Origin of the sequence: Pseudomonas sp. CHM02, from assembly GCF_000612585.1 — a bacterium.
Classification (GTDB): Bacteria; Pseudomonadota; Gammaproteobacteria; order Pseudomonadales; family Pseudomonadaceae; genus Aquipseudomonas.
Genome location: NZ_JFCA01000057.1, coordinates 1 through 40,811, shown reverse-complemented (window position 1 = coordinate 40,811; position 40,811 = coordinate 1). Strand labels below are relative to the sequence as shown.

Genomic DNA, 40,811 nt, shown 5'->3' with positions numbered 1-40,811 from the left:
CAGAGCCGCCCCAATAAGAACACCGCGTTCTGGCAGGCAGATTGCGGTGTTTGCTTTCAGGGCTGCTTCGCCACCCAGCGCGGGGCAAGCCCGCTCACTACAGGCCAGTCTTCAAGCCGGCGAATCAGTCGTAGATGACTTTCTTTTTCCACTCGGCGTCGGCGTCCACCGCCTTGAGGCCTTCGGTCAGTTCGTTGACCTCGTCTTCGGCGGGCTTGCTGTTGGTCAGCACTGTGGAGTTGGCGCGGGCCAGTTGGGCTTCCAGCTGTTGCAACTGTGTGCTGTAGATCACCGGCTCCGGCTGTTTGCGCAGGTACTGCACGCCGCGTTCGAATGCCAGGCGCGCCTGGCCCGGCTGGCCTTGTTGCAGGGCGTGCTGGCCGAGGTTGTTGAAGAACTCGATGTGCAGCAACACCAGGATATGACGGATTTCCCGGATCCAGTGCTTGGCCTCGTTGGCCGGCAGGAAGCCATCCTGGGCCGCACGGGTGACCTGGCCATGCAGGGCTTCGAGCAGGAAGCGTACGTCCTTGGCCTTGGCTTCGGTCTGGATCGGCGCGGGCGGGTTGTTTACCGGGATCGATTCGCCCTGGGCCACCAGCGTATTCAACTCGGTGATGCGGGCCTTGAGCGGTGCGCTGCTTTTGTTGAGGCTCAACAGGCGCTGGTTGACGTTGAGTTCCAGTCGGGTCAGCAACAATTTGAGCGCCGGGGACATCAACTGGCCGGGGAAGGTCTCGGTGATTTCACCGCAACGGCGCAGGCGATCGTTAAGTTCGATCTCGGTACGCTTCTTTTCCAGCTTGTTGTTTTCCACCACGTGGTTCATGTAGCCAATGGCGATCAGTATTGCGATCCCGGCTATTACCAGCAGGGTGATCATGAGTGGTGTCACCGGTGTGACCTCTTTATAGGGTTTACAGTGGAGTGTAGTGACTGGGCCATCCGGCGGATAGGACTGATCGACCAGTTGCCCGAGTAGTTTGCTTCTATATAGATAGACGTTCCCTGCATGGATGCACATTGCCATCATTTGCCGGAACGAACTATAGCGCCTTGTCGGGCGCCAGAATATAGGCGTCAAAGCCCGGACGGGCACAATCCCTGCGCAGGCCCGAAAAGCAGGGCGAAGTCATTGATTTAAATAAATTTATCCTTGGGGGTTGACGACCTTTCAATCCATCCATAGAATGCGCGCCACTTACAGCGTAAAGCACACAGCGAAACGCGGTAGGGAGTGAATGTTGTACGTGTGTCCCCTTCGTCTAGTGGCCTAGGACACCGCCCTTTCACGGCGGTAACAGGGGTTCGAGTCCCCTAGGGGACGCCAATATGCGGGAATAGCTCAGTTGGTAGAGCACGACCTTGCCAAGGTCGGGGTCGCGAGTTCGAGTCTCGTTTCCCGCTCCAAATTTAAGCAGTGTTGCCTTCGGGTGACACTGAGTGAAACCAGGGCGTAATCTTCGGATTTAATCTCTGGACACTGAAATACACACCATGTGTTTCAGTTGTGTGTCCCCTTCGTCTAGTGGCCTAGGACACCGCCCTTTCACGGCGGTAACAGGGGTTCGAGTCCCCTAGGGGACGCCATTTGCGGGAATAGCTCAGTTGGTAGAGCACGACCTTGCCAAGGTCGGGGTCGCGAGTTCGAGTCTCGTTTCCCGCTCCAAACATAATGCTTCAGAGTTCCACTGAACTCTGTAAGTGATCGAAATAAGGACCTTCGGGTCCTTTTTTCGTTGTGGCGGAAATCATTGAGAGTCAGCGCTATCCAGGCTGTTAAGTCCTCAATTGAGTCCCGAATGAGAGTCTTGAGCTCGGACGCGTGCCACCGTTCGAAAAGCCAGAATTCTGAATCTTCACCTGCCTGGACGACGTTCTGAACGCTTGTCAGCAAAATCTTATATTTAACTAAAATATTTGGTTGTCGATAAATTTCGTTTAAGATTTGGCCCATTGATTGAGCATCAACGGTGGGGAAGTCGTGAGCGGATTACGGGAAAGGCAGAAGGAACAACGCAGGGAGGCGATTCTGGTCGCCGCCATCGATCTCTTTGATAAAAATGGTTACAGCGCCACCACCGTCGAACAGGTCGCTGCGGCCGCTGGCGTTTCCTCTCCAACGGTCTTCAACTATTTTGGCAGCAAGCAGGAAATCCTGTTCGCGCTGGTGGATAGGGCGGACCGGGCGGCCGTCAGCCGGGCCCGGCTGCGAAGGCCTCAGTTCGACAACGCCATCGACGCACTCTGCAACCTCAATGCCGTCATCATGGAAAGCGAGTTGGCCACGCTGCCTATTTCCATTTGGCGCGAACTGATGACGTTCAGCTTGCAGAGTCCCATTTCAGCAGGGCTGAGCCTGTTCGATCAGTACCTGGCCGAGGAGGCTGCGGAGCTGCTACGGGATCTGCAGGCACGAGGCCTGGTTCGCGCAGACGTTGACGCCAGCTTTGTTGCCAACTTCTTGAACGACCACTGTATTTTGCTTTTTGCCAAGTACGTTCAGCAGGAGGCGCCGGATATGAACGCCCACCTTGCCCACGTGCGCCAGCTGGCGGAATTGGTCTTCGTCGGGCTCAAGCCTTAGGCCCCAAGGGCCTCCTCACGCGTTTCCCAGCCCTGCAGTCTCCCTGCGCCACGGCTTTGACCGGGCCTCAGGGGGGGGGGGCGCTTGTCTTTAGTTTGATATTTTATTTTACTTGACTAAAAAATTACGTCTGGGTAAAAATACCCATCGTGAACGCTCGGGTGCATGGCCGTCATCCCGAATCCGCGAAAAGGTAGCAAAGGTCATCGTTTATCCGCGGTGACGCGTTCGCGTGGACCGTTGAAAGTTGTCTGAAAGTTATAAAAGGGGTTTCCAATTTCGAGCGTATTTGAATGCGTGAAGGCATTCACTCGCCCCAAGAATAATAAATAAAGCTTTGTCATTTAGCGTCAATGCCCAGCCTAACAACAATAATGAAAGGATGAGTGGATGATGAATAAGGCACGCGCAGCGCTCGCGGTTGCGAGTTTGTTAGCCTCACACGTGTATGCAGTTGAATTGAACGATGAGTTTGTGTTGGATGCCACGTTCAGTGTGTTGAGCCAGTATCGAACCCGTGGTATTTCACAAACGCAAAATGATCCGGCCATGCAGTTTGATGGCATGCTTTCAAGCAAAACCACCGGACTTTATCTTGGGACCTGGACATCCAATGTGGATTACGGTGGTGGCTCCAATGTCCGGCAGGAGCTGGATTACTATGCCGGCTGGTATGTGCCCTTTACCCAAGACATCAATATGGATTTAGGTTACATAAAGTACACCTACAAACGGGGTAATGAAGCCAACTTTTCCGAAACCTACGGAATATTGACCGCCTACGGTTTCAAGGTGGCGGCGCAGTACTCGGAAAACGCCTTAAGTTTCGATAAGGGGCAAAGTACGATGTACACGTGGGTGGGCTATGAGACCGATATTCCTTATGGTTTGAAATTGAATGCCCGCTACGGAAAGATGGACTTCAAGGACCCTGTGTTCTTCAGTGCCGACGGTACGACTCGTCAGTTATATCACGAGTGGGAAGTTAAACTGTCTCGGCTTTATTCAGGCTTGAACTGGGCGGTCAGTTATGTTGATACCGATCTTTCCAAGCAGGAATGTTACAACACCATCGGCTTTGGTGATGCTTGCACGGCAGCGCTGGTTGCCAGTGTCAGCAAGAAGTTCTGACCCGAGACATTTACTGTCAAAGATACGCTGGAGTCTTTTATGAAATGTATACCTGTTGTCGTGGCATTCGTACTCGCGTTTACCACCGGTGTTCAGGCAGAGAGTTTGAACCGCGCTGATAATACGGGTGAGTTTGTGGGCACGCTGTTCACCGGCGCCGAGCAGTATTCCAACTTTTATCGGTTAGAAGAGATTTTCCCTTCTGACGTTGTGCATAAATCCAGTCATCCGGTTGAGTGGCCGTTGGGTAAAGCAATCACTTTACCCAAGGAATACAGCTATGAGGGTCGTCGTCACTTGACCCAGGACTTGCTCTCGCAGACCGAGACTTCCGCCTTGCTGATAATCAAGAACGGCCAGGTCCGCTATGAAAAGTATTGGCTCACGGGCGGCGAGGAGCGGCACTGGACCTCGATGTCTGTCGCCAAGAGCTTTGTCTCCGCGCTCTATGGCATCGCGATCGCCGACGGCACCCTCGACAGTATTGAAGACCCGGCCTCGAAGTATCTCCCCGCGTTGAAGGGGTCTGCCTATGACGGTGTGAAGCTCAAGGACATCCTGCAGATGTCATCCGGCGTGCATTGGGACGAGGATTACGCCAATCCTGACAGTGATATCGCGCATTTGGGGCAGGTGATGGCCACCGGTTCGTCGCTGTTGGATTTTGTGAAGACGTTGAAGAGCGAATTGAAGCCCGGCACCTTCAACCGCTATTGCTCCGCAGATACCCTGGTGCTCGGTCTGGTGCTTGAAGCGGCTACCGGGAAAACCCTTGCGGCTTATACCCAGGAAAAACTCTGGGCGCCGCTGGGAGCCACCCAGGACGCCTATTGGATCAAGGACAATTTCAGCCACACCTTGGCTTTTGGCGGATACAACGCGACGGCGCGTGACTATGCGAGGCTTGGCGAATTGTATCGCCTGAATGGCAAATTCAACGGCAAGCAGATCGTTCCAGCCAGTTGGGTCAGGGCTTCCGTGACGCCGGACGCTCCGCACTTGGTTCCGGGCAAGCGCACCAGCAGCGATAGCACCATGGGCTACGGGTATCAGTGGTGGCTGCCGGAGGGGCAAGCGCATGATTATGCGGCTATCGGCATCTTTAATCAGTTCATCTACGTAAACCCGGACCACAATACCGTGATCGTCAAGTTGTCGGCTTCACGTAACTACGCCGCCACCGATAACGAATCCTCCTGGCGTGAAAAAGAAACCATCGAGCTCTTCCGGCAGATTGCCCAGCGTAGCGATTAATGCAATCGCCACGGCCGCTGATTACATCGGGGTGGGTGACGGCCCCGAAGTAATCGCCACAATCCTTTCTTGAGGTGGTACATGAGTCACAAGCGAATATTGATAGTGGAGGATGACGCCGATGGGGCAAGTATATTAGAGGCCTACTTGAAGAAAGAGGGCTTTGAAGTTTTTCTGGCGGAAGATGGCGCGAAAGGTTTAATGCTGTTTCGGCAACTGTCACCTTCACTGGTGCTGCTGGACATGATGCTGCCGAAGATGAGTGGTTCTGAGTTGCTGTCCGAAATCAGGCGTGCCGGAGATACGCCGGTCATCATGGTGACCGCCATTGGTGATGAACCTGAAAAGATCGGTGCCTTGCGTTATGGGGCTGATGATTACGTGGTCAAGCCCTGTAACCCAAGGGAGGTGGTCGCCAGGGTCTATGCCGTACTGCGTCGGTACTACGGAAGTTCCAATGCCAAGAGCCTGATTGAGTGCGAGGGGGTCTGGGTGGACAGTGACAGCGTTATCGCTGGTGTACGCAGCCCCAATAATGATTCCGCGACGCTGGACCTTACCCGCTCAGAGTTTCTGTTGCTGGCCGCTCTGGTACGCACGCCCAAGAAGGCATTCACCCGCGAAGAACTATTGGAAATATGCATGCCTGAGAGTGACGCATTAAGCCGCGTGGTGGATGCGCATGTTCATAACTTACGAAAAAAACTGGAAGGTGCAGGCGTTGCCGATGTGTTGGTCACTGTCCGTTCTGTCGGGTATCGATTTAAATAACCGAGGTAATGATGAAAGCAAGCCCGCTTTGGTTGTGGGTCGGTTTGAGGATGACATTGCTTGCTGTGGGTACGGTGATAACGATCACGTGTTGCGTGTATTTTTATTTTTGGCTGACGGAATATCAAACTCAACAATCCATGACGCCGGACGACCGGTCCGAGTACGTTTCCGCCTTGGCGGATGTGCAACATAATGAAGCTCGCCTCTGGGATATCGTCCAGCGCTACTACGACATCGGTGACTTTATTTCAGGTGCCAGCAACCACTCCAGTTGGTGGGTAGTGTTCATTTTTTCGGTGATTGTCATTCCCATCACCATCATCATCGGCCTTCTATTATCCAAGCCACTCTCAGGCCAGTTCAGCAAAATTGCCGAGGCGGCAAGGAAAGTGACCAACGGGGATCTTGCCGTTCGGGTTGTGGTCAACAAACGCCAACCAACAGAAATGCAAGCGCTGAGTGAAAACTTCAACAGCATGGTTGAAAAGCTCTCCCTCTACGAAAAGGAAGTCAAAGAGTCCAGCTCCAATTTGGCCCACGAATTGAGAACGCCACTCAATGCGGCGTTGGGTAGAGTCCAAGGCATGCTGGATGACGTGTTTCCCCAGTCAGCGGAACAGTTAAAGTTGGTGCAAGACCAATTACAAAACTTGAATGCGCTGGTGGGGGATTTGCACTTACTCTCTCTGGTACATGCCGGCGAGTTTAAAATTCATGCAGCTCCGCTTTCATTGAACCGACTTATTAAAGAACGCTTGGCGTGGTTTTCGCCACAGTTCAAAAAGAATGAAATGGCTGTAATCACGGCGCTGGAATTTACTGAATCCATTGAAGGTGATCGGGGGCGTCTGGGGCAGTTGGTCAATATTCTCATTGAAAATGCAATCAAGTACGCCTCCGAAGGCAGGGCGCTTGTTGTATCAACTTATGGTGAGGGCGGTATGGCGTGCCTGGCGTTTCTTGATAAGGGCCAGGCCGTCGACGAAAACGATCTGCGCAACATGTTCACCCGATTCTGGCGTGCCGAACAATCACGCGCGCGGCTGACAGGTGGCGGGGGGCTGGGGCTTTCGATTGCACAGGCCATTTGCGAAGCTCACGGCGGAAAGATTCTGGCCATGCGCCGGCCCGCGGGAGGGCTGGCCCTGAAGGTATGTTTGCCACTGAGGCCTCCTGCCCTGAATTGTTATTCACCTCGTTGAATATATTTTTTCGCGTTATTGATCAAATCTTAACAAAGCCTGAACGGCCTCTTCAGTATTAATCATCAGAATGCCGTTATCACATACGGCAGAGCACAACGCGTGTCGAAGTGGCACGGTTTACTCTCGAGTGCTCTAAAACTGTGGCGCTATCAGCAACGCGGGCCTGTCGGATCAGCACTGATTTTCCTTCTTTCAGGTCAGCGACAGTCATGAAAAAACGAGTTTCTCTCACGCTTGCTGCATTTGCTCTTTTTGTTGTCAGCGGTCATTCCGTGGCACGGGAAATCAGTGGGGCCATCGGTGGTACCGGGCAAGGTCAATTCACCGGGCGCATAGGTCTCGGTTTCGACTGGGAGCGCAGTTGGCTAAGGAGCGAGACCGGTCAACTGACCGGTTATTGGGATGTCGGATTGACCCATTGGAACGGCGGCAAGGATGCGTCGGCCCGCACTACGCTGTCGTTCGCCCCGGTATTTGTCTATGAGTTTGCAACGCGGTCGTCGGTCACCCCGTTTATCGAGGCTGGTGTAGGCGTGTCGCTGTTTTCAGGCACGCGGGCAGGCGAGCGTAATCCCGGCTCTTCCTTCAACTTTGAAGATCGATTGGGCGCCGGCGTGAAGTTTGCCAATAACGATCGCGTGGGGTTGCGGGTCATTCACTATTCTAATGCTGGGCTTAAAGAGCCGAATGCGGGCATTGAGTCTTACGCATTGTTCTATACCCATGCGTTTTAAGAAAGTTCGGCGCAGGGGCTTGTTGATATGAACGTAAAGTCAATCTTCAAGTTAGTCACGCTGTTTGTCGTGGGCGTCCTGGCACTGACCCATTGCACCGAGAAGAAGGGCTGGCGAGGTCGTCCGTTCCTGCATATAAGCAGCGCGGACCTGGCACCGTGGGCAAACGCTTTTAACGATCAATACGCTTTTAATCAACACCGTATCGACACTGGAACTTCCTTATGAAAAGCCACACTGTTTCCCCCATATCCCACCTCGGGATTATAAAAACGCTGGTGATTTGCACGAGCCTTATTGCGCTGGCGCCCGGTCATCTGTTGGCGGCCGAAGAAAGTGCTTCGCAAAGCCTCTGGGGCGACAAAACCGACATCACCTTGGGACTAGGGGCTGCCGTCACGCCTCGTTTCATGGGCGCCAATCACTACCGCAGCGTTCTGTTGCCGACCTTAAGTATCCAGCGCGGGATTTTCTTTGCCGACAGCCTGCGTGGGCTGGGCGTGCAATGGCAAAGTCCCACGGGGTTCGCTGCCAGCGCTGCATTCAACTACGACATGGGGCGCAGCACTAAAAACAACGGCAGTCGCTATGGCTCAAACGAGCTTAAAGGCATGGGGACGGTTGGCGGCGCGACAGTGGCCGATATCAACCTGAGCCAGCAACTCCTGCCGTGGCTGTCAATCAATGGCGAGGCCGAGTTGCGCACGGGCGGTGAACATCGTGGCAATCGTTATCGGTTGGGTGTCGAGGGCCTGGTTTTCCACGGCAGTGCAGACACGGTCACGCTGGATGTTGATGCCCATGCGGGAGACGGTCGTTATAACCGGACCTATTTCGGCGTTTCCCAGGAACAGAGTCAGACCGCCAGCTTCAAGCGCTTCAATGCCGATGCCGGAATCTATGCCTATTCGGCCGCGCTCAACTGGCAGCACACGTTCGATGCCCATTGGTCCGGGGTGATCAGCGCAGTTGTCACGCAGTACACCGACCAGGCCCATGACAGTCCGTTGGTACAAACCGACACCGGGGCAATGGGCCTGGCTGCGATCAATTACAGCTTTTAACTGAAGTCAAACATCATGAAATCAGCCTCTATAGTCTTGGCCCTCATGCTCGCCTTGAGCGGTACAGTCCACGCAGAAAGTGTTAATCGCGCCACCAATACCCGCGAGTTTGTCGGCAAGCTGTTTACCGGTGCCGAACAGTATTCGAACTTCTACCGGATGGAGGCGCTTTTCCCGTCCGAGTTGGTTCAGAAGTCCAGTCATCCGGTGGAGTGGCCGTCGGGTGCGGTCGTAGAGTTGCCCAAGGAGTACAGCTTTGAGGGCCGTCGCCACGTAACCCGAGATTTGCTCAAGGACACCGACACATCGGCCTTGCTGGTGATCAAGAATGGCCAGATCCGATATGAGCAGTATTGGCTGACGGGAGGGCAACAGCAGCACTGGACGTCGATGTCTGTAGCGAAGAGTTTTGTTTCCGCGCTCTACGGTATCGCGGTCGCGGAGGGCACTATCCATAGCGTCGAAGACCCCGCTTCAAAGTACCTTCCGGCGCTCAAAGGTTCCGCGTATGACGGCGTCAGGCTCAAGGATATTTTGCAGATGTCGTCAGGCGTCCGGTGGGACGAGGATTATTCGAACCCCGACAGCGACGTTGCACGCCTGGGGGCGGTCATGGCTTCTGGCTCATCCCTGTTGAATTTTGTCAGAACACTGAAGAATGAACGCCAGCCCGGCACCTTCAACCGCTATTGTTCGGCCGACACGCTGGTTCTTGGGCTGGTGCTCGAAGCGGCTACGGGCAAATCGCTGGCCGCGTACATGCAGGAGAAGTTATGGCAGCCCTTGGGCGCCACCGACGACGGCTACTGGCTGAAAGACAACTACGGCCATACGTTGACGTTCGGCGGATACAACGCCACCGCTCGCGACTATGCGAGGCTTGGCGAACTGTATCGCCTGAACGGCAAGTTCAACGGCAAGCAAATCGTTCCGTCCAGCTGGATCAAGGATTCCCTGACTCCGGATGCACCGTACCTGATGCCGGGCAAACGCGATAACAGCGACAGCACCATGGGCTATGGCTACCAATGGTGGCTGCCGGAGGGGCAGGCGCATGATTTTTCCGCCATCGGCATCTTCAATCAGTTCATCTACGTAAGCCCGGACCAGCAAACCGTGATCGTCAAGCTTTCGGCCTCGCGTAACTACGCAAAAGCCGATAAGGAATCGTCGTGGCGTGAGAAAGAGACCATCGAGCTCTTCCGGCAGATTGCGAAGCGTATCGATTGAAGCAATTTTTCAGGCTTTGGCGGTTTTGGGGGTGGGTGACCACCCCTTTTTCATGGCTTTGAAAATACGTTGACCAGGCTTCCATCTGGATCACGAAGCATCAGGGAAATATTACCCCAAGGCATTTTGGTCACGGGCATCACAATCTCTGCGGCACTCACCCTCCGGAGCACGGCTTCGACATCATCCACCTGAAACTCCAGGATGGCCGAGCGGTTGCTGGCTGCACTGGCCAGCCCGTTATTATGAAGGCGGATCAGACGTTCATCGCTGATAGCCAGCACTGCCCCGTCGAAGTGGATCTCGGCGAACCCCTCGGCAAGATGCGTGGCCTCGATGGTCGAGAGGTTCTGATAGAACTGGACGAGGTGTTGAAAGTTGTTGGTCACTAGGCGAACAGACGAAAACTTCATGATTTGACCTTGCAGAAGTGAGGGGCCTCACTCTAATTCAAGGCAGTGTCAGTTTCTGACAGTAGCGTTCGACGTGTGAACGCCGACAGGTCATCTGTGCCGTGCTGTTTACACGATGAAGGGAAACTCCTCTTCAGGCAGGGGCTGGCCTGTTTTCAGTTTGCCGATGAGGTGCGAAAAGGGCGGTGAAGTCTCGCCCCCCCGGTCCACGTAGCGGGCATTGTCACCCAGCCAGCGGGTAGAGATCACGCGACGCGAATGCTGGTGGGAGGTGTTGCCCGGGGCGCCATGTACGGTCAGGTAGTTGAAGGCGATTGCATCACCCGGCTCCAGTTCCCATCCAAGAATCCGGTACTCGTCACGTGTGGCGTCGATATCCGGCATGGTTTCCAGGTTGGGCGTCTTGTGGTCGTAGTCAACCCCGGTGAATTTGCGCGGCCGGAACAGTTTTCCCCATTGATGCGAGCCGGCGACGAATTCAACGCAGCTGTCCCGGGCGACCGGGTCCAGTGGGAGCCAGATGCTCACGGTCTGGTCTGCTGTTGCGCAGTAATAAGGCTCGTCATGGTGCCAGGGCGTCGGTTTGTCGTTTCCGGCTTCCTTGATTAATACGTGCTCATGGAAGATGCGGACCCGTTCAGACCCCATGAGCGTGCGAGCAATGGCCGCCGCGGGCCCATCCTCGATGAATGAACGATAACCGGGGTTATTCGGCCAGTTGCAATAGTCTCCAAAGAAGCGGCCGGTTGTCTGGCCTGGTGTGTAGTTTCTGAAAAATGGCCCGGGATTGGCCAGGTTGTAAGCCATGCTTTCACGCAGCGGTTCGATCCAGTTTTTAAAAAGCCCTCTCACCACAACGGCGCCATCACGATCGAAATCTTCACGCAGTTGTTCGTTCATGGCTTGCTCCATACATTATGAATGTGGGCTTGCGGCGCGGCTCCATGGTTGTTCGGCCCAGCATCACCGGTGATCCATGGAGGACGGGATAAAACCATCTTCACATTGCCCCGGCCCTGGCTAAACCAGCTTTTGCACGGGGTAATGCTTAGGAAAAACCGAAGCGCCACTGCTTTTCGGTTTGACCGTCAATAAAAAAGCCGCCAGTTGTACTGGCGGCCTTACAGCGGCGTCATGAACTCTTCGTTGTTTGTGCGCTTTTATCGTATGTTCGCCGCTTTGGCCAAGCGCAACGTGGCTTCACGAAGCTCTTCCTGGTCGAGTGATGCGAAGCCCAGGCGCAGTGCATTTTCCGGCTGGGCCAGCGGGGAAAACTGCCGGCCACTGCGTACGACCAGCCCATGGTCCAAGGCGCTTGCCACCATCTGATCGACGTTTATCTGATCGTCGAACCGCACCCACAGCGCCAGCCCGCCTTCCGGCTCCCTTACACTGATCCGCTCGCCGAACGCTTCATGCAGGCATGTCTGCAAGGTTTCGCGCCGGGCGCGGTATTCCTTCGAAACACGGCGCAGATGCTTCTTCAATTCGCCCTCATTGATCAGGTCTGCGAGCATTTTTTGCGCGATCGCATCGGCATCCCCGAGCATCAATGCGGCGTTGTTGTGCAGGACGTCGATCACATCAGTGGGCGCAACCACATAACTGCAGCGAAACGTCGAACCGAGGGCCTTGGATAACGAACCGACATAGATCACATGGCGCTGCGAACGGTCACTGGCCAGGGGCAGGTAGGGCCGCCCGTTGAAGTGATATTCGTGGTCGTAATCTTCTTCGATGATGCAGAAGTCATGCAGCGCCGCCAGCGCCAGCAGCTGTTGCCGCCGCGCCGCGTGCAGGCTCACGGTGGTGGGAAACTGGTGGTGTGGCGTCAGATAGATCATCCGCACGTTATGTTCGCGACACAGGCGGTCGATCTGGTCCGTGCGGCAACCTTCCTCGTCCATGTCCACGGTGACCAGTTGTGCGCCCAGCTTGCGGAATATTTCCCACGCCGGCGGGTAGCTCAGGCGTTCCACCAGCACCACGTCGCCAGGCTTGAGCAGCAGGCTGGCGGCCAGGTACAGCGACATCTGGGTGCCCTGGGTCAGGCAGATATTCTCGGCGCTCACCGTCAAGCCACGGTTGTTGCGCAGCATCTCGGCCAGGGCGCAGCGCAAATGGTAGCCGGTGCCCTCACTGCCGTAGCGCACGGAATTGGAAGCGAAACTGTTGCGCAGGGCATTGCGGTAGTAGCGATGCAGGACGGCTTGAGGCAGCAAGCGGTGGTCGCTGGCGCCGTTGTCGAAAAACAGCGCGCCATGCCCTTGGTGCAATGCCGTCACCTGGGCGTTCTGGGTGAAATACGGCACGACCGCCTGCGCCAGGATGGGCGGTGCGAAGGACGGTTGCGCGCGACTCGGCAGTGGCTTGGGTGTCAACTGTGTATTGACGAAGGTCCCGCGTCGCGGCTCGCTGACCAGCCAGCCTTTGGTCAAGGCCTCTTCGTAGGCCAGGATCACCGTCTTGCGGTTGACGTCGAGCAACTGCGCCATTTCTCGCGTGCCCGGCAGCAAGGTGCCGGGCGGCAATCGGCCCTCGACGATTGCAGCCACCAAGCCTTCGGCAATCTTGCGATAGGACGCCTGGCTGCCACTTTCGTCCAACTTGAGCAGCGGACGCCATTTACGCATCTGGACCATATAAAGTAACCAAAACTGGAGGTTTTAATGGTCCTAGTCTAGCGCAACAATCAAGCCTCACTTGCCCCGAGGTTGTTATGAACACACGCCATGTCATCGAACTGTCCCCCTCGGGGAAAACCTTTGCGGCCGGTGACGAACTGTTGCTGGATGCGATGCTCGCCAATGGCCTGTCCGTGCCGTTTTCCTGCCGGCGCGGTGCCTGCGGATCGTGCAAGGTGGTGGTCGCGCAAGGGCAGTACCGGGCCAGACACCTGGCGCCGGACGCGCCCGCGCCGTGCTATCCGTTGGCAGCCAATGAAATGCTGTTGTGCCAGAGCCACGCCTGCAGCGACATGCGCCTGGAGATTCCCGGCTGGTCGCTGGACACGCCCACGCTGGTGGTCGAGGCGCAGGTCGTGAGCAAGCGCGCACTGGCCCCCGACATCATTGAGCTGGTGGTGATGCCGGATAGGCCGTTGACGGTGCGGGCGGGCCAGTACCTCAAGTTCCGCCTGGTCGATGGCGACTCGCGGTGTTTCTCGATCGCCAACCTGCCGGCCGAAGACGATGGCCGCCTGGTCTTTCAGATTCGTCGGGTGAGCGGTGGGCTGTTTTCCGAGGCCCTCCTGGGCGACTTGGAGGCCGGTGATCTGGTGCAACTGGAAGGGCCTTTTGGTGCCTGCACCTGGCAGGAAACGGACGACAGCCCTGTCGTCCTGTTCGCCACTGGCACCGGTTATGCGGGCATCAAGCCGATACTGCTGACTGCATTGGCACGCAACATCGAGGTCACGCTGTACTGGGGCGGGACGCAACCGACGGACTTTTATGACCGTGCATTCCTGGCTGACGCGAGCGCCGAGCACCCGGGTTTTTGCTGGCATCCGGTGCTGGCGTCGCAGGGCAGGGTGCAGGAGGTGGCGTTGAGTCACGGGCATGCCTGGGAGCAAGCCCAGGTGTACGCGTGCGGAAACGGCGCAATGATCCGCCAGGTCCGCGAGCAGTGCCTCGACGCGGGCTTGCCGGCTCACCGGTTTGTCGCCGAAGCCTTTGTGCCCAGTGGTCGTTCAGGTGCGCAAACGCCCTCACCCGCGTTTGACCCGATCTGGGAAAAGGTCGGCCCGCGCTACTCGTTTGACGGCATGCTGGCGGCACGTGACCAATCCATCCGGGCCCTGGCGACGATTGCCAGCCGGCTGCGGGTTGGCATGACCACCGGCGAAGCCCTCGATATGGCCGCCGAACAACTGCAGGCCATGGGCGCATCCCACACCTGGCACCCGACCTATATCCGCTTTGGCGACGATACGGTCCGGCCACCCCGCGAAGGGATCGACCGCCAGCGCAGGCTGCGCGCCACCGATATTGCCGTGGTTGACCTGGGCCCGGTGTGGGACGGCTATGAAGGCGACTATGGCTATACCTTTGTGTTCGGTGACTCGCCGCTGCACCTGGCGTGCAGGACCGCACTCCATGAGGTGTTCGACGAGACCCGCGAAGCCTGGTTGCGCGGCCTCACCGGGCGCGAACTGTATGAAGTTGCCGAGCAAAGCGCGGTGGCCAAAGGCTGGAGGCTGGCGCGCAATCTCGCGGGGCATCGCCTTGCGGATTTTCCTCACGCATTGTTCGAGTGCAAGGACCTGGCCGATCTGGAGATCCCACCGAGCGAAATGGCCTGGGTGCTGGAAATCCAGCTGTGCCATCCCACGGAACCGGTCGGTGGTTTTTTCGAGGATATGTTGATGCTGCACGCGTGAAGAGCCCGCCGTTGCGGCGGGCTCCTTTACATCAGCGCCTGGATCAGAGCTTCGGCAGCTGGCCGATACGGCCCATCATTTCAGTGACGATCTGCAGGTCCAGCAGGAACTGGTCGACGGTCTTGAACTCGTTGTCGGTGTGCCCGGTGTACTTCACTTCCGGACGCGCCAGGCCGAATTGCACGCCGTTGGGCAGTTCATGTACGGAGGTCGCGCCGGCCGAGGTGCCGAACTTGTGCTCCATGCCCAGGTTTTCCGTGGACACCGCGAGCAGGGCCTTGACCCATTCGCCTTCAGGGTTGCGGTACATCGGCTCCGCGACCGAGTAGGTGAAGTCCACCTTGACCTTGGATTGCTTGTCCCAGGCGCTCAGCTTGTCGGCGATCTCGGCCTTGAGTTTCTCCGGCGACTTGCCCTTCGGCACGCGCAGGTTCACCGCCAGCTTGAAGGCTTTGTCATCCAGGCCGACAAACGTCAGCGAGGTGGTCAGCGGCCCCATGAACTCATCGGAGAAGCCCACGCCCAACTTGCCGCCCAGGTAATCCAGGCCCCAGTTGTCGGACGCATAACGTGCCGCATCGGTGATGTGGTTGTGCTTGAGGGCGATCTTGCCGTCGACGCTGTGGATCAGCTCCAGCATGCGCGATACCGGGTTGACCCCGGACTCCGGCTCGGACGAGTGAGCGGACACGCCGGTGACGGTCAGTTTGACGTCCTTGCCGTCGACCTTGGCGGCCACTTCAAAATCGCCCCCGTTGCGCTTGGCGTATTCAGTGCCGGCCTTTTGCAGGTTGGCGGCCAATTCGGCAGGCTTGTCGGTGACAAACGTCGCCACCGACGCCGATGGAATCTGGTTGGTCGCCATGCCGCCGGTCATCGAGATGATTTGCGCGCCTTTGCCTTCACCCTTGCGACGCGGGAACGTCGCCATCACCGTGCCGTAGCCTTTCTCGGCAATGACCACCGGGTAGCCGCCATCCAGTGCCAGGTTGTACTGCGGTGTCGGATTCTTTTCGAAGTAGTAGGGGATCGCGTCGCCGGAGGTTTCTTCGGTGGTGTCTACCAGCAGCTTGAAGTTGCGCGCCAGCGGCAGCTTCTCTTCCTTGATCACCTTCATGGCGTACATGGCCACTACGATGCCGTTCTTGTCATCCTCGGTGCCACGGCCGTACATGCGGTCGCCGATCAGCGTGACCTTGAACGGATCGAGCTTGGTGCCATCTTTCAGCACCCAGTTTTCCGGCGTCACCGGCACCACGTCGGCGTGGGCGTGGATGCCGACCACTTCATCTCCGCTGCCTTCCAGGGAGATTTCGTATACACGGTTGTCGATGTTGCGGAAGTTCAGGTTAAAGGCCTTGGCCAGGTCCTGGATCTTGCCGGCGATCTTGATGAATTCCGGGTTCTTGTACTGCGGCACACCGTCCACGTTAAAGGTCGGGATTTCCACCAGCTCGCGCAGGGTTTCGGTGGCGGCCTTGCCGTACTTCACTCGGGTGTAGATGCCGAGCAGGCGATTGATCTCGTTCTGCTGATCCGCGCTCAAGGTTTTGTTATCAAGAAACGCACTGATCGCCGGGCCGACATCGCTGGTCTTGCCCAGGTCGCCCTTGGCCAGGGCGCCGAGGAAACCACGGAAATCGGTGACGGACGTTTCGTTGAAATTCTTCAGAATCGCTGTGCTTTGGTCTGGGGTGATGTTGGCGAAAGCGGGGCTGGAGATGGCCGAAAGGCTCGCCGCGAACAGGGTGGCAGCGGCCAGTTGCTTGAGTGGAGAGTGCATGGAAGGACGCATTCCTTTGCAGGTAGTGAGTAGGAAGTTTCTGATCAAACTGTCAGAAACATTTCCACACACTACCATTACACAGGTGCCCTCGGTCAATGCTGGCCAGGATGCGGCTCGGGGTACTCTTCGGTCACGTTCAAGGCTCTGGCGTAGGGCCCATCCCACAACTGTTCGTGCAATTGCCCGACACGCTTGGCCATTGCTTCGCTGTGCATCACCACTTCCAGGTTGCGCGAATTATCCAGATACCCTCCCAGCCAGTTGCTGGTGCCGATCCAGGCGACCTGGCCGTCGATCTCCATGGTTTTGCTGTGGATCACCCGCGCATAGGGGATAAACCCTTGCTTGGCTTCGGGCAGGGTGACGATTTTGATGTGGATGTTGGGCAGTACCGCCAGGCTTTTGAGGTAGGGCAGTTCGAGCGTGTCGGTGTTCCAGTTGGACACCATCAGCTTCACCGACACCCCACGCGCCGCCGCTGCACGCACGGCGTTGTCGATCACGGCGTAATACGGACGAGTCTTGTCCGGTCCGTAGGACAGTGGCGCGTAATCCAGCAGTTGCACACGCACTTCCTGTTTGGCTTCGCCCAGCAAGCGCGGCAGTTCCAGCTGTGAATCGCCTACGCTCGGTGGGTTGTAGCGTTGCGGGCTGGCCACCAGGTAGTTACCGGTGCGCGGTGGTGCGTTGCTCGCGGCAGGCAGCGGCACCGGTTGGTTGTCGGCCAAGGCCTGCTGGGCGTTCCAGTCCTGTTCGAAGATCGCCTGCACCTGGCTCACCACGGTTGGGTCGCTGATACGCAACCCGGTTTCGTGGATATGTTCCAGCGAGCGCCAATCGAAATTCTGGCTGCCGACAAACGCCTGCTTGCCATCCACCACCATGTATTTGGCATGGATGATCCCACCGCTCACGCGGGCGTAGGGCAATACGCGAAAAGTCAGGTTGGGGATCGCACGCAGGCGCTCGAGGGTGGACGCTTGCGACAACTTGATGCCTTTTTCTTCGAGCAAAAAGCGAATCTTCACGCCGCGTTTTCCGGCGGCTTCCAAGCGCTCGATCACCTGGTCCATCACCGAACCTGGGTGGTCGGCGGCGTAGAACTGGCCGATATCGATGCGGCTTTTGGCACCGTCGAAAAGTTCGCTCCAGACCGGTCCGGGCTGGCGCAAGTCGTCGGTGCCGAGGGCGGTGTCCACCGGCACGGTGTGCACCAGCTCAAACCCCGGAATCGAAAAGTCCGCCTGGGCCAGCGGACTCATCAGCACGCCAGCCAGGCCTGCAATGCGCAATTTCAAGGAAATGGACATAGGCGTTCCTGTCACAAAAGAAAGCGGGCGCATTGCGCGCCCGCGGGTACGTTTACGCCGTGCGGCTATGCAGTGGCGTAGGCGCCAGGTGCGGCAGTTCACTTTGCACGCGGGCACCGGTGGCAGCGCGGATCAGCAGGATTTTCAGCTGGTCGTTGATGCGCTCCAGGCTGTCCTGGAAGAAGTTGTGGAACACCACGCAGAACAGTGCGATGGCGATCCCCAGGCCGGTGGCGAACAATGCCGTGCCGATCCCTCCGGAAATCTGCCCTGGGTCGGACACACCTGCCGTGGCCAGCGCCTTGAACGTGTCGATGATGCCAAGGATGGTGCCCAGCAAGCCCAGCAGCGGGGCGGCGGTGGTGATGGTCTCGATGATCCACAGGCTGCGGGCCAGCGGTGCGCGGGTGGTCAGGTACTGGGTTTCGATGACGTCATCCAGGTCCTTGCGCGAGCCCTGCGACGCTTTCTGTGCCAGTACCGGCAGCACCATGTTCAGCGGCAGGCTGTCACGGCGCGTCAGGTCTTGCGGCAGGTCGCGTTCGCTGTGCACGCTGGCGTCGAGCACCTCGGTCAAGGCCCGGGCCTGGCGGCGTACGTAAGCGAAGTAGATACCGCGCTCGATGGTGATAAAGATGGCGATGGCCATCGCGGCATACATCACATAAAAGGTGATGTCGTGAAGCAGGTTCATGTCCATGTTCAATTACCTCGCCGTCAGAAATTGGCTTCCAGGGAAACCGTCACAGTGCGTTCCAGGCCCACGATGTAGGCCGGGTCGCCGTCGCGGAAGCCGCCGTAGGTGGCCGCGTTGGTCTTGGTGGTGTACACGCCGTCCAGGTACTTCTTGTCGAACAGGTTGTCGACGTTCAGGCGCAGGGTCGCGTCCTTGACCACCTTCTTGTCCACCGGCAGGTAGATACCCGCGCCGGCGTTGAACACGGTGCGGCCGGAGATCGCTTCGTCGTTGGTCAGGTCGCCGTAGAGCTTGCTGGTGTACTTGCCGCCGAAGGTGCCGTAGAAACGGCCATCGTCGTAGCCGATGTTGGCCGCCAGCATGTTTTTCGGCACGTTGGCGAATTGCTTGCCGCTGGTGGGCAAGACGATGGCTTTGCCTGCGTTGTAGACGGTCAGGTCGTCCTGCTGCTCGGCCTTGGTGTAGGTGTAGGAGGTGTAGTAGTTGAAGTGGTTGGGCAGCAGGCCGCTCCACTCCAGCTCCAGGCCGCTGTTGTTGACGGCACCGGCGTTGATGTCGGCAAAGTCACCGTTGATGTCGCGGGAGGAGACCTGGCGATCCTTGAACTGCATGTAGAACAAGGTGGCGGCCACGGTCATGTCGTCATCGGTGTAGCGCCAGCCCAGTTCGTGGTTCCAGCTGGTTTCCGGCTTGGCGTCGATGGAGCCGGCGCCCTTGTCGTACAGCACGTAGTTCTGCGGGATGCGCATGTTGCGTGACAGGCTGTAGAACAGCTGGTCGCGTTCATCCAGTTGGTATTTGAGACCGACGTTGGGCAGCAGTTTGTTGTAGGTCTGGTTACGTTTCTCCGCCTGTTCGGTGAGGCTGCCGTGGTTGGTGCCGTCACGCTTGACGTTCATGTAGGCCAGGCCGGCCACTAGCGTCCAGTCCGGGTTGATGTACCAGGTGTCCTGGGCCCAGACCTTCTGTGCCGGGGTGACGGTGAAGCGGTCGCGGCCCTGGATGGTGTTGCCATTGGCATCGACCACGGCGTCGTTGGAGTCCGGCCAGGTGTCGACCGGCTTGCCATTGGCCTTGAGCGGAATGAACGGTTGAGTCTGGCTTTGGCGTGCGCGCTCGTACCAGTAGCCCACTTGCACGCTGTGATCGCCCAGGTCCCAGTTCAGCTTGGTGGTAATGCCCGGACGCCAGGTCTGCGTGCGTGAAGGGCGGTAGTACACGCCACTGTTCGGGGTGCCATCGGCGTTGTATTGGGCGCCGGTCGGCAGGTTGCCCAGGTCGAACACGCCGCCCTGGTTCGAGCCGCTGTTGAGTGCATAGCTGGACGCGCCGACGCCGCTGCCGTTACCCCAGTAGTAATACGGGATCACCGACAGCGCGAGGTTATCCGCGAGTTTGAACTGGGTGTTGAGCACGGCGGTGAAGGTCTGGAACGGGTTCTGCGCCAAGGCGTAATAGTTGTTGTACTTGCCGTTGGCGCCCACGGTTGGCGTGGCCGGGTAGGGGTCGTACTTGCGGCCGTTCTGCTGGTACTGGGCCTTGGTCAATTGGCTGTAGCTGTTGTTCTCTTGCTCGTGGTACTTGAGGATCAGGTTGGCGGTATTGCCATCGCCGGCATCGAAGAAGCTGTTCCACTCCACCTTGTCCGCGCGCACGGCGCCCGAGCCGCGCCACATCTGGCCTTCGGTATGGGACGCCGACAGCCAGTTGCTCAGGCCATTGATCTCGCCGGTGTTGAGGCGGGCAAAGGTCTTGCGCGTGGCGTTGCTGCCCATGATCTGTTTGACGAACGCGCCGGTTTCCTTGGTCGGGCGAATGGTCACGATCCCGATGTTGCCGCCGCTGGAACCAATGTGCGGGCCGTCCGCTTCGGCCGAGCCCTGGGTGACGAAGATCTGCTCGATGTTTTCCGGGTCGCCCAGCAGGTTGGAGTACAGCGCGTAGTTGCCGGAGTCGTTGATCGGCATGCCGTCCACCGACATGCCCACCTGGTCGGAGTTGAGGCCGCGCATGGTGAAGCGAAAGCCCGACAGGCCGGTGTTGTCTTCGCTGGAAATGTTCAAGCCTGGGGTGTACTTGAGCTTGTCCACGGCGTTGCCGGTGGCGGTCTGTTTATCCAGCGCTTCCTTGGTCACGGTGGAGCGGCCCTTGATGCTTTCTTCCTGCACCATGTAGCCGCCACCTGCCGTGGCCTTGCCCTGGACCCCAATGGTCCCGACGTCGCTGTCGCTGGTGTCGGCCATGACCATGCCATGGCCCATGCTTGCGGCAACGAGTGCCAGATGAATCCGTGTGAACCTCATCACTGTCGTCCTGGTGTCGGGTGCTTATTGCACGCTGTAGTTGAAGGTGGCGGTGAAGCGCTGCTCATTGCGCCCCCCGAAGGCTTGCTCGGGGAACGGCTTGACTTGCTTGATACGGCGCAAGCTGTTGGTGGCGGCCCGGTTGAGCAACATGCTCGAGGCCTGGGTCTGCAAGCCGGAGTCGAGAACCCGACCCTGGCGGTCTACCAGCAGCCAGACCACCACTTCGCCAGTTGGGCGTTCGAGGGAGGCCTGGCGTCCGGTGGGGTACTGCTTGTAGGTGTCCAGTTCATTGCGCAAACCCTTGAGGTAACCCCCTTCCAGGGCTTGGCCATCGACCTTGGGCGGTGCGGGCGGCGCCGGTGTAGGCGCGGCCTGGGCAACGGCCGCGGGGGCCGGTTTGGCGGCGATCGGTGGTGGTGTCGGGGCGGGCGTTGGCTTGGCAACCACTGGCTTGGGCACAGGTTTTGGCTTGGGCTCAGGCTTGGGTTTCGGCAAGGGTTTAGGTGGCGGCGGTGGCGGGGCCGGCTCGGCCTCTTCATCCTCGATCACCGGCGGTGGCGGCTCTTGTTCCACCACCGGCTCGGGGATCACTTGCGGCTCTGGCTCGACCAGCGCCAACTCGACCGCCGACTCGTCGTAGACGGGCTCGACCTTCAACGTCTGGGACTGGATACCCAGTGCAATCAGCACCAGGGCGATCAGGGCCGGCACACTGCCCAGCAGCTGACGCGCACGAAACAGGACGTACATGATCAGGACTTGCGCGTGGCGATGGACACAGAGGTAAAGCCACCCAGACGCAGGGTGTCCATTACCTCCACCAGGCGCGAAACTTCTACGCCCTTGTCGCTGTTAACGATGATGGTCGACTTGGTGTCGGGCTTTTCCGCTGCCTTCAATGCCGGTACCAGCGCATCGACCGTGAGGTCCTTGCCATCCAGTTGCAGTTGGCCCTCGAGTCCCAGCGTCAGAATGAATTTGTTCTGTGGCTTGAGCTGTTGCGAACTGCTGGCACTCGGCAGTTGGGTCTTCATGCCGAGGGCCGGAATCACGTTCAGGCTCACGAGTACGAAAAACACCAGGAGGAACATCATCACGTCGATCATCGGGATCAGTTCGATGTGCGCCTTGCGTTTTTTCGGTTCGTCCCAGGTTCTCATTCCTTTACCCCGTTATTGAATTAGGGGCGACACGCTAACAACCAAAAATGACCGATTGGTTAACTTTAATTGACGTTTTGAGGGCTCTAGGACGCGTCTTACAGAAGACTCTTCAGTCATTTTCGGGATGTAACAGAAATGAAACCCGGCGGGGCCATTCTCGAAAACTTTACATCGAGGGCCCTCAGAGATGAGTACTGAACTGCCACAGTTGTCCACCCCGCGACTATTATTGCGCGCACTGGAAAACCACCAGGCCGAGACGTTGTGCGCCCTCGCCAACGGCCCGAAGATCGCCGACAACACCGCGAGCATTCCGTCGCCCTACACCCTGGAAACGGCGCAGGATTTTATCGAGGGCATGCAGGAGAAATTTCGCTCGGCGGGGTTGTTGAGCCTCGGGGTGCATGTGCGTGGCACCGGCGAGTTGATCGGTGTCGCCAGCTTGCGCATCAATGCAGCGCATCACTATGGACACCTTGGCGGCTGGGCGGCGGCGCACGCGCGCAACCTGGGGTATGCGACCGAGGTGGCGACCGCGCTGATGGACTACGGCTTTGCCGAACTCGGCCTGCATCGCGTGGGCAGCCAGTGTTTCAGTCGCAACCAGGAGTCGGCGCGGGTCATGGAGAAGATCGGCCTGCAGTACGAAGGCTGCCGGCGTGGGGCGTTCTTCAAGAACGGCGTGCATGAAGACATGCTGGTGTTCGCCACCCTGCGTGAGGATTGGGAGTACCGGCTGTGAGGGGCGAGGTGGATCATGGTCGACGCCGGGTACTCGCCGGGCTCGCCGTCGCGACCACCTTTTCGATCCTCAGCCCGTTTGCCCGCAGTGCCGGCGTCGACTATCCGTTCACCTTGGGCGTGGCCTCCGGAGACCCGCTGCCGGATGGGTTTGTGATCTGGACGCGCCTGGCGCCGCTGTTTAATGCCGCCGATGGCCGCGGTGGCCTGAGCCGTACGGTACCGGTGCGTTGGCGGGTCGCCAGCGATGCCGCGATGACCCGCGTGGTGCGCCAGGGTGAAGTCATGGCCAGCGAGCGCTGGGCGCACTCGGTGCATGTGGAGGTGGCGGGGTTGGAGGCGGGCAGGCCGTATTGGTACCAGTTCGAAGGGCTCGGTGCGCAAAGCCCGGTAGGGCAGTCGCGCACGGCGCCGGCCGTGCACGCCATGGTGCCGGCGCGCCTGGGGTTTGTTTCGTGCTCGCATTGGGAGCGTGGCTATTTCAGTGCGTACCGCCACCTGGCGCAGGAGCAGCCAGACCTGGTGTTCTTTCTCGGCGACTACATCTATGACAGTTCCTATGCGGCGGACTCGGGCAAGATCATTCGCCCCCATGGCAGCGGCAATGCGGTGAGCTTGAGTGACTACCGCAACCGCTATGCCTTGTACAAAACCGACCCGGACCTCCAGGCCCTGCACGCCGCGGCACCCAGCGTCGCGACCTGGGACGATCACGAAGTGCAGAATGACTACGCCAACCGCTGGTCCCAGGACCCGAAGATCCCGGTCGCGCAATTTCTGCAGCAACGCGCCGCGGCCTACCAGGCCTATTACGAACACATGCCGTTGCGTGCCAGCAGCCTGCCCAAAGGGCCTGACATGCGTATCTATCGGCGCCTGGACTACGGTCAGTTGGCCCGTTTCCATGTGCTGGACGGCCGGCAATATCGTTCCGAACAACCCTGCATTCCGGCCAGTGGCAGTCACCAGGGGCACATCGCCGCCAACCTCTGCCACGACTTGCGCGACCCCGGCCGCACGATGCTCGGTTGGCAACAAGAAGCCTGGCTGGACCAGGGCTTTGCCCAGTCGAAGGCGCAGTGGAACATCATCGCCCAGGATTTGCTGGTGGCACCACTGACCCAGCGTGACTTGACCAACCACAAACCCGGGCGCTGGACCGATGGCTGGGATGGCTATATGGCCAACCGCTCACGAATGCTGGCGTCCATCCAGCGCAATCGGGTCAACAACCCGGTGTTCTGGGGCGGCGATATCCATTCGTTCTGGGTGACGGACTTGCATGCCGATGGCAACGACCCGGATTCGCCCGTGGTTGCCACCGAGTTCGTCGGCACGTCGGTGACGTCGGATGGGCCGCCCTTTGAGGCGTTCAGCAAGATTTTGCCGCTTAACCCCCATGTGAAGTTCTTTGACAGTCGTCAGCGTGGGTATGTGTCGGTGGAGGTGGAGGAGGGCAGCATGCTCACGCACTTGCGCGTGATTACCGACCCGCGTGATCCGGCGGCCACGGTGTCGACGCTGAAGTCGTTTGTGGTGGAGGCGGGGCGGGCGGGGGCGATCGCGGTGTAGGGAAGTTCGTTCTGACAAGCCGATTTTCTGTGGCAAGCGGGCTTGTTGTGGCGAGCGGGCTTGCCCCGCGTTGGGCTGCGCAGCGGCCCCCAAAAAAAGCGGGAGCGCTGCGCACTCCAACGCGGGGCAAGCCCGCTCGCCACAAGGGCTTCACCCACTGCAGGGGCGGCAGGGCTGTTTCAGGTGATTTCGTAACGCACCGACAACGCGCCCTTTTTTTCCGATAACGCCAGGATGGTGATCTGGCCCAGTTCACCCAGCTTCTGCACATGCGTGCCGCCGCAGGCATACGCAGGCAACTCGCCAAAGCCGACGTGGCGGGTGCCGTCTTCCAGGTTCATATGGCGCGGGTAGTCCGCGGCGATCCATTGGTTGACCTGTTGCTGGATCGTCTCGGCCTCCATGGCTTGTGCGGTTTCGCCACGAATGAAGGTGATCTTGCCTTCGCCTGGCCAGTGATGGGCCTTGATCGGCATCCAACCCAGGGTCTCGCCCACGTTGCCGATCAAATGTCCGGCGGAATGCAGTCGAGTGTGCAACGCGCGACGCTGTTCATCGACCCGCGCAGTGATGGGGCCTGGTTCCAGCGGGCGGTCGACGTAGTGCACCACGCGATCGGCTTCCTGGGTCACGCGCAGCACAGTGCTTTCACCGAGCCAGCCGGTATCGAAGGGTTGCCCACCGCCCTGTGGGTGAAAAATCGTCGACTGCAAGATGACCGCAAACTGGTCTTCATGGGGGGTACAACTCAGCACCTCCAACTCGGCAGTCAGGTGGTCGTGGGTGAAAAACAGGCGCTCGGTCATGATCTACATCCGCATCAGGGTTCTGCGGGCAGTATAAATAGTGCGCAGATGGGTGATAATCCACTCAACTATCAATGGACCTGTGCACCATGAGCATCAATCTACCTTTGCCGCTGCTGGGCGAAATGGCGATTTTCGTCAAAGTGGTGGAAACCGGCAGCTTCTCCGCAGCCGCTCGGCAAATGGGTGCCTCGCCGTCCTCGGTGAGCCGCAGCATCTCGCGCCTGGAGAAGGCCCTGGCCACTCGGTTGCTGCAACGCACCACGCGCAAGTTGCGCCTGAGCGAGGGTGGGGAAGAGGTGTTCAAGCGCTGCCAGGAGATGGTCAACGCGGCGCGTTCGGTGATGGAGATCAGCGGCCAGTTCACCCATGAAGCTGAAGGGCTGGTGCGGGTCAGCGTGCCCAAGGCAGTGGGGCGCTTTGTGGTGCACCCGCATATGCCGGAATTTCTGCGGCGTTATCCCAAGGTGGATGTGCAATTGATCCTCGAGGATCGGCAGGTGGACCTGATTGATGACAACGTCGACCTCAGCATTCGCATCACCGACAGCCCGCCGCCGGGGTTGGTCGGCCGCCAGTTATTGCCTATCGAGCATCTGTTGTGCGCAACCCCGCAGTACCTGGCCGAGCATGGAACGCCGGGCCACCCCCAGGATTTGCTGGCACACAGTTGCATCTACCTGGGAGAGACACCGGGGGATTCCCGCTGGAAATTTCGCCAGGCCGGCAAGGCGGTGACGGTCGCAGTGCGTGGGCGTTACGCGGCGAACCACACCGGTGTGCGGCTGGATGCGGTGTTGCAGCATGTGGGCATTGGCAGCTTGCCGTACTTTACGGCGCGGCATGCATTGGAGGAGGGGCGGTTGGTGCAGGTGTTGCCAGGGTGGGACTTTATTGCGTCGTACCATGGCGAGGCGTGGTTGCTGCATTCGCCCACGCGCTATCTGCCACCGAAGTTACGGGTGTTTATCGATTATCTGGTGGCGTGCATGGCGAAGGAGCCGACATTGCGCAAACGGTAGGAATGCGGTCGAAACTGTAGGAGCCGGCTTGCCGGCGATGGCTGCCTTGAGCCCGATGCTGGTTTCAAGGACCTCATCGCTGGCAAGTCAGCTCCTCCATTGAATGTTGTGCAGGCATGAAAAAGTCAGTGCTTGCTCTGGTCGTCCGGCATGGCCAGCAGCTGTTTTTCCTGGTTCCAGTCGAACGGTTCGTCGTTCTGTTCGGCTTCGAAGCGACGTTCTTCCAGGGCCTGGTACAGGTCCAGTTCTTCGTCGGGCATGAAATGCAGGCAGTCACCGCCAAAGAACCACAGCAGGTCGCGCGGGACCAGGTGGGCAATTTGCGGGTAGCGCAGGATGACCTGGCTCATCAGGTCCTGGCCCAGGTATTGGCTTTCGATCGGGTCGATCGGCAGCAGGGCGCGCAATTCGTCGAAACGCTCCAGGAACAATGTGTGGCTTTCCTCGGGCACCTGTTCGGCTTCGCCGACGGCAACCAGGATGCTGCGCAAGTGGTCGAGCAAGACGAGATGATCGGCAACGACGTTGGACACGAGATAAGTCCTCTAAAGCAAAAACGGGCGCGAGAGTATATGCCTCTCGCGCCCGTATTTATATGACCGCTCGACTCAGCGGACTTTACCCTCGGCCTGGGTCAGCTCTTCCTTGCTGAAATCATCCACGTCGATCACCTTGCGCCGTGCTGCTTCAGCGTCACGCAGCGTCTGCGCTTCGGCCGGTTGCAGCACGCCGGCGTGCAGCGCCGCATCGATGGCGTGCTCGCCGGCAGTCGGTTTGACCTGGCCGCTCTTGAGCGCGGTGTGCAGTTTTTTCTGCAGCGGATGGCTGGCGCCGAGCAGGTCGTAGGCGTGTTGCAGGGCGCCTACCGGGTCTTCCGCCGATTGCGGGCGGTAGCAGCCGGCCAGCAATTCTTCCAGGGTCGGATCGCCTTTGGCGCGGCCGATCACCGCAGCCACTTCGGCATCCAGCGCATCGGACGGCCCGGTATGACGGCGTCCGAACGGGAACACGATCACCCGCAACAGGCAGCCCAGCACCTTGTTCGGGAAGTTGCTCAGCAGCTCATCCAGGGCTCGTTCCGATTCGCCGAGGCTTTCCTCCATGGCCCAGGCGAACAGCGGTTCCAGGTGGTCCGGCGAATCCAGGTCGTGATAACGCTTGAGCGCGGCCGACGCCAGGTACATATGGCTCAGCACATCACCCAGGCGTGCCGACAAGCGTTCGCGACGCTTCAGTTCGCCACCCAGCAGCATCATGCTCAGGTCGGCCAGCAGCGCGAACGCGGCAGCCTGGCGGTTCAGTGCGCGGAAATACCCCTGGCTCAGACGGTTGCCCGGAGCCTTCTCGAAATGACCCACGCCGAGGTTCAGCACCAGGGTGCTGGCGGCGTTGCTTACGGCGAAGCCGATGTGTTGCATCAGCAGCCCGTCGAATTCCTTCAGCGCCTGGTCATGGTCGTCGCGACCGGCCAGGGCCATTTCCTTGAGCACGAACGGATGGCAACGGATTGCGCCCTGGCCGAAGATCATCAGGTTGCGCGAGAGGATATTCGCGCCTTCCACGGTGATGAAGATCGGCGCGCCTTGCCAGTTGCGACCCAGGTAGTTGTTCGGGCCCATGATGATGCCCTTGCCGCCGTGCACGTCCATGGCGTGGCTGATGCACTCGCGACCGCGCTCGGTGAGGTGGTACTTGAGGATTGCCGAGAGCACCGAGGGTTTTTCCCCCAGGTCCACGGCATTGGCGGTGAGCATGCGTGCGCTGTCCATCAGCCAGGCGTTGCCGCCGATGCGCGCCAGGGCTTCCTGGATACCTTCGAACGCCGACAGGGGCACGTTGAATTGCTCGCGCACCTGGGCGTATTGGCCGGTCACCAGGCTGGTGAACTTGGCCGCGCCGGTGCCGACCGCAGGCAGGGAGATCGAACGGCCCACCGAGAGGCAGTTCATCAACATCATCCAGCCCTTGCCGAGCATCTCCTGGCCGCCGATCAGGAATTCCAGCGGAATGAACACGTCCTTGCCGGAATTGGGGCCGTTCATGAACGCGGCGCCCAGGGGCAGGTGGCGACGGCCGATTTCCACGCCGGGGGTGTCGGTGGGGATCAGCGCCAGGCTGATGCCCAGGTCTTCCTCGTCGCCCAGCAGGTGGTCCGGGTCGTGGGCCTTGAAGGCCAGGCCCAGCAGGGTCGCGACCGGGCCGAGGGTGATGTAGCGTTTTTCCCAGTTCAGGCGCAGGCCGAGGGTTTCCTTGCCTTCCCATTCACCTTTGCAGATCACGCCGGTGTCGGGCATGGCGCCGGCATCGGAGCCGGCCAGTGGGCCGGTGAGGGCAAAGCAGGGAATGTCATCGCCGCGGGCCAGGCGTGGCAGGTAGTGGTTGCGCTGTTCGTCGGTGCCGTAGTGCAGCAGCAGTTCGGCCGGGCCGAGGGAGTTGGGTACCATCACGGTGGAGGCCAGGTCGCCGCTGCGGGTGGCGAGTTTCATCGCGACCTGGGAGTGGGCGTAGGCGGAGAAGCCCTTGCCGCCATATTCCTTGGGAATGATCAGGGCGAAGAAACCATGGGTCTTGATGTGTTCCCAGGCAGCGGGCGGCAGGTCCATGGCCTGGCCGATCTCCCAGTCGCTGACCATGGCGCAGAGTGCTTCGGTAGGGCCGTCGATGAAGGCCTGTTCTTCTTCGGTCAGTTGGGCCTTGGGGTAGGCCAGCAACTTGTCCCAGTCGGGGCGACCGCTGAACAGCTCGCCATCCCACCACACGGTGCCGGCGTCGATGGCGTCGCGCTCGGTCTCGGACATCGGCGGCAGGACTTTCTGGAACCAACTGAAGAGCGGCTTGGTGAAGTATTGGCGGCGCAGGTCGGGCAACAGCAGGGGCGCGGCCACGATGGCGATCAATACCCAGAAAACCAGCAGCAGCCATCCCGGTGCGTGGCTCCAGGCGCCCATCGCCAGCAGGTAGACAGCGACCACACCCAGCGCGGGCAAGGGGGCGACGCGGCGATGTGCGAGGTAGGCAATGCCGACCACCAGCACCAGTATCCACAACAACAGCATATTCAATCCTCCGTGAAACCAGGGGCGAAACCACCAGGGAGCTTAGTCGGCATCCGAGCAAGCGGGGTGATCAGGGTGTTACAAGTTGTACTGGGAGCACCTGGCATCAGGCGCCGACATTTGGCCGAATCGTCGTTATCGCTGTGGCAGACCTGTCGTTAAACTCCAGGCTTACCCCGGAGATCACGCTCATGGATACGTACCTGAGTCCCAGCCGCTTCATCGATAGTGACCACCCTGCCGTGGTGGAGTTCGCCGAAAAACATCGCGGAGCCCGTGCGGCTGCAAGTGACCAGGCAGTCAGCCTCTACTACGCCGTGCGTGAGGCGATTCGCTACAACCCCTACACCTTCAGCCGCGATCCAGACACGCTGAACGCCAGCTTCGCCCTGGCCACCGGCGAGAGCTATTGCGTGCCCAAGGCTACCTTGCTGGCGGCCTGCGCCCGCCACTGCGGTATCCCGGCGCGCATCGGCCTGGCGGATGTGCGCAATCACTTGTCGACGCCGCGCCTGATCGCCTTGCTCAAGAGTGATGTGTTCGCCATGCATGGTTATACCGAGCTTTACCTGCAGGGTCGCTGGGTCAAGGCCACCCCCGCGTTCAACCAGCAACTGTGCGAGGTGTTCGACGTCCCCCCGCTGGACTTCGATGGCGTCAACGACAGTGTCTTCCACGCGTTCAACCGCCAGGGCCGGCGTTCGATGGAGTACGTGGTCGACCATGGGCAGTTTCCTGATGTGCCCGAGGCATTTTTCTTCGCCCATATCCAGCAGTGTTACCCCCACCTGTTCGGCGAGGACATGCCCGCGCTGCTGGGCGATATGCAGAGCGATTTAAGCCGCGCGTGAACCGGCGTATGCTGCTGCGTTCATCAAGCCATGTTCATCAACAATAAAGGCGCGGTCATGCTGAAAATCTGGGGTCGTAAAAATTCATCAAACGTCAGGAAGGCACTGTGGTGCGCCGAGGAGCTCGGCCTGGACTATGAGGCAATTGATGCGGGCGGGGCTTTTGGTGTGGTCGACACGCCGCACTACCGGGCGTTGAACCCCAACGGTCGAGTGCCGATGATCGAGGACGGCGACTTTGTGCTGTGGGAGTCCAACACCATCGTGCGTTACCTCTGTGCCAAGCAGGCTTCCAGTTGGTACCCCAGTGACGTGAAAGCCCGCGCCAACGCGGAAAAGTGGATGGACTGGACCACCTCCACCTTCGCCGAACCGTTCAAGATCGTATTCTGGGGCGTGCTGCGCACCCCGGCGGAAAAACAGAACTGGGACACCATCCACGCCGGGCGCCAGGCCTGCATCGATGTGCTCAAGACCGTCGACCAGGCGCTTGCCACACAGCCGTATCTGTCGGGTGAAGCGATCGGCATGGGTGACATTCCCTTGGGCAGCTTCATCTACGCCTGGTTTGAAATGCCCATCGAACGGCCGGCAATGCCCCACCTGGAGGCCTGGTACCAGCGACTGCAACAGCGCCCGGCCTACCGCAAAGCGGTCATGACTGCGTTGACTTAATACCCACTATTAATACGGGTGACTGTACTTGTGCGGCGCGGGCAAGCACCATGCTTGTCATGCGCCGCCGTTGAACTACCTGGGCTGCGCCCTCATCTACTCTTTCTATTCCCTTCTTTGGTGCGTATTCCGATATGAGTTCCGCTCTGTCCATCCGGCAGCTAACCAAAACCTACGGCAACGGTTTCCAGGCCCTGAGTGGTATCGATCTGGACGTCGCCGAAGGTGACTTCTTCGCCTTGCTCGGCCCTAACGGCGCCGGCAAATCCACCACCATCGGTATCCTCTCCACCCTGGTCAACAAGACCAGCGGCACGGTGAATATCTTCGGCCACGACCTGGACAAATCCCCGGCGGCGCTCAAGCGTTCCATCGGCGTGGTGCCCCAGGAATTCAACTTCAACCAGTTTGAAAAGACCTTCGACATCGTCGTGACCCAGGCGGGCTACTACGGCATCCCGGCGAAAGTCGCCAAGGAGCGCGCCGAGCAGTACCTGACCCAACTGGGCCTGTGGGACAAGCGCGATGTGCCTTCGCGTTCACTCTCCGGTGGCATGAAGCGCCGCCTGATGATCGCCCGCGCACTGGTGCACGAACCGCGCCTGCTGATCCTCGATGAGCCCACCGCCGGCGTGGATATCGAGTTGCGTCGCTCGATGTGGACCTTCCTCACCGAACTGAACGAGAAGGGCATCACCATCATCCTCACCACCCATTACCTGGAAGAGGCTGAACAGTTGTGCCGCAACATTGGCATCATCGACCACGGCACCATCGTCGAGAACACCAGCATGCGTAACCTGCTGGGCCAGTTGCATGTGGAAACCTTCCTGCTCGACCTGAAGAACAATTTGTCGGTGCCGCCGCAATTGCTCGGCTACCCGAGCCGCCTGGTGGACAGCCACACGCTGGAAGTGCAGGTGGACAAAGCCATGGGCATCACTGCGCTGTTCACTCAGTTGGCTGCCCAGCAAATAGAAGTGCTGAGCCTGCGTAACAAAACCAATCGCCTTGAGGAGTTGTTCGTGTCCCTGGTGGAGAAAAATCTGGCGAAGGTGGCGGTATGAGTTCCGAACTGCAACCCAACCTCGTCGCGCTGCAAACCATCGTCTATCGCGAAGTGAAACGCTTTACCCGGATCTGGCCGCAGACCCTGCTTCCGCCGGCGATCACCATGGTCTTGTACTTCGTGATCTTCGGTAACCTGATCGGCCGGCAGATCGGCGACATGGGTGGTTTCACCTACATGGAGTACATCGTGCCGGGCTTGATCATGATGTCGGTGATCACCAACTCCTACGGCAACGTGGTCTCGAGTTTCTTTGGCAGCAAGTTCCAGCGCTCCATCGAAGAGCTGATGGTGTCGCCGGTGTCGCCGCACACCATCCTGATCGGCTACACCCTGGGTGGCGTGCTGCGTGGCCTGATGGTCGGCGTGATCGTGACCCTGCTGTCGCTGTTCTTCACACACCTGCAGGTGCATCACCTCGGGGTCACCATTCTGGTGGTGGTACTGACGGCGACGATCTTCTCACTGCTGGGTTTCATCAACGCCGTGTTTGCGCGCAACTTCGATGATATTTCGATCATCCCGACCTTCGTGCTGACGCCGCTGACCTACCTGGGCGGGGTGTTCTACTCCATCACTCTGCTGCCGCCGTTCTGGCAGACCGTCTCGCTGGCGAACCCGGTGTTGCACATGGTCAACGCCTTCCGCTACGGCATCCTGGGTGTGTCGGATATCAAGATCAGCGTGGCGATCACCTTCATGCTGATAGCCACTGTGGTGCTGTATATCGGCTGCGCGCGGTTGCTGGTGAGCGGGCGTGGGATGCGCACCTAAGCAGCGATCCGCAATAAAAAAAACGGCCTCGGATGAGGCCGTTTTTTATGGACATCTCTGTAGGAGCCGGCTTGCCGGCGATAAGGCCCCTGAATCCAATGTAAGTCTTCAGGCCGCCATCGCCGGCAAGCCGGCTCCACAGGGGAGGTTCAGGGATTGAGTGCCAGCTCGATCAGGGCGTGCAGCTCTTGCACCGTCAGCGGGGCGTTCGAGAACAGAATGCGAAACACCGTCGGCGCTGCGATAAGGTTGATCAAATGGTCCACGCTCGGCGGCGTGCTCTGCGGGTAGCGATCGACAATCGTCTGCAACTGCCCACTCAGGATGCTCACGCAGTAGCCTGGCGTGATCATGCACTGCAAGTCGCGCATCATGTTGCGGCCCGGCTCCGAACTCATTTCATCCAGGTATTGCTCGGCCCAGGCCTGTAGATCGCCGCGCAGGCTGCCGGTGTTGGCCGGCTCGCTGTCGGGTCGCATGCGCGCCAGCGCTACGTCCGCGAGCAGCACGGAGAGGTCGCCCCAACGCCGGTAGATCGTCGAGGGGGTGACGCCTGCGCGCGCGGCAATCATCGGCACGGTGACGCTGGAGCGCTCATTAGCGTCCAGCAGTTCACGTACCGCCGAATGGACGGATTCTTGTACCCGGGCACTGCGGCCTCCCGGGCGAAGGCCTTCTTTTATCGCCATGGTCGTGACCTTAACACAAAGAATTTGCTTTAAGCGCTGACGAGTAGCACACTCCGCAAAAGCAAAATATTAGCTTTAGCGGAGCGTGCCCATGTCCAGCCCTAGTTCTCACCGTTCCAGCCTGGTGTTCCTCGCGATCACCTTGCTGACGTTTCTCGCGGCCTCCAGTGCGCCGACGCCGTTGTATCACCTGTATCAGGAAGGCCTGCATTTTTCCGCAGGCATGCTCACACTGATCTTTGGTGTCTACGCCCTAAGCCTGCTGGCGGCGCTGTTGACCGTTGGTTCACTGTCGGACCATCTGGGGCGCAAGCCGGTGATTTTTGCCGCGCTGGTCCTGGATATGCTGGCGATGCTGCTGTTTATCAATGAAGGCAGCGTGGCCTGGCTGATTGCCGCGCGAACCTTGCAAGGCTTTGCCACCGGTATGGCCACCGCCGTATTGGGCGCGGCATTGCTCGACACCGACCGCCAGCAGGGCCCGCTGGTCAACAGCGTGGCACCGCTGCTGGGCATGGCCTGTGGGGCGATGGGCAGCAGCTTGCTGGTGGAATTCGCGCCATTGCCGACCCAGTTGATCTACTGGACATTGCTGGCCCTGATGCTGGTGCAGGCTCTCTACGTATGGCGCCTGCCGGAGACCGTGGGCCGTATCCCCGGCGCACTGGCGTCGCTGCGTCCCACTTTGCACGTACCGCCCCAGGCGCGCCGGGCGTTGTGGCTGTCATTGCCGGTGGACGTGGCGGTATGGGCAATGGGCGGGTTCTACCTGTCCCTGGCGCCGTCGCTGGTGCGAGCAGCCACCGGGTCCACCTCCAACCTGATCGGTGGCGGCCTGGTGGCCGTGTTGACCGTGAGCGGCGCGCTGATGATCTTTACCCTGCGTAACCGCCCGGCCGACAAGGTGCTGCGTCTGGGCGCCGGGTTGCTGGCCATCGGCGTAACGCTGATCCTGACGGCGGTGCACAGCGCCAGCCTGCCGCTGTTTTTCATCGCCACCCTGGTCGCGGGCAGCGGATTCGGCGCGGGCTTTCTCGGCGCCTTGCGCAGTGTGGTGCCGCTGGCCTTGCCCCATGAGCGCGCGGGGCTGATGTCGGCGTTCTATGTGCTGAGCTACCTGGCGTTCTGCTTGCCTTCCTTGCTGGCGGGCAACCTGATTCGCAGCTTTGGCCTGATCGCCACCACCGACGGCTACGGCGCGATCCTCATCCTCCTGGCCCTCTGCGCGTTGGTCGCATTGGTGCTGCAGGATTCTGCCCGGGTCCGGGCCACGACGGGTGGCTGACGGCATCAGAGGTTCTATATCTGTATAGTAGATAACAGATAGAGATATTACCCGTTATATAGATATTCGATCAGGTTCTATCATGGCCTCAACCTCATGCGAGGAAGAGGATTGCCATCATGACCTGCTCGAATACCATCAGCTACAAACCCTTCAGTCACCTGACCCGTCCACGGGAAGTGATCCGCCAGTTCACGCCGAACTGGTTTGCCGCCACCATGGGCACTGGCGTACTGGCGCTGGCCCTGGCGCAACTGCCAGTCGATCTGCCGGCTCTGCGCACCATTGCCGAAGGGCTGTGGTTTTTCACCATCGGCCTATTTGTGTTGTTCAGTGTGTTGTACGCCGCGCGTTGGGTGATGTTTTTCCACGAGGCGCGGCGAATTTTCGGGCACTCCACGGTGTCGATGTTCTTCGGCACGATCCCTATGGGGCTCGCGACGATTCTCAATGGCTTGCTGTTATTCGGCCTGCCGCGCTGGGGCGCCGATGTGATACCGCTGGCCGAGGCCTTGTGGTGGCTGGATGTGGCCATGGCGCTGGCCTGCGGCGTGCTCATTCCGTTCATGATGTTCACCCGCCAGGAGCACAGCATCGACCAGATGACCGCTGTCTGGCTGTTGCCCGTGGTCGCCGCCGAAGTCGCCGCTGCCAGCGGTGGCTTGCTCGCACCGCACTTGGTGGACGCGCATTCGCAGTGGGTCATGCTGGTGACCAGCTATGTGCTGTGGGCGTTTTCCCTGCCGGTGGCGTTCAGCATCCTGACCATCTTGATGCTGCGCATGGCCTTGCACAAACTGCCTCACGCGAATATGGCCGCGTCGAGCTGGCTGGCCCTGGGGCCCATCGGCACAGGTGCGCTGGGCATGTTGCTGCTGGGCGGCGATGCACCGGCGATCTTCGCGGCCAATGGTCTGCCGGGTGTCGGAGAAATGGCCAATGGTCTCGGGCTGGTGGCGGGCATTACGCTGTGGGGCTTCGGCCTGTGGTGGATGCTGATCGCGGTATTGATCACCCTGCGTTACCTGCGCGCCGGCATCCCGTTCAACCTCGGCTGGTGGGGCTTTACCTTCCCACTGGGCGTGTATGCCCTGGCGACGCTGAAGCTGGCGAGCCTGTTGCACCTGGGGTTCTTCAGTGTGTTCGGCTGTGTGCTGGTGGTGGCGTTGGCGCTGATGTGGCTGATCGTCGCCAAGCGCACCGTGCAGGGTGCGTACAAAGGCGAGCTTTTTGTTTCACCGTGCATTGCAGGACTAGCGAATAAGTAAGCAGGATTAGGTAAAGTCGTGGCCTGAATCGATAACAGGCCACGCAGGAACACGGACGATGAGCCACCCCTCGCAATTCACCTTGCTGCGCACACGGCGCTTCCTGCCGTTCTTCATCACCCAGTTGCTGGGCGCTTTCAACGACAACATCTTCAAGCAATCGCTGATCCTGGCGATTCTCTACAAGCTCACCATCGACGGTGACCGCTCGATCTGGGTCAACCTCTGCGCGTTGCTGTTCATCCTGCCGTTCTTCCTGTTCTCGGCATTGGCCGGGCAGTTCGGCGAGAAATTCAACAAGGACGCGTTGATCCGTGCGATCAAGATCGGCGAGATCGTGATCATGGCCGTGGGTGCGACGGGCTTCCTGACCAACCACCTGGAACTGATGCTGCTGGCGCTGTTCGCCATGGGCACCCACTCGGCGCTGTTCGGCCCGGTGAAGTACTCGATCATGCCTCAGGCGTTGCGTGACGATGAGCTGGTCGGTGGCAACGGCCTGGTGGAAATGGGCACATTCCTGGCGATCCTGGCCGGCACCATCGGCGCCGGCATCATGATGTCGTCCACCCATTACGCACCCGTGGTGTCCGTGGCGATCGTCGGCGTGGCGGCGTTGGGTTACCTGGCCAGCCGCAGTATTCCGCGCGCGGCGGCGTCGACCCCGGAACTGCGCCTGAACTGGAATATCTTCAGCGAATCCTGGGCTACCCTGCGCCTGGGTCTGGGGCAGACGCCGGCCGTTTCGCGTTCCATCGTCGGCAACTCGTGGTTCTGGTTTGTCGGCGCGATCTACCTGACGCAGATCCCGGCCTACGCCAAGGAGTGGTTGTACGGCGACGAAACCGTGGTGACCCTGATCCTCACGGTGTTCTCGGTGGGGATCGCGCTGGGTTCGATGCTCTGCGAAAAACTCTCTGGCCGTAAGGTCGAAATCGGCCTGGTACCGTTCGGTTCATTCGGGCTGACCGTGTTCGGCCTGTTGCTGTGGTGGCACTCCGGCGGCTTCCCGCAGAACGTCCAGGCCAACGACTGGCTTGCCGTGCTTGGCTACGGCCAGGCGTGGTGGGTGCTGTTCGATATCCTCGGCCTGGGTGTGTTCGGCGGCTTCTATATCGTGCCGCTGTATGCACTGATCCAGTCGCGTACCGCCGAGAACGAACGGGCACGCGTGATTGCGGCCAACAACATTCTCAATGCGCTGTTCATGGTGGTCTCGGCCATCGTATCGATCCTGTTGCTGAGCGTGGCCAAGCTGTCGATCCCGGAATTGTTCCTGGTGGTGTCGCTGCTCAACATCGCGGTCAACACCTACATCTTCAAGATCGTCCCCGAGTTCACCATGCGTTTCATGATCTGGCTACTCAGCCATTCCATGTACCGCGTGGAGCATCGCAACCTGGAGGCGATCCCGGATGAAGGCGCGGCATTGCTGGTGTGCAACCATGTGTCGTTTGTCGATGCGTTGCTGATTGGCGGCGCGGTGCGTCGGCCGATTCGCTTTGTCATGTACTACAAGATCTATCGCTTGCCGGTGCTCAACTTCATCTTCCGCACCGCCGGGGCGATTCCGATTGCGGGCCGCAACGAAGATATCCAGATCTACGAAAATGCCTTCACGCGTATTGCGCAGTATCTGAAAGAAGGGGAGTTGGTGTGCATCTTCCCGGAGGGCAAGCTGACTGCCGATGGCGAGATGAATGAGTTTCGCGGGGGCGTGACGCGCATCCTTGAAGAAACCGCGGTACCGGTGATTCCGATGGCGCTGCAGGGGTTGTGGGGGAGTTTCTTCAGCCGCGATCCGAAGAAGGGGTTCTTCCATCGCATCTGGTCGCGGGTGGTGTTGGTGGCGGGCGAGCCGGTAGCGGTCGAGTCGGCGACGCCGGCGCAGTTGCAGGAGAAGGTCACTCAACTGCGCGGCACGGTCCTGTAGGAGTCCGGCTTGCCGGCGATGGCGCCGGTTCAGACGCTATCGCCCGCAAGCGGGCTCCTACAAGGGGTTATGTGCTGATCTTGAGACCAATCAGTCCACAGATGATCAGCGCCACACTGGCCAGCCGGAACAACGCCATGGATTCTCCAAACAGGATAATCCCGGCAATCACGGTGCCCACCGCACCCACGCCGGTCCAGATGGCATAGGCGGTGCCCAGTGGCAGTTCCTTCATGGCAAGCCCCAGCAGGCCAAGGCTGATGGCCATGGCGGCAATCGTCAGGGCGGTGGGGAGTGGCTTGCTGAAACCGTCGGTGTACTTCAGGCCGACGGCCCAGCCGACTTCAAACAGACCTGCGAAAAACAGAATGATCCAGGACATGATGACCTCCTAACGCTAGGTGGGGTCGTCCCCGGATTAGGCGCTTGAGAGCGTCGCGGGGTCGTCCCCGCGAAGCGCGTTAGAGTGCCGAAAAGTGCCCGGCCGATCAAGTTTGCGGTGTGTTCTCCAGGGCGCGACGGTCTTGCTTTTCGCTCATGCGGCGGAAGTAAGTCGACAGCAACGCACCGGAAATATTGTGCCAGACACTGAACAAGGCACTCGGCACCGCCGCCAGCGGCGAAAAGTGCGCACTGGCCAGCGCGGCGCCCAGCCCGGAGTTCTGCATGCCCACTTCCAGCGCCAGCGACTTGCGTTGCGCCAAGGGCAACTTGAACACGCGGCCGGTGAAATAACCCAGCAGGTAACCGAAGCTGTTGTGCAGCATCACCACGGCCATGATCAACAGGCCCGATTCGGCGATCTTCGCCTGGCTGGCGGCGACTACTGCCGCGACGATGATCACGATGCTCACCACCGACACCAGCGGCAGCACCTCGACCGCATGGCGTACCCGATCACCGAGCAAGCGTTGCGCCACTACACCGAGCACGATCGGCAGCAGCACCACCTGCAGGATCGACCAGAACAACTCCATGAACGAAACCGGCAGCCAGGCCGAGGCCAGCAACCAGATCAACGTCGGGGTGAGCAGCGGGGCGAGGAGGGTGGTGACGGCGGCGATGGCCACCGACAACGCCAGGTCGCCACGGGCCAGCCAGGTCATCACGTTGGACGAGGTGCCGCTTGGGCAGCAACCGACCAGGATCACGCCGACGGCAATTTCCGGCGGCAGATGGAAGGCCTGGCACAGCAACCAGGCCACCCCCGGCATGATCACGAAATGCGCGACCACGCCCAATGCCACGCGCCAGGGATGGCGGGCGACCTCGGCGAAGTCATCGAGTTTGAGGGTCAGCCCCATGCCGAACATCACCAGGCCCAACAGCGGGACGATGGCGCTTTTCAGGCCGATGAACCAGCCGGGTTCGAGGAAGGCAACGACGGCGAAAATCAACACCCAGTAGGCGAAGGTGTTGCCGACGAAGCGGCTCAGGGCGGCGAGTGCACGCATGGGGATGGCCTTAGTTGTTAGATTTTGAAGTGTAAACGCGGTCAAATGTGGGAGCGGGCTTGCTCGCGAATGCGGTCTGCCAGTCACTGAGTTTGTTGACTGATCCACCGCATTCGCGAGCAAACCCGCTCCCACATTGTTGATCTTCACACGGTTTAGATACCCTGCGGGGTCTCTTCACCGCCCAGTGCTTCAACCAGCGCCGGCAGGAAGTCGCCGAACGTCAGCATCATCAGGGTAAAGCTCGCATCCAGTTGGCCCAGGGCTTCGTCACCGCCGTCCTGTTCCGCCTGGTCTTGCAGCAGGTCTTCGAACTTCAGGCGCTTGACGGTCATCTTGTCGTCGAGCATGAAGGACAGCTTGTCCTGCCAGGCCAGGGACAGTTGGGTCACGACTTTGCCGGTGGTCAGGTGCAGCTGGATTTCTTCGCCGGTCAGGTCCTGGCGCTTGCAGCGCACGATGCCGCCGTCCTCGTGGGTATCGCGCAGTTCGCATTCGTCGAGTACGAAGAAGTCATCGGCCGGCTTCTGGGTGGTGACCCAGTCGGTCATGATCGCCGTCGGTGCGGTTTTCACCGTCAGTGGGCGAACGGGCAGGGTGCCGATCACTTCACGCAGGGTCGACAGCAGGTCTTCGGCGCGTTTCGGGCTGGCGGAGTTGACCAGGATCAGGCCTTGTTTCGGCGCGATGGCCGCGAAGGTCGACGAGCGACGGATAAAGGCACGCGGCAGGAAAGCCTGGATGATTTCATCCTTGATCTGGTCGCGTTCCTTCTTGTAGACCTTGCGCATTTGCTCGGCCTCGATTTCTTCGACTTTCTCTTTCAGTGCGTCACGCACCACGCTGCCCGGCAGGATACGTTCTTCCTTGCGCGCGGCGATCAGCAGGAAGTCACCGCTGATGTGAACCAGGGGAGCGTCTTCACCTTTGCCAAAAGGCGCGACGAAACCGTAAGTGGTCAACTCCTGGCTTGCACAAGGGCGCGCCAGTTTGGTGGCCATGGCCGCTTCCAACGCCTCGGCATCAACAGGCAGATCTTGGGTCAGGCGATAGATAAGCAGGTTCTTGAACCACATGGGGTGAGTCTCTCCTTTATACAAAGGGGGGCATTATTGTCTTGATAACGCCTCAGGCCAACCCTGCCTAAGCCATTGGAAGCTATCAAAAAAAAGATTTAAGAAAGTGCTTGCCAGACCCAGGGGCGCTCCGTAGAATGCGCGCCACACCGAAACGAAGGGTGATTAGCTCAGCTGGGAGAGCATCTGCCTTACAAGCAGAGGGTCGGCGGTTCGATCCCGTCATCACCCACCATTCGCTTCACGTGTTACGCGCAGCGGTAGTTCAGTCGGTTAGAATACCGGCCTGTCACGCCGGGGGTCGCGGGTTCGAGTCCCGTCCGCTGCGCCATATTCGGTCACCTGGAACACTGAACGCCAGGTCACCACAGAAAGCCCGCTTAATAGCGGGCTTTTCTTTGTCTGGAATATGGCAAAAAATCGTACGCTGAACTTTTTTTAAATAAATTGCATTTAAATCAAGACATTACGATTTTTTGGTGTATGATGCGCCCACACCGAAACG

General features: G+C 59.5%; 36 protein-coding genes and 6 tRNA genes. 25 read left to right on the top strand and 17 right to left on the bottom strand.

Features of this window, described 5'->3' with window-relative positions; genetic code table 11:
- Positions 1 to 124: 124 nt before the first annotated feature.
- Positions 125 to 895, bottom strand: coding sequence for a hypothetical protein (locus BM70_RS0126560; RefSeq protein ID WP_025858835.1), 771 nt, complete (start codon positions 893 to 895; stop codon positions 125 to 127).
- Positions 896 to 1,254: 359 nt separating this feature from the next.
- Here BM70_RS0126560 and BM70_RS0126555 point away from each other — a divergent pair.
- The 12 genes from BM70_RS0126555 (at position 1,255) to BM70_RS0126495 (ending at position 9,979) form a co-directional block, all read left to right on the top strand.
- Positions 1,255 to 1,330: transfer RNA gene (locus BM70_RS0126555), tRNA-Glu, on the top strand.
- Between the two features lie 4 nt (positions 1,331 to 1,334).
- Positions 1,335 to 1,410: transfer RNA gene (locus BM70_RS0126550), tRNA-Gly, on the top strand.
- A 104-nt stretch (positions 1,411 to 1,514) separates the two neighbouring features.
- A tRNA-Glu gene (locus BM70_RS0126545) sits at positions 1,515 to 1,590 on the top strand.
- A 3-nt stretch (positions 1,591 to 1,593) separates the two neighbouring features.
- A tRNA-Gly gene (locus tag BM70_RS0126540) sits at positions 1,594 to 1,669 on the top strand.
- A gap of 291 nt (positions 1,670 to 1,960) precedes the next feature.
- Entirely contained in the window at positions 1,961 to 2,587 is a 627-nt protein-coding gene (locus tag BM70_RS0126535; protein ID WP_081782127.1) for a TetR/AcrR family transcriptional regulator, read from the top strand.
- 390 nt (positions 2,588 to 2,977) lie between these two features.
- Entirely contained in the window at positions 2,978 to 3,718 is a 741-nt protein-coding gene (locus BM70_RS0126530; protein WP_025858833.1) for a TorF family putative porin, read from the top strand.
- Positions 3,719 to 3,757: 39 nt separating this feature from the next.
- Positions 3,758 to 4,972 carry a serine hydrolase gene (locus BM70_RS0126525; protein WP_025858832.1) on the top strand — a complete coding sequence of 405 codons (1,215 nt, stop codon included), beginning with the start codon at positions 3,758 to 3,760 and terminating at the stop codon, positions 4,970 to 4,972.
- An 81-nt stretch (positions 4,973 to 5,053) separates the two neighbouring features.
- Positions 5,054 to 5,743, top strand: coding sequence for a response regulator transcription factor (locus tag BM70_RS0126520; RefSeq protein WP_025858831.1), 690 nt, complete (start codon positions 5,054 to 5,056; stop codon positions 5,741 to 5,743).
- 11 nt (positions 5,744 to 5,754) lie between these two features.
- Positions 5,755 to 6,948, top strand: coding sequence for a HAMP domain-containing sensor histidine kinase (locus BM70_RS0126515; RefSeq protein WP_025858830.1), 1,194 nt, complete (start codon positions 5,755 to 5,757; stop codon positions 6,946 to 6,948).
- Positions 6,949 to 7,160: 212 nt separating this feature from the next.
- Complete coding sequence (locus tag BM70_RS0126510) at positions 7,161 to 7,685, top strand: acyloxyacyl hydrolase (RefSeq protein WP_025858829.1); 525 nt, start codon at positions 7,161 to 7,163, stop codon at positions 7,683 to 7,685.
- A 224-nt stretch (positions 7,686 to 7,909) separates the two neighbouring features.
- Positions 7,910 to 8,749, top strand: a complete 840-nt coding sequence (locus BM70_RS0126500) for a MipA/OmpV family protein (RefSeq protein ID WP_025858827.1) — start codon at positions 7,910 to 7,912, stop codon at positions 8,747 to 8,749.
- Between the two features lie 15 nt (positions 8,750 to 8,764).
- The gene (locus BM70_RS0126495; RefSeq protein WP_025858826.1) at positions 8,765 to 9,979 is read left to right on the top strand and encodes a serine hydrolase; all 1,215 of its coding nucleotides are present in this window, start codon (positions 8,765 to 8,767) and stop codon (positions 9,977 to 9,979) included.
- Between the two features lie 50 nt (positions 9,980 to 10,029).
- Here BM70_RS0126495 and BM70_RS0126490 read toward each other — a convergent pair whose 3' ends face one another.
- The 3 genes from BM70_RS0126490 to BM70_RS0126480 all read right to left on the bottom strand — a co-directional run bounded on the left by BM70_RS0126490 (position 10,030) and on the right by BM70_RS0126480 (position 13,034).
- Positions 10,030 to 10,392 (bottom strand): glyoxalase/bleomycin resistance/extradiol dioxygenase family protein, encoded by a 363-nt coding sequence (locus tag BM70_RS0126490; RefSeq protein ID WP_025858825.1) that lies wholly within the window; start codon positions 10,390 to 10,392, stop codon positions 10,030 to 10,032.
- Positions 10,393 to 10,500: 108 nt separating this feature from the next.
- Positions 10,501 to 11,292, bottom strand: a complete 792-nt coding sequence (locus tag BM70_RS0126485) for a phytanoyl-CoA dioxygenase family protein (RefSeq protein WP_025858824.1) — start codon at positions 11,290 to 11,292, stop codon at positions 10,501 to 10,503.
- Positions 11,293 to 11,552: 260 nt separating this feature from the next.
- Positions 11,553 to 13,034 carry a PLP-dependent aminotransferase family protein gene (locus tag BM70_RS0126480; RefSeq protein WP_025858823.1) on the bottom strand — a complete coding sequence of 494 codons (1,482 nt, stop codon included), beginning with the start codon at positions 13,032 to 13,034 and terminating at the stop codon, positions 11,553 to 11,555.
- A 77-nt stretch (positions 13,035 to 13,111) separates the two neighbouring features.
- Between BM70_RS0126480 and BM70_RS0126475 the strand changes: the two genes are divergently transcribed.
- A complete protein-coding gene (locus BM70_RS0126475) occupies positions 13,112 to 14,773 on the top strand; it encodes a M24 family metallopeptidase (protein ID WP_025858822.1) in 1,662 nt (553 codons plus the stop codon).
- Positions 14,774 to 14,816: 43 nt separating this feature from the next.
- On the opposite strand, the gene BM70_RS0126470 is transcribed toward BM70_RS0126475, so the two are convergent.
- From BM70_RS0126470 to BM70_RS0126445, 6 genes are all read right to left on the bottom strand, one after another.
- Positions 14,817 to 16,556: a dipeptidase gene (locus tag BM70_RS0126470; RefSeq protein WP_025858821.1), complete on the bottom strand. Its 1,740-nt coding sequence runs from the start codon at positions 16,554 to 16,556 to the stop codon at positions 14,817 to 14,819.
- A gap of 95 nt (positions 16,557 to 16,651) precedes the next feature.
- Positions 16,652 to 17,869 (bottom strand): phospholipase D-like domain-containing protein, encoded by a 1,218-nt coding sequence (locus BM70_RS0126465; RefSeq protein ID WP_025858820.1) that lies wholly within the window; start codon positions 17,867 to 17,869, stop codon positions 16,652 to 16,654.
- 52 nt (positions 17,870 to 17,921) lie between these two features.
- Positions 17,922 to 18,569 carry a MotA/TolQ/ExbB proton channel family protein gene (locus tag BM70_RS0126460; RefSeq protein ID WP_025858819.1) on the bottom strand — a complete coding sequence of 216 codons (648 nt, stop codon included), beginning with the start codon at positions 18,567 to 18,569 and terminating at the stop codon, positions 17,922 to 17,924.
- 17 nt (positions 18,570 to 18,586) lie between these two features.
- Positions 18,587 to 20,869, bottom strand: a complete 2,283-nt coding sequence (locus BM70_RS0126455; RefSeq protein WP_025858818.1) for a TonB-dependent receptor — start codon at positions 20,867 to 20,869, stop codon at positions 18,587 to 18,589.
- A gap of 24 nt (positions 20,870 to 20,893) precedes the next feature.
- Entirely contained in the window at positions 20,894 to 21,622 is a 729-nt protein-coding gene (locus BM70_RS0126450; protein WP_025858817.1) for an energy transducer TonB, read from the bottom strand.
- Between the two features lie 2 nt (positions 21,623 to 21,624).
- Complete coding sequence (locus tag BM70_RS0126445; protein WP_005786670.1) at positions 21,625 to 22,032, bottom strand: biopolymer transporter ExbD; 408 nt, start codon at positions 22,030 to 22,032, stop codon at positions 21,625 to 21,627.
- Positions 22,033 to 22,222: 190 nt separating this feature from the next.
- On the opposite strand from BM70_RS0126445, the gene BM70_RS0126440 reads away from it, so the two are divergent.
- Positions 22,223 to 22,777 carry a GNAT family N-acetyltransferase gene (locus BM70_RS0126440; RefSeq protein WP_025858816.1) on the top strand — a complete coding sequence of 185 codons (555 nt, stop codon included), beginning with the start codon at positions 22,223 to 22,225 and terminating at the stop codon, positions 22,775 to 22,777.
- Positions 22,774 to 24,348 carry an alkaline phosphatase gene (locus BM70_RS0126435; RefSeq protein WP_025858815.1) on the top strand — a complete coding sequence of 525 codons (1,575 nt, stop codon included), beginning with the start codon at positions 22,774 to 22,776 and terminating at the stop codon, positions 24,346 to 24,348. The genes BM70_RS0126440 and BM70_RS0126435 overlap by 4 nt, the downstream gene beginning before the upstream one ends.
- A gap of 179 nt (positions 24,349 to 24,527) precedes the next feature.
- Here the strand turns inward: BM70_RS0126435 and BM70_RS0126430 are convergent, their stop codons facing one another.
- Positions 24,528 to 25,154 carry a serine-tRNA(Ala) deacylase AlaX gene (locus BM70_RS0126430; protein ID WP_025858814.1) on the bottom strand — a complete coding sequence of 209 codons (627 nt, stop codon included), beginning with the start codon at positions 25,152 to 25,154 and terminating at the stop codon, positions 24,528 to 24,530.
- An 89-nt stretch (positions 25,155 to 25,243) separates the two neighbouring features.
- Here BM70_RS0126430 and BM70_RS0126425 point away from each other — a divergent pair, with 89 nt between their 5' ends.
- Positions 25,244 to 26,176, top strand: coding sequence for a LysR family transcriptional regulator (locus BM70_RS0126425; protein ID WP_025858813.1), 933 nt, complete (start codon positions 25,244 to 25,246; stop codon positions 26,174 to 26,176).
- 125 nt (positions 26,177 to 26,301) lie between these two features.
- On the opposite strand, the gene BM70_RS0126420 is transcribed toward BM70_RS0126425, so the two are convergent.
- Positions 26,302 to 26,709 carry a PA2817 family protein gene (locus BM70_RS0126420; RefSeq protein WP_025858812.1) on the bottom strand — a complete coding sequence of 136 codons (408 nt, stop codon included), beginning with the start codon at positions 26,707 to 26,709 and terminating at the stop codon, positions 26,302 to 26,304.
- Positions 26,710 to 26,784: 75 nt separating this feature from the next.
- On the bottom strand, positions 26,785 to 29,232 hold the full coding sequence (locus BM70_RS0126415; RefSeq protein WP_025858811.1) for an acyl-CoA dehydrogenase: 2,448 nt from the start codon (positions 29,230 to 29,232) through the stop codon (positions 26,785 to 26,787).
- A gap of 191 nt (positions 29,233 to 29,423) precedes the next feature.
- Between BM70_RS0126415 and BM70_RS0126410 the strand changes: the two genes are divergently transcribed.
- The 4 genes from BM70_RS0126410 (at position 29,424) to BM70_RS0126395 (ending at position 32,601) form a co-directional block, all read left to right on the top strand.
- On the top strand, positions 29,424 to 30,083 hold the full coding sequence (locus BM70_RS0126410; RefSeq protein WP_025858810.1) for a transglutaminase family protein: 660 nt from the start codon (positions 29,424 to 29,426) through the stop codon (positions 30,081 to 30,083).
- Between the two features lie 57 nt (positions 30,084 to 30,140).
- Positions 30,141 to 30,758 (top strand): glutathione S-transferase family protein, encoded by a 618-nt coding sequence (locus BM70_RS0126405; protein ID WP_025858809.1) that lies wholly within the window; start codon positions 30,141 to 30,143, stop codon positions 30,756 to 30,758.
- 134 nt (positions 30,759 to 30,892) lie between these two features.
- The gene (locus BM70_RS0126400; RefSeq protein WP_025858808.1) at positions 30,893 to 31,825 is read left to right on the top strand and encodes an ABC transporter ATP-binding protein; all 933 of its coding nucleotides are present in this window, start codon (positions 30,893 to 30,895) and stop codon (positions 31,823 to 31,825) included.
- The gene (locus tag BM70_RS0126395) at positions 31,822 to 32,601 is read left to right on the top strand and encodes an ABC transporter permease (protein ID WP_025858807.1); all 780 of its coding nucleotides are present in this window, start codon (positions 31,822 to 31,824) and stop codon (positions 32,599 to 32,601) included. The genes BM70_RS0126400 and BM70_RS0126395 overlap by 4 nt, the downstream gene beginning before the upstream one ends.
- A 149-nt stretch (positions 32,602 to 32,750) precedes the next feature.
- On the opposite strand, the gene BM70_RS31565 is transcribed toward BM70_RS0126395, so the two are convergent.
- A complete protein-coding gene (locus tag BM70_RS31565; RefSeq protein ID WP_025858806.1) occupies positions 32,751 to 33,290 on the bottom strand; it encodes a TetR/AcrR family transcriptional regulator in 540 nt (179 codons plus the stop codon).
- A gap of 91 nt (positions 33,291 to 33,381) precedes the next feature.
- Between BM70_RS31565 and BM70_RS0126385 the strand changes: the two genes are divergently transcribed.
- The 3 genes from BM70_RS0126385 (at position 33,382) to BM70_RS0126375 (ending at position 37,776) form a co-directional block, all read left to right on the top strand.
- Complete coding sequence (locus tag BM70_RS0126385; RefSeq protein ID WP_025858805.1) at positions 33,382 to 34,575, top strand: MFS transporter; 1,194 nt, start codon at positions 33,382 to 33,384, stop codon at positions 34,573 to 34,575.
- Between the two features lie 119 nt (positions 34,576 to 34,694).
- Positions 34,695 to 35,843 carry a TDT family transporter gene (locus BM70_RS0126380; protein WP_025858804.1) on the top strand — a complete coding sequence of 383 codons (1,149 nt, stop codon included), beginning with the start codon at positions 34,695 to 34,697 and terminating at the stop codon, positions 35,841 to 35,843.
- A 58-nt stretch (positions 35,844 to 35,901) separates the two neighbouring features.
- A complete protein-coding gene (locus BM70_RS0126375; RefSeq protein ID WP_025858803.1) occupies positions 35,902 to 37,776 on the top strand; it encodes an MFS transporter in 1,875 nt (624 codons plus the stop codon).
- 67 nt (positions 37,777 to 37,843) lie between these two features.
- On the opposite strand, the gene sugE is transcribed toward BM70_RS0126375, so the two are convergent.
- From sugE to rdgC, 3 genes are all read right to left on the bottom strand, one after another.
- Positions 37,844 to 38,158 carry a quaternary ammonium compound efflux SMR transporter SugE gene (gene sugE, locus BM70_RS0126370; protein ID WP_003237114.1) on the bottom strand — a complete coding sequence of 105 codons (315 nt, stop codon included), beginning with the start codon at positions 38,156 to 38,158 and terminating at the stop codon, positions 37,844 to 37,846.
- A gap of 106 nt (positions 38,159 to 38,264) precedes the next feature.
- Positions 38,265 to 39,230: a bile acid:sodium symporter family protein gene (locus tag BM70_RS0126365; RefSeq protein WP_025858802.1), complete on the bottom strand. Its 966-nt coding sequence runs from the start codon at positions 39,228 to 39,230 to the stop codon at positions 38,265 to 38,267.
- Positions 39,231 to 39,385: 155 nt separating this feature from the next.
- A complete protein-coding gene (rdgC, locus tag BM70_RS0126360; RefSeq protein WP_025858801.1) occupies positions 39,386 to 40,306 on the bottom strand; it encodes a recombination-associated protein RdgC in 921 nt (306 codons plus the stop codon).
- A 159-nt stretch (positions 40,307 to 40,465) separates the two neighbouring features.
- Here rdgC and BM70_RS0126355 point away from each other — a divergent pair.
- Positions 40,466 to 40,541, top strand: a tRNA-Val gene (locus BM70_RS0126355).
- A gap of 19 nt (positions 40,542 to 40,560) precedes the next feature.
- Positions 40,561 to 40,637: transfer RNA gene (locus BM70_RS0126350), tRNA-Asp, on the top strand.
- Positions 40,638 to 40,811: the final 174 nt, after the last annotated feature.

Coding starts and splice junctions, on each gene's coding strand:
- sugE (WP_003237114.1), bottom strand. CDS start 38,158: ATGTCCTGGATCATTCTGTTTTTCGCAGGTCTGTTTGAAGTCGGCTGG.
- BM70_RS0126410 (WP_025858810.1), top strand. CDS start 29,424: ATGGATACGTACCTGAGTCCCAGCCGCTTCATCGATAGTGACCACCCT.
- BM70_RS0126520 (WP_025858831.1), top strand. CDS start 5,054: ATGAGTCACAAGCGAATATTGATAGTGGAGGATGACGCCGATGGGGCA.
- BM70_RS0126425 (WP_025858813.1), top strand. CDS start 25,244: ATGAGCATCAATCTACCTTTGCCGCTGCTGGGCGAAATGGCGATTTTC.
- BM70_RS0126430 (WP_025858814.1), bottom strand. CDS start 25,154: ATGACCGAGCGCCTGTTTTTCACCCACGACCACCTGACTGCCGAGTTG.
- BM70_RS0126380 (WP_025858804.1), top strand. CDS start 34,695: ATGACCTGCTCGAATACCATCAGCTACAAACCCTTCAGTCACCTGACC.
- BM70_RS31565 (WP_025858806.1), bottom strand. CDS start 33,290: ATGGCGATAAAAGAAGGCCTTCGCCCGGGAGGCCGCAGTGCCCGGGTA.
- BM70_RS0126375 (WP_025858803.1), top strand. CDS start 35,902: ATGAGCCACCCCTCGCAATTCACCTTGCTGCGCACACGGCGCTTCCTG.
- BM70_RS0126365 (WP_025858802.1), bottom strand. CDS start 39,230: ATGCGTGCACTCGCCGCCCTGAGCCGCTTCGTCGGCAACACCTTCGCC.
- BM70_RS0126460 (WP_025858819.1), bottom strand. CDS start 18,569: ATGGACATGAACCTGCTTCACGACATCACCTTTTATGTGATGTATGCC.
- BM70_RS0126480 (WP_025858823.1), bottom strand. CDS start 13,034: ATGGTCCAGATGCGTAAATGGCGTCCGCTGCTCAAGTTGGACGAAAGT.
- BM70_RS0126405 (WP_025858809.1), top strand. CDS start 30,141: ATGCTGAAAATCTGGGGTCGTAAAAATTCATCAAACGTCAGGAAGGCA.
- BM70_RS0126440 (WP_025858816.1), top strand. CDS start 22,223: ATGAGTACTGAACTGCCACAGTTGTCCACCCCGCGACTATTATTGCGC.
- BM70_RS0126500 (WP_025858827.1), top strand. CDS start 7,910: ATGAAAAGCCACACTGTTTCCCCCATATCCCACCTCGGGATTATAAAA.
- BM70_RS0126475 (WP_025858822.1), top strand. CDS start 13,112: ATGAACACACGCCATGTCATCGAACTGTCCCCCTCGGGGAAAACCTTT.
- BM70_RS0126395 (WP_025858807.1), top strand. CDS start 31,822: ATGAGTTCCGAACTGCAACCCAACCTCGTCGCGCTGCAAACCATCGTC.
- BM70_RS0126525 (WP_025858832.1), top strand. CDS start 3,758: ATGAAATGTATACCTGTTGTCGTGGCATTCGTACTCGCGTTTACCACC.
- BM70_RS0126400 (WP_025858808.1), top strand. CDS start 30,893: ATGAGTTCCGCTCTGTCCATCCGGCAGCTAACCAAAACCTACGGCAAC.
- BM70_RS0126465 (WP_025858820.1), bottom strand. CDS start 17,869: ATGTCCATTTCCTTGAAATTGCGCATTGCAGGCCTGGCTGGCGTGCTG.
- BM70_RS0126445 (WP_005786670.1), bottom strand. CDS start 22,032: ATGAGAACCTGGGACGAACCGAAAAAACGCAAGGCGCACATCGAACTG.
- BM70_RS0126485 (WP_025858824.1), bottom strand. CDS start 11,292: ATGAACGAACAACTGCGTGAAGATTTCGATCGTGATGGCGCCGTTGTG.
- BM70_RS0126450 (WP_025858817.1), bottom strand. CDS start 21,622: ATGTACGTCCTGTTTCGTGCGCGTCAGCTGCTGGGCAGTGTGCCGGCC.
- BM70_RS0126490 (WP_025858825.1), bottom strand. CDS start 10,392: ATGAAGTTTTCGTCTGTTCGCCTAGTGACCAACAACTTTCAACACCTC.
- BM70_RS0126455 (WP_025858818.1), bottom strand. CDS start 20,869: ATGAGGTTCACACGGATTCATCTGGCACTCGTTGCCGCAAGCATGGGC.
- BM70_RS0126515 (WP_025858830.1), top strand. CDS start 5,755: ATGAAAGCAAGCCCGCTTTGGTTGTGGGTCGGTTTGAGGATGACATTG.
- BM70_RS0126470 (WP_025858821.1), bottom strand. CDS start 16,556: ATGCACTCTCCACTCAAGCAACTGGCCGCTGCCACCCTGTTCGCGGCG.
- BM70_RS0126385 (WP_025858805.1), top strand. CDS start 33,382: ATGTCCAGCCCTAGTTCTCACCGTTCCAGCCTGGTGTTCCTCGCGATC.
- BM70_RS0126495 (WP_025858826.1), top strand. CDS start 8,765: ATGAAATCAGCCTCTATAGTCTTGGCCCTCATGCTCGCCTTGAGCGGT.
- rdgC (WP_025858801.1), bottom strand. CDS start 40,306: ATGTGGTTCAAGAACCTGCTTATCTATCGCCTGACCCAAGATCTGCCT.
- BM70_RS0126510 (WP_025858829.1), top strand. CDS start 7,161: ATGAAAAAACGAGTTTCTCTCACGCTTGCTGCATTTGCTCTTTTTGTT.
- BM70_RS0126415 (WP_025858811.1), bottom strand. CDS start 29,232: ATGCTGTTGTTGTGGATACTGGTGCTGGTGGTCGGCATTGCCTACCTC.
- BM70_RS0126530 (WP_025858833.1), top strand. CDS start 2,978: ATGATGAATAAGGCACGCGCAGCGCTCGCGGTTGCGAGTTTGTTAGCC.